Here is a 40876-nt window from a genome sequence, read left to right as displayed (position 1 = left end):
ATCCCGGAGAAGAGGGACCAGAGCGCCAACCGGAAGAAGAAAGGCAGCCGGGGCGGCCGGCCTGTCAGCCACGACGCCGAGCTCTACAAGGAGCGGAACACCGTCGAGCGCCTTATCAACAAGCTGAAGGCCTGGCGAGGCATCGCGACCCGGTATGACAAGAGCCCGGAAAGCTACCTCGCAGGCCTCCACCTCCGTGGCGCGATGATCTGGATCAAGGACCTCACCCGAACCCATTGATCACGACCGAATACGTGCCCTAGAGGGCAGCCAGGCGGGGAAGGCGACAGCGCACCTCGTCAGCACCGTCGAAGTCGAAGTCCTCGCCCATGTCGAACTCCAGCGCCGAATCCAGGTCCCGCCCGGCCCAATGGCGCTTCCACGCCTCGTGAAAGGCATCAGCGTCACCCGTGAGGCGTTCGAACGCGCGGCTGGCCGCGTAGTTCACGTCCTCGTCGGAGATCACGTAGTCGTCGCCCCCGGGCGGCTTCGATCACTGCGGGGTGCTCGCGCGAGACCGCTCCCTCCCCGGACGGCACCTTCAGCCGAACCTCTGAACCGGTGGATCGTCGCCGCTGGGCCCGGCGGTGACTGTCAGGAACACTCCCGGCGCGCCGACGACGGCCGGCCCTTGGACGAGCGGCTCGCCAAAGCCGGCGGCCTGCCCGCACACCGGGTGTTCCGCCCGCCGGTGGACCTTCGTGACGATCGGGTGGTGGCCCGGCTGCTGGCCGGGGAGACCCTGGCCGACCGGCTCGCGGTCGCCCGGTACGCCGCCCGCGCGCGGCCGGGGTTCTCGGTCCAGGCCGTGCGGGCGGACCTCGTCCGCGGACTGCTGATGCGGGCCTGGCGGGTGGCCGAGGGCCGGGTGGACGAGGAGGCGTCCACCCGCGGGCTGGGGTCGGTGGTGCGGGCGGTGGACGCGGCCAGGGCCCTGGTGCCCAGCTCCCTCGATCCCACCAGCTCCGCCACGGCGACCAGGGTCCTCAGCGGTGGCGAGGAGGAGCTGGGGAACGCCCCACGGGGCCTGAGGGTGTTCGGCCGCCACCTTGGTGACCGGCCGTCGCCGACCTCGCGCCCGACTTCGTCTCCCTGGTGCCCGCGATCCCGAACCGGGGCCGCACACGGAGGTGAGCGGGCCCGGCTCCGGATGGTTCAGCCGAGGAAGGGATTGGGGCTGGCGGCGAGGCCGTCCGCGGTGAGGGTGTCGGCGAGGTGGGTGAGTTGGGGGTGGGTGGAGGCGACGGTGCGCAGGAGGTCGCGGACGCTGGGCGCGGGGTCGAGTCGGCGGCCGCGGCCGCTGGTGAGCAGCGGGCCGGCCTCGGGGCTGCTGTGGGGCGCGGCGGTGCGGCGGCGGGGGATGTAGTCCTCGACGGCGAGGGCGACGGGCGGGGGGAGTTCCTGGAACTCGGTGCCGCCGCCCTTGAGGGTGACGCGGGCGGTGGTGCGGTGCTGCTCGCGCGTGATGTCGGTGACGTCGAGGGCGACGGCCTGGTGGGCGCGCAGGCCGCGGCCGAGGACGAGGTAGCCGAGCGCGCGGGCGCGGTGGGGCATCAGCCCGTCGTACCGGTCGAGGGCGGAGACGTAGAGGGTGGACTCGGCGCGGGTCAGGGCGGGCCGGCCGGGGAGGTCGGCGACGGAGGGGCGCAGAGTCTTGGGGGCGGGGTTGACGATGCCGGGGTCGAACCGCTGGGCGTGCTGGTAGAAGCCGCGCAGCGCGCTCACGAGGAAGGCGCGGGTGCGGGCATTGTCCGCTCCCGCGGTCCAGTTCTTGACGTCGCGGCCGCCGGCGGTCCAGACCCGGGGACCGATGTAACCGATCCAGCGCATGACCTCGCGCGGGTAGTTCAGCTGGGCACTGTCACCGAGCGGGGTTGTCGTCAGCCAGTCGGCGAGTACCTGCTCGGGATCGAGGTGGAGGACTGGGAGCTCGTGCTCGGGGGTGGGCTCGCCGACTGGGGTGCGCATGGGACCAGGGTGTCACAGGCCTGTCGGAGGCGGGTCGTAGGTTGGCGGGATGGAGCTTGATGGCTTGGGGGGAGTTGGAGCCGGGGTGGTCGTGTGGCGTCCGGAGGCGAAGACTCGGTCCGGAAGCATCGGGTGGGAGGACCCTGGCACCGGCGAGTACACGCGGCGGTGGGAGGTGCCGTACCGCGAGCACTACACGGTCTGCCTCATGTGTCACTCGCGCTACGAGGCGGTGAAGGCGGGGATCACCGGGAGCGGGCGGAAGCAGGACAAGATCAGGAACACGGCGCACAAGCGGTGCCGGTTGTCGAGCATGAGGGTCGGCAGGTGGAGTTGGCCGGGGTTCAGGCGCATGCCCGGGATGGTGACAGAGTAGACGGGGGTGGTGCACTTGTCTCTTCGTGCCATCAGGATTGACTTTCTATAACAGCCCTAACGTCACCAACTACCTTGGCCAGCCTTCCGAACCGCCGTTTCCACGTGTACGTGAGGGGCGCGCGCGGCGCCGGCTGAGTGGGTGGCTGGGGTCTGTGGCTGTTATAGAAAGTCATTGCGGGGTGGTACGGGCGGCCCTGCGCCCGCTGGAAAAGTGTCCGACAGGCGGCTCTCCAACTCCTGCGTCAGCGGATCATCGACGCCCGCCCGGGCTACGAGGCCCACGACGACGTGGTCGAACGCGGCTTCGAGGAATCGAACCCGGGCCTTCAGGACAACCTGCTGACCGATCCTCCGACCACGGGCGTGGACGGCCTGTCCAACGACGCCGACGACCCGATCAGTCACAACTTCTCCCTCCCGGACGGCTCCTTCGTGGTCACCTACGGAACGAACCACGTGGCCACCCGGCAAGCGAGCTACTCCAGCGTCACCCTCAACGCCGGCGCCAAGGAAGCCGTGGCCGTCGCCGCGGTGAGCAACGTCGACATGCAGGGCAGCGCGAACGACTTCATCGCCGACCAGCCCGACGCGGACAAGCTCTACGCCTGGACCTTCAGCCGCGCCGGAGCCACCGGACCCTCCGGACCACACGTGACCGCGCTCCCATCCGCAGGGGCCGACTTCTGCGCCCAGTACGGGACCGACCGCCCCGTCGACATGGGCACCCTCCGCACCGTGGCCCGCGCCTACATGCAACCCGAAACCCTCACCCGCCCCGCCCTCTCCTCGCTCCTCCTGGACCGGCTGCTCATCTTCACCCCGAAGAAGTAAGTGCCGGTCCGATCCCGATGCACGAGAAGGGCCTCCTGGCAGCTCGAAGGGCGACGACGCCGACGGAGGATCCAGGAGGCCCTTTCGGCACGATCTCGGCATGCCCCTCGTCGCGCAGCAGACCGTAACGGCTCTCATGCGGGCGTGCGGTGCGAGCCGCTCTTCCATGGGACGAGGAACCGCAGGGCGGCTGCACCGAGACCGTCGCGCCGCCCCGGGAAGCCGGTCCCGCCGCCGGCCGGGGGCGGGTGTCCCCCGTGTCGCCACCCGAACCGTGCGGGCCGCCGAGTGCCCGCTCGTCCGGGCCTCGGCAGCCCTCGCCCGGATCGGTCAGACTGCCGGGGAGGGGACCTGCCGATCACTCCTGCCGATAGCGGCGATCCGCGTCGGATCCCCTCGCCCGAATGGCACCGTCGTGGGTACCGCGCGAGGCTGGTAGGAGCTCCGGGATCCGACGACGGACCACCGCCGACCACCGCCGACCACCGCCGGGAGGCCGGTCATGAACGCGCCCACCCCGCCCCTCGCACCCGTGGACGTCGCACGCGGTGCGGCGGACGCCCTCAGCGCCGGTGATCTGGACCGGTACAGCGAGCTGGTCCACGACGACGCCGTCTTCGACGTCATGCCCTTCGGGCAGCAGCACGGGCGAGTCGCGGTCCGCACGTTCTTCGAGGAACTCCGAGGCGCTCTGCCGGACCTCTCGTTCGCCGCGGAGGCGGTGACGGGGGACGATCGGCACGCAGCCGTCGAGTGGCGGATCCGTGGCACGTTCGACGGCAAGCCGTTCCAGGGCTTCAAACCGAACGGACGCACATTCGACATCCGGGGCATCGACTTCTTGGACATCGACGACGGTCGGATCCGGAAGGACCGGATAGCCTTCGACGGCGCGCAGTGGGCCCGGCAGCTCGGGCTGCTACCGCGCCGCGGCTCGGCAACCGAACGCGCGATGACGACCGCCTTCAATTCGAAGACGCAAGTCGTGGCGTGGTGGCGGGAGCGCAGGAGCGCGAGCCGGCACGACGGCCACCGCTAAGGCCGGACACGCCGCACGCCGCCGCGGCATCCTCGCTCGTGAGACCTTCAGCGGTCTCCACCCAGAACGCGCACTCCACGTGGGTTCGTGCATTCGCGTGGATCCGGCGCGCCGGATTCGTCACGCCGGACGAACGGACCGTACGGCAAACCTCCTAGGGTCGCCAGCAGCGACGCTAGGAGGCGAACCATGCGGACACTGTTGCGGGGCGGTCGCGTCATAGACCCGGCTACGGGCTTTGACGGCACGGCTGACGTGCTGATCTCCGACGGCGAGGTCATCGCCGTCGGACCAGGGCTGCCGGCATCCGACGACCAGGTCGAAATCGATGTCGGCGGGTACATCGTCGGGCCCGGGTTCATCGATCTGCACAGCCACGTGCACTCCATCGCGGGCCAGCGGCTGCAGGCGATGGACGGTGTCACGACGGCGCTCGATCTGGAAGCCGGGCTGATGCCCGTCGAACGGGCCTATGCCGAGGCGGCCGCGGCGGGACGCCCGCTTCACTACGGCTTCTCGGCTTCCTGGGGCTCGGCGCGGGCCAAGGTGCTCGCCGGTGTCGAGCCGGACGCGAACATCAACACCGGGCTTTCCGTGCTCGGCGATCCGGCCTGGCAGCGGTCCTCATCGCGGACCGAACTGGCCGCCTGGCTGTCCCTCGTGGAGGGTGAGCTGGCGGCGGGCGCGCTCGGCGTCGGTGTACTGCTCGGGTACGCCCCGGCCAGTGATCCGGCCGAGTTCCTGGCGTTGGCAAAGCTGGCCAAGCTGGCCGAGGCGCCCGTGTACACGCACGTTCGCGAGCTGGTCGAGATGGACCCGGCCACGCCGGTCGACGGGACGCAGGAGATTGCGATCGCCGCGGCCGAGACCGGTGCCGCGATGCATCACTGTCACGTCAACAGCACGTCCGGACGGCACGTCGACCGGGTGCTCGCCGCGCTGGAGTCGGCCCGTTCGGCCGGCTCGCGGGTGACGGTCGAGGCCTATCCCTACGGTGCGGGCAGCACCGGCATCGGCGCGGCGTTCCTTTCGCCCGAGCGGCTCAGGATGAAGGGTCTCGGCCCGACGCGCGTGCTGATGCTGGAGACCGGCGAGCGGATCGCCGACGAGGCCCGGCTGCTGCAGGTCCGCGCCGAGGACCCGGGTGCGCCGTGCATCCTCGAGTTCCTCGACGAGGAGAACCCGAAGGACCGGGACCTGCTGCACCGGACGCTCGCTTTCCCGGATTCGATCGTCGCGAGCGACGCCATGCCGGTGTACTGGCACGGCGGCGGCAACGAATCCACCGAATGGCCGCTGCCCCCTGGCGGTGTGACGCACCCGCGCACGGCGGGCACGTTCTCCAAGTCGCTGCGGTTGATGGTGCGCGAGGCCGGGGTCTGGACTTGGTTGGAGGCGTTCCGGCGCTGCTCCTACCTGCCCGCGCGGGTGCTTGATCAGGTCGCACCCGGCGCGCGGACCAAGGGCAGGCTGAATGTCGGCGCGGACGCGGACATCGTCGTCCTCGACCCCGCCACCATCACCGACACGGCCACGTACTTCGATTCGACCCGGACCGCGGTCGGCGTCCGGCACCTGTTCGTCGCGGGTACCCAGGTGGTCCGCGACGGGCGGCTGCTCACCGACGCGTACCCCGGCCGGCCGCTGCGGGGGGAACCACGCTAGTGGAATTCAGCTTGGAGGCTCTGCTCACCGACATCGAGACACTGGTGTGCTGCGAGTCCCCGTCATCCGACCTCGACGCGGTGGCGCGCAGCGCCGAGGTGCTCTCGGACCTCGGCAAGAAGTTGCTCGGCGTGGAGCCGGAGCGGATCGTCCTCGATGGCCGGACGCATCTGCGCTGGCGGTTCGGCGACGGCCCGGCGCGCGTGCTGCTGCTCGGCCACCACGACACGGTCTGGCCGGTGGGTTCCCTGGAAACGCACCCTTTCTCCGTGGCCGACGGGGTCTTGCGGGGGCCGGGCTGCTTCGACATGAAGGCGGGCGTCGTGATGGCGCTTCATGCGGCCGCTGCATTGCCGAGCCGGGCCGGATTGTCCATTTTGATCACTGGTGACGAGGAGCTGGGCTCGCCGTCGTCGCGAGGGCTGATCGAGGCGGAGGCCCGCGGCTGCGAGGCAGCGTTCGTGCTGGAGGCTTCGGCGGACGGCGGCGCGCTCAAGACCCGACGCAAAGGCGTTTCCCAGTACCGGATCGACGTGACCGGCCGCGCCGCGCACGCCGGTCTCGAACCGGACAAGGGGATCAACGCCGGGATCGAGATCGCCCACCAGGTGCTCGCGGTCGCCGCGCTCGCCGATCCGGAGCGCGGGACCAGCGTGGTGCCGACACTGCTGGCGGCCGGCACGACGACCAACACCGTGCCGGCGACGGCCGTGGTCGAGGTCGACGTGCGGGTGTGGGACGAGGACGAGCAGCTCCGCGTCGACCGGGCGGTGCGGGCACTGCAACCGGTGCTGGCGGGCGTACAGGTGCGGATCAGCGGCGGGGTCAACCGTCCACCGCTGGATGCTGCTTCTTCGGCCGCCTTGTTCGGGCTGGCGCGGGAACTGTCCGCGGAAACAGGGCTGCCGAAGTTGACCGAGGCGACCGTCGGCGGCGCTTCGGACGGCAACTACACCGCGGGGCTGGGAGTTCCGACTCTCGACGGTCTCGGAGCGGTCGGCGGCGGGGCACACGCGGATCACGAACATGTCCTGGTCGAAGAACTGCCCTGGCGGACCACATTGCTGTTCGCGCTGGTGGAAAACGTGTTGGCGAAGGGGGGTCCGTCGATTCCGAAGAATGCGGTGGACTCTTCTGGTCGATCCCGACGGCGACCCTCCGGGGCAGCCGAGAAAGGAGTATCCCGTGACGAGTCTTTCGATGAATCCACAACGGCCGGTCACACCGGAAACCCGTGCTGAGGCGGTCGCGACCGCGCGGGCGGCGGCCACCGCGTCAGGGGTCGAGGTGCGGGAGATCGACGAGATCGCCGAACTGGCCGCGGTCGGAGTGCTTTTCGAGAGGATCTGGCGGTCGGCGCCGGGCACTCGGCCGGTGACCACGGAGCTGCTGCGCGCGCTGTCGGCGGCGGGGAACTACGTGGCCGGCGCGTTTTCCGGCGGCGAGCTGCTCGGCGCGTGCGTCGGGTTTTTCGAAAGTCCCGGAAAGGGCAGTCTGCACAGTCACATAGCAGGAGTTGCCGGGGCCGGCGCAGGACGTGGAGTCGGGTATGCGCTGAAAATGCACCAGCGCGGCTGGGCATTGACGCAAGGTGTTTCGGCCGTCAAGTGGACGTTCGATCCGCTGGTGCGCCGCAATGCCTATTTCAACCTCGGCAAACTCGGCGCGCTGCCTGTGCAGTACCTGCCCGACTTCTACGGGCCGATGAAGGACGGCATCAACGGTTCGGGCGACACCGATCGGCTGATGGTGTCCTGGGACCTGGCCGGCACGGCAGTGCGGGCCGCCGCGTTCGGTGAGCCCGTCCGGACCGATACGAGGACCCTGCTCGACCGCGGCGCTGCTGTCGCGCTCCTGGTGGACGCCGACGGCGGCCCGGCGGCGGGCTCGGCGGATGCCCCGGTGGTGGTTGTCGCCGTCCCTGCCGACATCGAGGGCTTGCGCGGCACCGACCCCGGCAAAGCGGCTGCGTGGCGGGCCGCGCTACGCGAAACGCTCGGCGGACTGATGTCCTCCGGGGGCCGGGTGACCGGCTTCGACCGGGCCGGTTTTTACGTGATCTCCAAGGAGGAGCAGTGAAACTCAGCGGTGTGGAACTGCGCCGGGTGCAGATGCCACTCGTCGCCCCGTTCCGGACTTCGTTCGGCACCCAGTCCGTACGCGAGCTTCTGCTGCTGCGGGCGGTGACACCGACGAGCGAGGGCTGGGGCGAGTGCGTGACGATGCCCGGCCCGTTGTACTCGCCGGAGTACAACGACGGCGCCGAGCACGTGCTGCGCCAGTACCTCATCCCGGCGCTGCTGGCCGCGGAGGACGTCACGGCGGCGAAGGTGACGCCGCTGCTGGCCAAGTTCAAGGGCCACCGGATGGCGAAGGGCGCGCTGGAGATGGCGGTGCTCGACGCCGAACTCCGCGCGAGCGAGCGCTCCTTCGCGGCCGAGCTGGGGTCGGTGCGGGACACCGTGCCGTGCGGCGTCTCGGTCGGGATCATGAACACGATCCCGCAGTTGCTCGACGTGGTGGGCGGGTACCTGGACGACGGCTATGTGCGGATCAAGCTGAAGATCGAACCGGGCTGGGACGTCGAGCCGGTGCGCGCGGTCCGTGAACGCTTCGGCGACGACGTGTTGCTGCAGGTGGACGCCAACACCGCCTACACCCTGGGCGATGCGCCGCATCTGGCCCGCCTCGATCCGTTCGGCCTGTTGCTGATCGAGCAGCCACTGGAGGAGGAGGACATCCTCGGCCACGCCGAATTGGCGCGCCGGATCAAGACGCCCATATGCCTGGACGAATCGATCGTGTCGGCGCGCGCGGCGGCGGACGCGATCAGGCTCGGCGCGGTCCAGATCGTGAACATCAAGCCCGGTAGGGTCGGCGGTTACCTCGAAGCGCGACGGGTGCACGACGTGTGTGCGGCGCACGCGGTTCCGGTGTGGTGCGGCGGAATGATCGAAACCGGCCTCGGCCGGGCGGCGAACGTCGCGCTGGCCTCGCTGCCGGGCTTCACGCTTCCCGGGGACACCTCCGCGTCCGACCGGTTCTACCGGAGCGACATCACCGAGCCGTTCGTGCTGTCCGACGGGCACCTGCCGGTGCCGACCGGTCCGGGCCTCGGCGTGACGCCGATTCCGGAGCTGCTCGACGAGGTGACCACTGCGAAGGCGTGGATCGTTTCGTAACCCGGCACGAATTCCGGGGATAGATTGGCCCGATCGAACCATCCGGTTGGACCGTGGCTGGATCTACCCTCGGGGAGTGCTGACACCCGTGCCGAACAAGCCGCACACGAGTTTGGGACGCGTCCTCGAAGCCCTCGGGGACGTCCTCCTAGAGCCGGTCGCCGTCGGCCGGGACACCCGGCGTCTGCTCGGCGGCGTGGTGATCCACGATCCGCACGACGACACCGAGTTCCCGGCCAAGGCGGTCGTCCTCGGGGTCGGCCTGCGCGAAACCGACGAGATCGCGAAGCTGCTGCACACCGTCGGCGAACGCGGGGGCGCCGCGCTGGTCGTGCGGTCGCCGGTCCCCACGTCGAAGGAGCTGGTCCGGGCGGCCGACTCCACCGGGGTCGCGCTGCTCGGGCTGGCCGGCGGAGCGTCGTGGGCGCAGCTCGCCGCGATGCTCCGCACGTTGCTCGCCGAGGGCGACGTCGGCGATGTCTCCCCGCAGTCGCTCGGCGGGATGCCGTCCGGCGACTTGTTCGCGCTCGCCAACGCGGTCGCCGCACTGCTGGACGCGCCGGTCACCATCGAGGACCGCGACTCGCGCGTGCTCGCGTTCTCCGGCCGCCAGGACGAGGCCGATCCTTCCCGCGTCGAAACGATACTCGGCCGCCAGGTGCCCGAACGCTTCACCCGCCAGCTGGAGAAGGAAGGCGTTTTCGAACGCCTCTACCGGGACCACCGGCCGGTCTACGTCTACCCGGACGGCTACGACGAGAACATCGCGATGCCCAGGGTCGCGGTCGCGGTCCGAGCCGGCGACGAGATCCTCGGCTCGATCTGGGCCGCAGTCGACAGTGAGCTCAGCGAAGAACGCACCTCCGCACTGGTCGACGCCTCGAAGATCGTTGCGCTGCACATGCTTCGGCTGCGCGCAGGTGCCGATGTCGAGCGCCGGTTGCGGGCCGATCTGGTCAGCACCGCGCTCGAAGGAGGCTCCAGCGCGCCGGAAGCCATCGCACGCCTTGGACTACTGGGGCAGCCCACCGTCGTGCTCGCCATGGGACTCCATGAGGTCCCCGACGACGACCTCCGGCTCGTCGCGGAGCGCCAGCGAGTCGCCGACGCGTTCGCCATGCACCTCAGCGCCATCCAGCCCCGGTCGGCGGTAGCGCTGGTCGGCGATGTCGCGTACGGCATCGTCCCGGTGCCCGGGAACCAGGGCGACTGGCGAGAACGCTCGGCACGCGTCGCGTCGACCTTCCTGGAACGCACCGGCCGTGGGGCCGCCGCCGCGATCGGTGTCGGACCGCTCGCGCTCGACGGCTCGGGCCTGCGTGCGTCCCGCGACGGGGCCGACCGCGCGTTGCGCGTGTTGCTCACCAACGGCGGCACCAAGCGAATGATCACCGCCGAGGACGCGCACATCGAAGCGCTGCTGCTCGAACTGGCGGACCTCTCCGCGGCACGCGGGGATGTCGCGACCGGGCCGATCGCGCGGCTGCTGGCCTACGACACGAAGCACCAGTCGCAGCTCGTGCACACGCTGCGGTGCTGGCTCGACTCCTTCGGCGACATCGGCGTCGCGTCGACCGCCGCGTACGTGCACCCGAGCACATTCCGGTACCGGTTGCGCCGGGTCGCGGAGGTCGGCGCAATCGATCTCGACGACCCGGGAGACCGGTTCGCGGCGATGGTCCAACTGCACTTGCTGGCTCGGACGGGAAAAGCCCTCCCGGTTGAAGAGGCCTGACAGGGCCGGTTGCTCCAACCCTCCGAACGTTGCAGCTTCCTTCGCCAACCTGTGCCGGCGGTACCGGGCGGCCGCCGGTGGCCAAGTACCCCGACCCGGCCGGCCCGGTCGAAGCCCTGGCCAGCTGAACCCGACGCTCTCGTCGATGCGGAACTGCCGGACGTCCACGAGATCCGGGCACACGGGCCGGCCACACCGATTGCGCTCCGGGTTCCCCGACGGCGACCAGCGGTGAGGCCGGCGCGCTGCTTGCCGTGCGCAATGAGGTCGGCGTGGGCGAGTACCGGGACGGAGGCCAGTACTCGGTCGGCGTGTCCACCCGTGCCGAGGACGCCCGTTCCCGGTGACCGAGCGCCCCGCATTCATCGGTTTCGCCGTGGCGACGGCGGTGAAACCGCTGTGCACTGTCTGATTCGTCCGGGCGGAGGAACTTTCCCCGCGCTCTCCTCGGTCCGGACGAACAAGTGACGCGGGCCACCGACCTAGCATTCCGGAAACGTCGGACCATCCTCACGGGGACGGAAGGTGCACATGTCGAAAATTCATGAGATCCAGACTTGGCTCCAGGAGAACTTCGCCGCTCTGTTGGCCGAGCATCAGGTTCCTGGCGCCGCGATCGCGGTGCTCGCCGACGGCGAGGTGATCGACCACGCGGCGGGCGTCCTGAACAAGGCCACCGGGGTGGAGTCCACCGTGGACTCGCTGTTCCAGATCGGGTCGATCACCAAGGTGTGGACGACCACCCTGATCATGCAACTGGTCGACGAGGGCCGCCTCGACCTCGACCGGCCGGTGCGCGACTACCTGCCGGAGTTCGCGCTCGGCGACGAAACGGCCGCGGCCGCGATCACCGTCCGGCAGCTGACCTGTCACACGGCCGGCTTCGAGGGCGACGTCTTCACCGACACCGGGCGCGGCGCCGATGCGGTGGAGAAGCTCATCGCGACGCTGTCCGACGTGCCGCAGCTGTTTCCGCCGGGCGAGCGGTTCTCGTACAACAACGCCGGCTACTGCGTGCTCGGCCGCATCATCGAGGTGCTGCGCGGCAAGTGCTGGGACGACTGCGTGCGCGACCACCTCTTCGTGCCGCTCGGCCTGACCCACGCCGCGACTGGTCCTTACGACGCGATCCGCTACCGCGCCGCGGTCGGCCACATCGTCCCGAAGCCGGGCGAGGAGCCGGTGCCCGCGCCGATCTGGGCACTCACCCCCTCGAACGCCCCGGCCGGTTCGATGCTCGCGATGCGCCCGCGGGACCTTCTGGCCTTCGCCCGAATGCACCTGAACGACGGCAAGGCCGACGACGGCGGCCGGGTGCTGTCGCCGGAGTCGGTGGCCGTGATGCGCGAGGCGCAGGTGGAGGTGCCCACGCTCGGAATCATGGCCGGCCGCTGGGGTGTCGGTTGGATGCTCTTCGGTTGGGAGGGCGGCGAGGTGATCGGCCACGACGGCGGCACGATCGGCCAGTCGGCCTTCCTGCGCGTGGTGCCGGAGCGAAACGTCGCGGTCGCGTTGCTGACCAACGGCGGACAGCCGGTGCACGTCTACCACCAGGTCCTTGGAAGGCTGCTCGCCGAACTCGCCGACGTGAGGATCCCGCCACTGCCGCGGCCGAACCCCGCGGCCGCCCGGGCCGACCTGTCCCGGTACGTGGGCGAGTACTCGTCGATGGTCGCCGACAACGTCGTCACGGCGGAGGACGGCACGCTGTGGATCGAGCGCACCCCGAAGGGGATCTTCGCCGACCTCGGCGGTGCGCCCCCGGCGAAGCATGAACTGCTGCCCTACCTCGACGACACGTTCGTCGCCATCACCCCGGACTTCCCGGGTCTCTACCGGGCGCACGCGTTCGTCGGCGACGACTGCACCGGCCGTGCCCGGTTCCTCCACACCGGGCGCGCCGACCGACGCGTGTCCTGATGAGCGGGATCCGCGAACAGATCGAAGCCGTCTTCGCCGAAGCCGGCACGGAAGGGTTCCTGCACGCTCGCGAGGTCGGCGTGCCGGACGGACCAGACGTGTCCGTGGGCGGCGACGACCCGGTGGTGCTGGCGTCGGTGTTCAAGATACCGGTGGCCGTCGCCTACGCTCGCGAAGTCGTGGCGGGACGGCTCGACGAGACGGAGCGGACGCTGGTGACCGCGCGATACCGGATCGGCGGTATCGGCACCGCGGGCTGCGCCGACAACGTCGAGATGAGTTGGCGCGACCTTGCGCACTTCATGCTCACGATGAGCGACAACGCCGCGACCGACCTGGTGTTCCGCCGCGTGGGCCAGGAAGCGGTGGACCGGGTTCTGGCCGACCTCGGACTGGCCCGCACCCGGCTGATCGGTTGCTGCGAGGACCTGTTCGCATCCGTCGTGGCAGACCTCGGCGGGAACGCGGACTCCGACCTCGAAGCGCTGCTGGGCGAGGCCACGCCGGAGCAGATGCTGAAGCTCTCGTTGCGCGACCCGGAACGCACGACTTCCTCGACGCCGCGCGAGATGACTGCGCTGCTCGATGCGATCTGGACCGATCAGGCGGGCGAACCCGAAGCCTGCGAGCGGGTCCGCATGACCATGGCCCAGCAGGTCTGGCCGCACCGGCTGTCGTCCGGATTCCCGTCCGGAGTGCGGATCGCGGCGAAGACCGGGACGCTGCCCGGCGTCCGCAACGAAGCGGGAGTGGTGACCTCGGGGGACGGTCGCCGGTTCGCGGTCGCGGTGTTCACCCGCGCCCATTCCCTCGAGGACCGCCTTCCTGCGGTCGACGCGTCCATCGGAGCCGCTGCCCGGGTGGCAGTCGACCACCTCCACAGCAGAGTGTGAGTCACCGCAGCGGATGCGTGGCCAGATCGTGTGTCAAGGGACAGTGGGATCTGCCTCCGGCGCGAGTTCCGTGAAAGCCGCCCGCGGATCCTGCCGGTTGGCGATCATGTCGGGTGCCTGTTGCTGATCTTCTCGCCGTCCTGTTCCCTCAGTTCGCGCTGCTGAACGTCGAGTCGGTCAGAGCAATCGGCCCGTCGAACCCGTTCGCCGGGCGATACGCCAACTGCCTGACAAGGTCTGGCACCCGGCCCTCGAACAGGACGGCTCCCCGCGTGAAGGCGCCCAGGTCGCCGAGCTGACCGGCCTGGTCGATCTTCCGGGCCTGCCCGAGGGCACCCGGATCCTCGTCCACCGCGAACGCCCGCACCCCGGCGCCCAGCTGTCTCTATTCGATCCGGACGAGGGCATGCGCCACCAGGTCTTCCTCACCGACACCCCCTACGGCCAGGGCTCCCAGCAACTGCTGGAGGTCCGCCACCGCGCGCACGCCCGCGTCGAGGACCGCATCCGCTGCGGCAAGACCACCGGCTTCGGCCGGTTCCCCTCCTGCCACTTCCAGATCAACGCCGCCTGGCTGGAGCTCTCCCTGGCCGCCATCGACCTGCTCGCCTGGACCCAATCCCTACTACTGGACGGAGAGTTGGCCACCGCAGAACCGAAGAAGCTCCGCCACCGGCTGCTGCACGCCGCCGCATCACCCGCGGCGCCGCCGCCTGCACCTCCGGATCGCCGCCACCTGGCCCTGGCGCCACGACCTCGCGACTGCGTTCGCCCGGCTGCAGGCCCTGCCCCGGCCCGTCACCTGAACCAGGAAGCCGCCCCTGCCCGCCCGCGACCCGAGAATTTTTGGAGACACCGGCCACCGCATCGGGTCCTCGGCACGGCTCGCGACCGCACACGGCCGGCAACACCGCACCAACGCGATAAACCCAGTTCAGCCGAGCCCACCTGAAAAGCGGAGGCTAGAGCACCACGTCCGCCAGCCAGGCCGTGACCGTCCCGGTGATCAGTGCCAGCGTCTCGGCTGCCGGCACTGGCGTCGACTCGGGCACCGCGAAGACATGGTCCACCGCCGACACCTCGGTCAGCCGCCAGCCCGCCGGCAGCACGGGGAACTCCTCCGGCCCGCCGTACGGGTCCATCCCGCCCTGGACGACCAGCGTCGGCAGCCCGCTGCCGAGCAGTTCCGCAGCCCGCGAATCCTCCGGCCGGCCCGGCGGGTGCAGAGGGAAGGCCATCGCCAGCACGGCCACCGCGCCGCTCGCCGCACCGGTCCGGCAGGCCACCCTGGCCCCGGCGCTGCGCCCGCCCACCACCAGCGGCACGCCCTCGGCGGCCAGCCGCTCGGCAACAGGCACCCAGCCCGCGTCCAGCATCTCCGAAGCGGGTGCCTCCTTCTCGCCGGCCACCTTCCAGGGCTGCTCGACCAGAGCCACGGTGATCCCGTACGCGGGCAGTGCGGCGGCCAGCGCGGCCAAGTCCGGCGCCTCGATCCCGCGCCCGGTGCCGTGCCCGAGGCCAAGCACCGCGCGGGCCGGGCCGACCGACCGGTGCCAGCTGATCCGCGCATTGCCCACCGGCGTGGCCACCACGATCCGCTCGATCGCCGCCGCGCCGCCCGGCCCGCCCGCCGTCACGCCGGCCGCCTTGCCCGTCGTGCCGGTCGCCGTCAGGTTAGGGATGCCAGTCTCGTCTGCCACCCGATCATCGTAGATCGCGCCCAAGCCTGACCTGCTCGACGTCGCCTGGGGTGTTGGCCGGACCCGGGTACGTCCCAGAGGCGGGGTCGAGTCGGCCCCGATCGGTCAAGCTCACCTGGCAAACGGTCAAGCTCGCCTGGCAGCCTTCCTGCAGCTCGGAGCGACGCGTCGTCCGGACGCCCGTCACTGCTGCGGTGCGCCCTTGCGGCCGGGGACCGGTCGGTCCACAGTGTGTGGCATGTGGGCTCCGCCGCCCGTCGGCCGGAGTTCGACGCCGACCTCCGACCCGGTCGGCCGCGGGCCCGCGCACAGATCTCGCCAAGGTCGGGGATCAGTTCCCTCGCATCCCAGGAGCATCGATGTCCTCTTCGCGTTCGTCCGGGTTCCCCCGCGTTCTCGGGTCCGTCGCCGTCGCGCTGACGCTCGCCGCGTGGCCGGCGGCCGCCGGCGCCGAGCCCGCCACCCTCGTGTCCGTCACCTGCACCGGGCAGTCCACGATCACCTACTCCCCGCCGGTGACCGACACCCCGCAGCCGCTGCAGATCACCGCCGACGGCAAGCTCGGCTCCGAGGCTCCGCTGGGGACTTGTACGGCGATCGGCGCCACACTCACCGGCGCCTCGTACCACGAGCAGTTCCAGACTCCGGCCCAGTCCTGCAACTCCACGGTCGGCACCCAGAGCGGAACCCGGGTCTACACCTGGGACGACAGCGAGACCAGCACCTTCAGCTACACCACCGTTCTGGTCCGTGTGGGCGGCCAGAGCGCCTCACTTCGCAGCGGAACCATCACGTCCGGCCGCTTCAGCGGCCTCACCGCTCAGGAACTCACCATCGTCCCCGTCCTCGACCCCCTGCTCTGCGCCACCACCGGAGTCCCCTCGGCCACCTCGCAGACCACCTTGACGATCGGAATCTGACCGGCAGAAAGCAGGGCCACTCACCGCCGGCCACGAGTACGGCGTACGGACCTTGCCCAGCCGACGGCTACGGCCTGGTGCGAAGGTGACCGGGCAATGACATCCGTCCACGCCGTTCTCCAACCCTTGACACAAGGCGGGTACCCGCTACCCGCACAGTGACGGCGAGGCCGCTGCCGCAACGGCTCACGGTGCCCGGGGGCGAATTTCTGCGGGTCCGTCAGCGAGAGGGGCGGCGCCACGACTGCCCAGCGCTCACAGCGTCCCCGCCGCACGCATTCGCGTCGCAGCGCCGCCTGATCACCCCGGCGCGGGGTGTCCCACGCGTGGGACAGCACCGACCTGGTCCTGCCGGTGCGCGCAGTCGTCGACCTCAGGGGCCGGGTCAGCGAGCTCACCGACCTGATCGCCGAACGTCTCACCGGCGCCCACCAGGACGCCGGCGGCACCATGCTCCCGGCCGAGCTGGTCCGCGGGATCGTCACCGCCGCGGTCGCCGAAGTCCGCGCCCGCCCCGACGTCCCGGCCGTCGAGCTGGAGGCCGGCCCCGCCCCGGACGGCATCACCCCCGAGGCCTGGCGCCGCCACGTCAGTGCCGGCCGCGACCTGGTCGCCCAGGACCGCGCGGCCCGGCACCGGATCGGTGTCCTCGCCTTGGAGGTCTCCCCGGCCTACCTCTCCGACCGCCAGGCCGAGGACGTTCTCGCCCGCTTCGTCAACGACATCGGCATGAGTACCGAGAAGATCCTCGCCTGGCCGCGTGTGAGGAGATGCTTCTTCTGCTTCCGCATCTCGCAGGGGTGCGGGTCGGGTGCATGGATGTGCGGGACGGACGCGTGGTGATCGAGGCGTCGACGCTGGAGGACGTGCCGGTGTCGTGTCCGGGCTGCCGGACTGCGTCAGGTCGGGTGCACAGCAGGTATGGACGGCGCCTGGCCGACGCGCCGTGTGGCAGGCGGGGCGTGGTGATCGAACTGTCGGTGCGTCGGCTGTTCTGCGACAACGGGGACTGCCCGCGGGTCACCTTCGCCGAGCAGATTGAGGGGCTGACCTGCCGCTACGGCCGACGGACGCCGGACCTTCAGCGGGTGCTCGGCGCCCTCGGCGTCGTCCTGGCTGCTCGGCATCGTGATCAGCCGGATGACCGTCCTGCGCCTGGTCATGGCACTGCCGGACCCTGCCTGGGCGACCCCGCGCGTGCTCGGCATCGACGAGTTCGCCACCAGGAAGGGCCGCCGCTACGGCACCCTTCTGGTCGACTGCGAGACCCACCAGCCCCTTGACCTGCTGCCCGACCGCGACGCGGACAGTGTTGCGGCATGGCTGCGCGGGCACCCCGGCGTCGAGATCGTCTGCCGCGACCGCGCGCAGGTCTTCGCGGACGGCGCCCGCGCCGGCGCCCCGAACGCCCAGCACTGCGCGGACAAATGGCACGTCTGGTACAACCTCGGCGAGGCTGTTGAACGCCTCGTCTCCTGCCATCGCGCCCTGCTCCGCGACCTTGTCGAACCCGCGCCTGAGCCCGAGCCGCCGGGACCAAAGCCCGCATCGGCCGAGGCATTCGAGGCTGCCGCAGAGCCGTCCGAGCCCTACCCGCAGGGGAAGTTCCTCGACCGGCTCCGCGGTACTCACGCGGCCGTCCGCGCCCAGGTCTAGCAGGGCCTGAGCCTGCGCGAGATCGCCCGACGCCTCGGCCTCGGACGCAACACCGTTCGCGAGTACGCCCGCGCGGCCAGCCCGGAGGCGATGCTGCACGGCCAGTGGCAGAACCGGACCAGCAAGCTCGACGTCTTCAAGCCCTACCTCGACCAGCGCATAGCCGAAGGCTGCACGAACGTCTCCCGGCTCCACCGCGAGCTGCAGGAACGAGGGGCACGCTGCAGCTACAGCACGCTGCGTGACTACGTCCGGCCGCTACGGCCCGACCGACAGTCCCCGGGGAGCCCGCCGCCCATCGCCCGGCCGCCCTCTCCCCGCGAGGCCACCGGCTGGATCATGCGCCACCCCGACCACCTGCGTGAGGACGACCAGCAACAGCTCAAGACCCTGCTGGCCCGCTCACCCGAACTCACGGCCGCCGCAACCCACGTCCGCACCTTCGCCGGCATCATGTCCAACCGCGAAGGAGACCGGCTGGGGCACTGGATCGCCGACGTCTGCGCGGACGAACCATGCGGCCCGGCCGGCTTCGCCACCGGACTGCTCTCCGACCTCGACGCCGTCGTCTACGGCATGAGCACCGACTGGTCCTCCGGGTCCGGTCGAGGGCCGCGTCAACGACCTCAAGGCGCTCAAGCGCAGCATGTTCGGCCGAGCAAAGCCCCCGCTGCTGCGCAAACGGCTCCCCCTGATCGCCGCCAGCCGCCGACCACTGCGCGTGTGACCGAGCTTGCGGAAGGGGAAGGCTGCTGCGCCGGGTCAGCGGCGAGTCGGCTGGGAGCGCTCGATGCGGTCGAGGTCACCAGCGAGAAGGTCGCTGTGGCTGATGGTGAAGTCTCCGTTGAGCAGAGCATCTCCTTCGCCGTAGTGCTGGCCCACGACAGCGGTGGGCAGGAAGGAACGCAGGCTGTGGCGCATGTCCTCGGGGTAGTCAACGGGTTCGCCCCACTCGGAGGGAGCCTGGTCGGTAGAGAACAGGACCCAATGATCCACGGGGACGGCGGCGTCGAGGTCTGGGGCTGCTCCCGTGTGGCAGTCCAGCGCGGGCACGGTCAGCCGGTCGGGGTCGAGCGGCGGGTACCACAGCAGCAGGGGCTTGGCGCGCTGTGCGTCAGCGTTGTCGAAGCAGCAGAGGACGATGGTGTGGTCGGGGAAGTGGTCGGCGTAGAAACGCATGAGGTCCGGGTTGAGGTCCGGCCGCCGGTGTGACGGCACCTGCTGCAGTGCGGCGGGGACGGCGGTGGGGTCAGCGGCCAAGCACCATTCTCGCACCGGCGGGCCGCCGACCCGCCTCGGTGGGGACCGTGGACGTCGCCGGGCAGCTGACTCAACACCCAGAAGTCCCGCCGGGACAAGCTCACCGCCGAGCAGGTCGAGCAGCTGGAGGCCGTCGGGGCGGCCTGGTAGGCGAGCCGGTTCTGGGACATGACATGGTGTCCCGTGAAGGCATCAACCCACACCACCCCACCAGGAGGTCCTGCATGAGCAGCGGCGCAGCATCAACTGAGAACCCCGAGAGGCCGGAGCCCGACCCGGACGCCGGAATCCCCGCGGCCACCGCCCAGGACGACGTCAAGGCCCGGTTCCTCGCCGCGCTGGAGCGCAAGCACGGCACCAAGGGCGGGAGCACGACCGGCGGCCCGAACGGCGATTCGAAGATCCATGGCGCGCACGCCGCGGCGGGCGGCAAGCGCAACTTCCGCCGCAAGAGCGGCGGCTGACCGCGCTGGTGCGCACCGGAGCGGCCAGGCCCCGACTGAACGGGCAGAGCCGGGAGCTATCTCCGCGAGCGCGGGGCCGACTCCATCGCGGCGAACTGCCGCCCGGTGATGCGGGAGCTATCCCCGCGTGCGCGGGGCCGACCACCGCCCCAGAACCGGCAGGCCTCGTCCCCCGGAGCTATCCCCGCGTGCGCGGGGCCGACGTGAGGGATGCTGCCGGTGCCGCTCATGCGCTCGAGCTATCCCCGCGTGCGCGGGGCCGACTTCGGGGTGAGAAGGAGAGCGCCGACAAGCGGGGAGCTATCCCCGCGTGCGCGGGGCCGACCGGGATAGAGGGTGGTGGTGCCGGTGTACCGGGGAGCTATTCCCGCGTGCGCGGGGCCGACTGCGCTGCGGGCCCCGGGCAACAGCTCGTGCGGGAGCTATCCCCGCGTGCGCGGGGCCGACCACCGACGGGTTGACGCACCGTTCGAACATCAGGAGCTATCCCCGCGTGCGCGGGGCCGACTCGCCAAGGCCGTGCACGTCCGCGGCCGACTTGGAGCTATCCCCGCGTGCGCGGGGCCGACGGCCCCGACGCGTCCGAGGGTGACGCCCGCGCGGAGCTATCCCCGCGTGCGCGGGGCCGACTGGTCGGGTCGCTGAGGGGGGCGAGCCGGACGGGAGCTATCCCCGCGTGCGCGGGGCCGACGTCGGCCACCACTCCGGTCTGGCGGTCGCCCGGGAGCTATCCCCGCGTGCGCGGGGCCGACAGCGAAGGTCTCCGAGCATCCAAGTCGGGCGAGGAGCTATCCCCGCGTGCGCGGGGCCGACTAGCGGCGGAAGGAGCCCGCCGCCCCAGCTCAGGAGCTATCCCCGCGTGCGCGGGGCCGACACTTCCTGACCTGCTGCGATTCGGCTCAGAGCGCGCCAATCCATTCAGTTCGAATCCAGATCCCCGCGGGTGCCGGGCCGACGCCCCAGAGACTCTCTCTCCCAGCTACGCCCCAGCACGCTGGCTCTGAACCTTCAACAGCATCGTACGGGCTGTCCTCAGGCATGGGCGTAGGGGACGGTTTCGCCGGTGACCGCATCGGTCAGAGCCCGGGGCGGAGAGGCTGACGCAGGTCGACCTTCAGGTCGGCGATGCCGCCGCCCTCCTCGTCTCCCCGATCGGCCGCCTCGCCGCCGTCTCCGAAGTCCTCGGCCCACGCCGCCTTCTTGCACCGCCCGGCGGGTCCATAGTTCATAGGCCCAGGCCGCCCCGCCGTGGACGCCGGGTCGGCTGCGGGTTCTGTCCGGTGGCGGCGAGCCGGGCCGCTGAGCGTCTGAGGGTGATGCGGTCGGCGGCCTGGCGGTCGGGGGCAGAGGCGAGCCTGTGCTGGAGGTGCTGGGCGGCGAGGTCGGCTCCGAGCGCCGAAACCACATTGGCGAGGGCCCGCTCGGCGGCCGCGCTCGCCCGGCCGGCGGACCGGTACTCCTCGGCGAGTTCGGCGCGCCGGTCGGCGGGCAGCGGCCGGGCCGGCAGTCGGTTGTGCCCGGGGCCGGAGGCTCGCATCATCAGCCGCCGGGTTTCGGCCAGGCGTTCGGCGAGGACGGCGTGGTCCTCGGCGAGGTGCTGGAGGCGGGCGGAGATCTGGCGCAGGGCGTCGCACCACACCGGCAGGGCCGCGGCGATGTCGCAGGCCTGACGGGTGGGTCCCCCGTGGCCGTGGGACAGCCGCCAGGCCGGGTCGGCGTAGAGGAGCCGGCCCACCCGGTCGACCAGGGCGTGCGACTCCGCGGTGACGGCGGAGAGGGTGTTGTCGGGAGCGGAGCGCAGGGGGAACCAGCAGGCGCGTACGCGGCGCCAGGCGTGCTCGGCTGTTTCCCAGGCGGTGTCGGCGGCGTGGACGGAGGCGAGGTGGGCGGACACGGTGGCGGGAGCATGGGTGGCGGCGTGGGTGAACAGCAACTGGGTCAGCTGGTAGACGGCGAAGGCGTTGGAGGCTGCTGTGCCCATGGCGGAGGCGGTGTGCGCGTGGGAGTCGTCGCCTGCCTGTACGGCGCGCCAGCTGATGTCCGCGAGCCGGTCGGCCGAGGCGGCGGCGCCGGTACCGAGCTGTGCGGGGGTCTCCGCCGTGCGGGGCGGGTCGGGCTGCGGCAGCGCGCGGGGCCGTACGGTGTCGAGCGCCACGGCGCCGAGCCGGACGTCCGGGTCGGCGGCGAGCGCCCGGACCTCCTGCTGCACCACTCCCAGCTGGTCGACGACCCGGCCGAGGGCACCGATGCGCTCGGTGAAGGACGCGCTGGACGTGGCCGAACCAAGGCGGCCCACCAGGTCCGCGACCGTTCCGGCGAGAGCGAGGACCCTGACCAGGACGGCGGTGCGCAGCTGCGTGCTCTCCAGGGCGAGCCCGTGGCGGGTGAGGGGTCGGCCGTCGGGATCGGTGTGGGTGGCGAGCAGGTCCAGGCCGGTGCGCAGGGCCTGGACGGCATGGGGGACGTACCGGGGGGCCTGGAACGCTTGGAGGGCCGTGAGGGCCGGCGGCTTGCCGTAGGCGGCTCTGAGCTGTCGGGCGGCTTCGGCCAGGGCCACGTGCAGCCGGGCCCGGCGGGCACTGGCCGGTGCCGTCGCCGGGCCGGGGCCGGTGGGCGCCCGGTCGGGCAGGGTGTCCACCGGTTCCCAGGCGTACCGGGTCTCCACGGCGAGGAGGAGGTCCAGCAGGTCCGCGACCTGGTGGCCGACGGTCCGTCGGTAGAGTTCCGAGCTCCGCTCGATCGGCAGGTGGTCGGCGTCGGTGAGGCAGCTGCCCGCGAGGGCGACGAACTCGCCGAACTCGGCGCTCACCGGGCGGTCTGCGCCGGGCGGAGCGTGGTGCGCACCGTGGCGGCGGTGTGCCCGAGGAGGCGGACGGCAACCAGGGCGGTGTAGGCCTCGTCCGGCGTCGCTGCGGTGGCGGCCGCTGCCGAAAGCCGAAGCTCCGCCTGCTCCAGGAATTCGGCGAGCCGTCGGCCGTCGGCGAAGGTGAGGTCGGTTTCGGGGTCGTCGCCGTCGTCGGGCTCGGGCAGGAAGCCGCGCAGCTCGATGGCGTGGTTGAAGGTGCTGCAGGCGGCCAGCGTGTCGCCGCCGGTGTCGGTGGTGACGGCCAGGGCCCAGTACCCGGTCTGGTGGGCGAGGGACCAGGCCGCCGAGAGCGGGCCCTGGATGTCGGGCTCGGCGAGGCGGGCGGCGATGCGGTCGAACCAGGCGGTCGTCATGGTGGACTCCTTCGTCGGTCGTTGCCGTGGCGGTCAGGGTGGCGGGTCCGACCGTCCCCGGGGCCGGTGGTGCGGGTTCCTGTGGATAACCCGGGGGTTATGGACAGATCCGGTCACCCGGACGGGGGATCAGGTGACGATCCGGCGGACGGCGACGACCTGGTTGGGGCCGCTGCCGGCTGCTCTCCAGGCCTGATAGCTGCCCGTCCTGATCTGGAGGCCGGTGCGGGGGGCCTCCAGAAGGCGGCCGTCGCCGATGTAGAGGGCGACGTGGCCGGGGCGGCCCGGACCGCCGTCCGTTCCGGTGGTGAAGACGAGGTCGCCGGGCCGGACGCTGTCCGGGTCGACCGGTTGCCCTTCCTCGACCTGGGTGAACGTCGAGCGGCTCAGCCGGATCCCGGCACGGGCGTAGGCCTGCTGGACGAGGCTGGAGCAGTCGCACCGGTGGGAGGGGGCGGTGCCGAGCGGGTCGGTGCAGTCCCCGCCGAAGGTGTACCAGCCACCGCGTTGGGCGAGGGCCCAGTGGATGGCGGCGGCGGCCTGCGGGTGGGTGCCGGCTGGGACGTCCCATCCCGGTGGGAGGGCGGCGTCGGCGTCGGCCGGCGGTCCGGCGGGCGAGGGGGCGGTGAAGTCCGGGACCGCGGCAACGACGGCGGCGACGTACTGCTGGGTTTCCCGGTAGGGCGGGATGCCGTGCGCGGCTTGGACGGCGTGCCAGCCCGCGTTGTAGCCCGCGAGCGCGAGCTGCCACGGGTCGGCGGCGATGCCGGAGTCGCGGGCCTGGCGGATCAGCGAGCACATCATCCGTCCCTGGGCGTCGATCGCGTCGGCCGGATCGAACGGGCTGCTCACCCCGTTGCCGTCGGCGTCCCGGCCCCAGGTGCGCCACGTGTCCGGAACGAACTGGGCGATGCCCTGGGCGCCCGCCGGGCTCTGGGCGTTGGGGTCGAAGCCGCTCTCCCGGTGGAGCTGGGCGGCGAGCCTGGGGGACGTCAGGCCCTGGTCGCAGGCCCCGGCGGCGCGCTCGATCATCGGACCGTACGGCGCCGGGACGCTGCCCGGCCGAAGCGCGCTGCCGTACGGTCCGCGCCCCGGGGCGCTCGCTGCGGCGGGTACGTCGGTGGCGGCCGCCAGCAGCACCAGGGCGAGCAGTCCGGCGGGTGCGGCGACCGCGCCGCCCGCCAGCAGGATCGTCCGTTTGGGCACAGTCCAGGTCCCCCGATCGTGTGGCACCCGTCGGCGTGTCAGGTACGGACCGGCCGGGCAGGCCGGCGCGGTCGGTGGCGAACGTGTGCTTCGGGCGCTGCCTGCCGCACCGCCGGAGTCGGCCGACCTGCCGACCGGGCAGGTGCCCGGAGCGGCCGGACGCGAGGACTCGCGGACGGCGACGCCGCAGGTGGGCCGCTGCCTCGACGGCCGGCATCACCTCCGGCCGGCCGTCGAGACAGCGGAGACAGGGCCGCATTCCGGCCCCGGCCCCGAAGTCGGTGGTGTCGTACGGCACCGGCGCACCCCTGGTCACGATCCGCTCCAAGTCGATCGCCGAGTGTAAACAGAGCTGGTCGTCACTGTGCTAGACAGTGCGGCTACGGCCAGCGATGGCCATGAACTGGCATCGAACTGGCATCGCTGAACATCGGTCAGGTGGGAGGGAGGGAACATCGGTGGGCAGGTCCGCGCCCGTGGCCGGGCTGCACGTCGGCGCCCGGCTCGTCGTCCCGGTCCTGGGGGCGGCGGCCGGCAGCGGCCGGAGCACCGTGGCCCTGCTTGCCGCGGCCGGACTGGCCCGGCTCGCCTCGACGGTGGTGCTCGACAGCGCGTCGACCGCGTCGTCGCCGTGGCGCCGCTGGCCGCTGGCCGGCGGCGCCGGGCTCGTCTCCGTACCCGTCGACCGGCCACTAAGCACCGGTCAGGTCCGCGCCGCCGCCTCGTCCTGCCTCGACGGCCGGGTCCAGGTGCTCACCGACCGCAGGCCATGGTCGGAACCGCCGCTCGCCCTGCCCTCGGCGCCGTCGGCATGGCCGGCTCTGGCAGGAGCCGGCGGCTGGCAGGTGAGCGTGGTGGACACGGCGCTGACCGTCGCGGACGACCTCGGTGACGCCGGGGTCCACTCGCGCACCGCCCAGTGGATGCTGCTGGAGGGGGCGGTGCCGGTGATCTGCTCGCCGACGTCGCGGGAGGGCCTGGAGGCGGCCGCCGTCGCGATCGCCGCAGCCGAGGCCGCGTCCCTTCCGCTTCAGCGGTGCGTGCTGGTGCTGGTCGGCATGGCCGGCGGGATGCCGCGGCAGTGCCGGGCGGTCGCCACCATGCTCGTGCCCCGGGTCGGTGCGGTGGTGCGGGTGCCGCACTGCCCGGCCTGGCGGGCGCACGCCCTGCGGACCGACCGGCTCAGCCGCCGGTTCGAGGCGGCCGGCACCGGGCTCGCCGACACCCTGATCACCACGGCCGAGAGGTCCTGGGGCCCGCTGCGGGCCCCGGCCGGGACGGCCGCCACTTCGGAGGATCCCTCACATGACGACCTCTATGTCGCTGCTGGCAGCCCGGCTGACCACCTTGCCGCTCAATGACCCCACCACCGCCCCGAACGGGTCGTTCTACGACGTCGGGAAGGGCTTCAAGCCGGAGATCCCGTCCGGGGAGGTCGGCAGCGCGCTCACCACGATCGTCAACTGGACCATGGGCATCTGCCTGGTTCTCGTGGTGGCCGCGCTCTGCGCGTGCGCCGCGATGGACAGCTTCGGGTCCATGTCCGACCGACCCGAGATCAGTGCGCGGGGCAAGGCGGGTATGCCGAAGTGCTTCCGCGGGGCTGTGATCATCGGACTGGCGTGGCCGATCGTCTGGCTCGGCGCGAGCCTGAAGGGCTGACGAGTGGACTCCGTCGAGCTCCGCCGACGCCGGGCCCTGCGCACGCTCGTCACCGGGGCGGCCTTGGCGGCGGCCGCCGCCGCGGGCGCGGTCGCGGTCCTGATCTGGCAGGCCGATCCCGAACCCCGGGCCGGCACTGCCGCGCCCGCCAGCGCCTCGGCCGCCGCCGCGCCGCCGTCCGCGAGCCCGTCCACGGTGGTGCAGGCGGTGCCGCTGCCCGCGCCCGCCCGGGTCGAGAAGGGCATCCCGATCGGCTACCCCCACACCATGGCCGGTGCCGTGTCCGCGGCCGCCCACTACACCGAGGCCCGTGACCTGCTGAGCCCTGACGCGGTGCCCGGGCAGATGAGGGTGATGGCCGGCCAGGACGACGAGAACTTCTTCAAACTGACCTCGCTGGCGATCGCGGACGCCCGGGACTGGCGGCGCCTGCTCGGTCTTCCCGCGGCCGGGGGCAGCACCGGCTCGGACTTCATCGCCCTCCAAGTCCGCGCCTACCAGGCCACTGCCGTGAGCGCGGACGCCGTCGACGTGTGGCTGCTGACCACCCAGACCCCCACGGTCGGCGGAGTCCAGCACGGCACCGGCGTCTTCGCCATCGCCGCCCCTGTCGTGTGGGACGAAGGCGACTGGCACCTGACCGAGAAGAAGATCACGCAATCCCCGGTCGTCGAGGATCCGGGTACCGCGCAGGCCGACGCTGCCGGCTGGAGGCCCGTTGCCTACCAGCACTAGCGTGCGGCGCGCAATGCTGGTCCTGGTGCTCGTCCTGGCCGCGCTGACCGGGCCCACCGCCGCGTTCGCCGCCGCGCCCCCGCCGGTTCCCGTCCCGGGCGCCACCACCGGAACGCCCTGCCCCGCGCACACCCGGCCCGTCGGGCAGCCCGAGAAACCGACCGCCACCGGTCTGCAACCGAAGCCCCCGGCCGAGCAGATGGACGCGCGCGGCGGCTGCGTACCGCTCGACGAGGACGGCTGCCAGGCCCTCGGGCTGAGGGATGACCCGCTCACCACCTGCGTGTACGCCACCTTCAAGCACAAGTACTGCGACGCCGATCTCCTGCCCCTGCCCGGGATGGAGGTCTACTGCGAGAACGCCGACAAGGAGATGGCCGCGTGGTGCCAGCAGCACACCAACAGCACCCACTGCATGGTCGGCGCCAAGCACAGCCTCGCCGCAGCCCTGAAGAACCCCGGTGCCGCGATCGCCGACGAGGGGACCAGCCGCCTCGCGCGCACCTTCGCCAGTGCGGCGAAGTGGGTGCTCGGGGAGATGGCCAAGACGGTGCTGGAGGGGTCCGTCGTGGACCTGGACGCGGACGGCATCTCGGACACCCTCGCCCTGATGCTCCAGCTGTCCGCCGTCATCGCCACGATCCTGCTGTGCGTGGAGGTCACCCGCACCTGCGTCTCGCACGAGGGCAAGGGGATCGCCACGGCGGTCACGGGCCTGGTCGAGTGGGGGCTGAGCTGCGCGGCCATGTACACCGTCACCCAGACCCTGATCTGGGCCGCCGACGACGTCTCCAACTGGATGATCCGCTCCTCCGGCCTGACCACCGACCAGTTCGTCGCCCGTATCAGCGGCCTGTTCGCCGGGATGGACACCGTCTCCGAAGTCGGTTGGCTGCTGGTGCTGGGCGTCGTCGGTTGCCTGGTCGCCGGGCTGATGTGGATCGAGTTCATCTTCCGGCATGACGCCCTCGACCTCCTTGTCGTGGCGTTCCCGGTGTCGGCGGCCGGGGCGATCAGCGAGTTCACCCGGCAGTGGGCGTCGACCGCCCGCAAGGCCGTGTACTCGATCGTCATGATCAAGCCGGTCGTCGTGATCACCTTGCTGATCGGGCAGGGCATGGTCGGCGCGGCCACCACCGTCACGGGCGTCGTCGGGGGCCTGCTGGTCGTCGGCGTCGGTGCCGTCGCCTGGCCGGTGACCGCCCGCTTCATGCCGTTCGCCGGCGGGGGTTCCAGCGGCGGGTCGGTCGCGAGCGGCATCATCGGCGCGGTCGGCGGCACCGCGGCCTCGGCGATCTGGGGCCGCGGCGGCGGGGTTCCGTCCGGGAGCGGCGCGGCGCCGCCGGGGCCGGCGCTGGCCAGGGCGGTGGAGTCGGACGACGCCGACCGGCGCAGGGCGGACGACGGACGACGCTCCTCGGCGGGCCGCGCGGTGATGGCCGGGCTGATGGCCGCCCAGGGCGTGAAGGCGGGCACCGAGCTGGCCTCCGGCGGTCTGGACGCGATGGCCGCGCACGCCGGGCTCGGCTCCGGGCGCGACATGGGCGGTTCCGTCAACCTCCCGCCCAGCCGTTCCGGCGAGGCCTCCGCGCCGGCCGGGTCGCCGGGCACCGCAAGGGCCCCGGCCGCTGCCGCGCCCCGTCCGGCCCCCGCTGCCCGGTCCTCGACCGCACACTCCGGCGCGGCTGCGGCGCAGCCCGTTCCGGCTCCCGGTACGCCGCGCACGGCCCCGGTGCGCCCGGCGGGCGCACCCGCGCCGCCGGCTGCCCCACAGCCGGTCGCGACGGACGTCCCGGCGGCCGCCGCCCACCCGACCCCGGCACCGGTCCCGCCCCTGCCGGCCGACCCGCCATCAGGAGGTGAGGGGCCGTGACGTCCCCCGAGGAGCCGGCGACGTACGGCGGCTGGCAGCGCGAGCGCAGCCCGTACCTGGGCGAGCTGAGCCTGAGCGGACTGGTGACGGTCGCCGGCGCGGGCCTGGTCGCGATGCTGCCGGTCTACACCCACGCCTGGGCGGGCGAGATCGTCGCCGTGCCGATCGCGCTGCTGCTGCTCGCGGCGGTCTACCTGCGGGTGTACGGCCTGACCGCGGCGGAGTGGGCGGTACTCACGGTCCGATTCCAGATTGCTGTCGTCAGGAGGCAGACGATGTTCTTCAGCGGCGTGTTCGCGCCCCGGCGAGCCGACGGGTCGCGGCGCACGGACCTGCCCGGCGTGCTGGCCCGCCTGGAGTTCCTGACGGTGCCCACCGGGGCCGGCCGGGAGATCGGCGTCGTCCACGACCCGCTGCAGGGCCACTACTCGGCGATCATGGAGGTGCGCTACCCCGGGATCGCGCTCGCCGACACGGCCCGGGTGAACGCCCGGGTCTCCGGCTGGGGCGGTTTCCTCCGGGGGCACTGCGTCGAGGGTGGGCCGATCGTGCGGATCTCGGTCACCGACCGGTCCGCTCCCGAGGACGGCACCGCGCTGATGGCGTGGACGACCGGCCACCTCGACCGGGGTGCGCCCGCCGCAGCCCACGACCTGGTCACCGCTCTCGCCGCCGAGGCGGCGCCCGCGGCGTCCACCCGCCGCACCTACCTGACCGTCACCCTGGCCGCGTCCCGGGTCCGCCAGGACATCAGGAGCTCGGGCGGCGGCACCCTGGGGGCGACGGCCGTCCTGGTGCGCGAGCTGCTCGCGATGCAGGGTGCGATCGCCGCCGCCGACCTCCAGGTCGTCGCCACGCTGACCGTCGGCCAGATCGTCGAGGTGATCCGCACCGCCTACGACCCGGGCGAGGTGCCCGTGCTCGCCGCCCATGCGGCGGCCGCCTGCGCACCCGGGTGGGCGGGCACACCGCCGGGGGTGGAGGAGTCGGCCGCCGGCCCCGCCGCGGCCGAGCAGCACTGGAGCCGCTACCGGCACGACAGCGGCGTGTCGGCGAGCTTCGAGGTCTACGGCTGGCCCGAGGGCCGGGTGTACGCGAGCGTGCTGACTCCGCTGATGAGCCCCTCCGGCAATGCCCGGCGGAGTGTCTCGCTCACCTACGAGTGCCTCGGTGCCCGCACCGCCCGGGCCACGCTGAGCCGCGAGCGCACCAAGGCCGACGTCAAGCGCCGGGTGCGCGCACGGGGTGGGCGGATCGAGTCCCTGGACGAGCGCAAGGCGCTGGTCGACACCCAGGACCAGGACCACGCCCGCACGGCGGGCCACGGCATCGCGCGCTTCAGCGGCGTGGTCACCGTGACGGTCGACGAGCCCGACGAGCTGCCGCTGGCGACCGCCCGGCTGAAGCGCGACGCGTACACCTCCGGCCTGCGCCTGCGCGAGCTCTACGCCGCGCAGGACTCGGGTTTCGCGGCGACGCTGCCGCTCGGGCTGGGTCTGCCGGTCAAGCGGCGGGCGGTGATCTGATGGGTCGCCTGAGCGACTGGATGCGCCGCGGGGACACCGATCTGAGCTCGATCGGCCTGCCGGACGTCCTGACGACCGGGCCGGCGCCGGTTCCCGCCCAGCGCGGACGGCGGGCACCACGGCGCCCGGCCGCCGCACCGCCGACGCCGCTCCTGGGGTGGCCCGGCCCCCATGCCGGAAGGGCCGTACGGGTCGCGGCCCCCGAGGTCCACCGCTGCGACACCCACAACGTCTCCGGCCTCTACCCCTTCGGGGGCGGCTCGGCCCTGCCTCCGGTCGGCGCCTACATCGGCCACGACGTCCTGACCGGCCGGCAGTTCTCCATGCACCCGGGCGCATGGGTCCAGCACAAGATCGTCTCCAACCCCGCCGTCCTGGTCACCGGCACCATGGGAGCCGGGAAGAGCGCGCTCATCAAGGCCCTGTCCACACGGCTGGCGGCGTTCGGCGTGAAGGTCCTGATCGCCGGTGACGTGAAGGGCGAGTACGGGCGGGTGTGCCGCTGGCTGGGGTGCGAGCCGCTGGAGCTCGGCCCCGGCCTGCCCGGGCGCGTCAACCCCTTGGACGCCGGCTCGCTCGGCGACGGCCTGGAGCGCGTCACCGACCCGGTGGAGTGGCGCGAGCGCCTCACGGAGATCCACCGGCGCCGCCTGAGTCTGCTGTGCACGCTGCTGGAGCTGCAGATGCGCCGCCCGCTGACGCCGGAGGAGACGGAGGCGATCTCCGCCGCGATCAAGGAGGTCACCGGCCAGCTGAGGGGCACCACCGTCCTGGCCACCCCGACGCTGCGCGCCGTGCACGCCGCCCTGCGCGACCCGAGCACCGAGATGGCGCGCGAGCTGCGGATCCGGGGCGAGGACATCCAGGCCACCCGGGAGGCGACCAGGGCGTCCCGGGCCGCGCTGGCCACCATGCTCGACGGGCACGTCGGTGACCTGTTCAGCACCGCGGAGTCCTCCCCCAGCCGCATCGACTGGTCGGCGCCGATGGTCAGCATCGACATCTCCCGCACCCGCGCCTACGGCGACGAGACCGTCGCCATGATCATGATGTGCATCTCCAGCTGGACCCAGGCCGCGATCGACCAACCCGACGGGCCCCAACGCCTGGTCGTCAGGGACGAGCTGTGGCGGGCGCTCCAGGTCGGCGGCGCCACGGTGATCCGCAAGCTGGACAGCGACCTGCGCCTGCACCGGGCCGACGGCGTCTTCGACCTCGCCGCCACCCACAGGTTGAGCGACTTCGAGGCGGTCGGCGCGGCCGGGAGCGAGGCGGCGATGATCGCCCAGCACATGGTCTCCTCGTTCGACACGAAGATCACGATGGCTCAGGACGCCAAGGCCCTGGGGCCGATCCGGGACGCGGTCGGTCTCACCGACCCGCAGGTGGAGCTCATCTCCGGCTGGGGCCGCGCGCACGCCGGCCGGGGCCTGTGGATGCCCGGCCGCTCCGGCGCCTTCCCGGTCCAGCTCCACCTCACCGAGAAGGAGAAGGAGCTGTACCACACGGACGAGCGGATGGCCCTGTGACGAGCGACCAGCGCTCCGAGCCGACCTGGGCCGCGACCGTGCTCGGCGCCGCGGTGCTGTGGCTGCTGGCCTCCGGCCTGATCGCCGCCCGGGCCGCCGCCCTGCTCACCGGGACCTCCTGCCGCCTGCTCGGCGGCGCCGGCCTCGCCGCCGTCACCTGGCCGCTGCGCGGCCCGGCCGCGGCCTTCGCCCCGGCACCGCCGAGCTGGCTGTGGTGGCCGCTGCTGATGCTGATCTGGGCCGGCCCGGTCGCGGGCGGGACGTGGCTGTGGATGCGCCGCGGCACCGACCCCGGCGCGGACGGCGCCCGCTGGGGCGGCCGGGCCACCGAACGCCGGCTCCAGGTGCCCGAGGAGCCCGACCGGCGTCGCAACCGCATGGCCTTCGGCCGCAGCAGGGCCCGCCGGAACTGGATCCTCGCCGCCAAGGAGAACATCTCCGCGACCGTGTTCGGCCTGCCGGGCAGCAGCAAGACCACCGGGCTGGTGCTGCCGATCGCCGCCGAGTGGTACGGCCCCTGCGTGATGACCACCGTCAAGGCGGCCGACCTCGACGTGGTGTACGCGCGGCGGGCGGCCCTGGGCCCGGTGCACGTCGTCGCCCCGGCCGGCCTGCCCGACCGCCCCACCGCCCGCTGGTCCCCGGTCGACTACTGCGCCGACGCCAAGGCCGCTGACCGGATGGCCGGCTGGCTGGCCGACGCCGCCTCCACCGCCGGCGATCCGCGGTCCGGCCCCTGGGTCGACCAGGCCAAGGCCGTCGTCAAGGGCGTGCTGCTGGCCGCCAACCTCGCCGGCGGGGACATCACCACGTTCCGGCGCTGGCTCGCGCTCGCCGAGGACGCCGCGGACGAGGTCCGCGAGATCCTGGTCGACGGCGGCCACCCGGACGTCGCGGACGACTACGCCGCCGCGTTCGCGCTGCACCCCGACGGCGTCGGGAGCATCAAGTTCACCCTGAGCGTGATCACCAAGGTCTACGCGGACGAGGAGGTCCGGGCCACCGCCGCGGCCAGCGACTTCACCGCCGAGGAGGTCCTCGACCGGTGCGGCACCGTCTGCCTGATCGCCAGCGAGGCCGACGGCGAGCGGTTCGCGCCGCTGCTGACCGCCATCACCGCGAGCATCGTGCACGCCGCCCAGGCCCGCTACCAGCGCACCGGCCGCCCCCTCGACCCCGCGCTCGGCCTCGTCATCGACGAGGCCGGCAACTGCTTCCGCTACAAGGCCCTGCCGAGACTGCTGACCGTCGGACGCGGCATCGGCATCACCGTGCTGACCGTGTGGCACGACCTCAGCCAGCTGATCGGCGTGCTCGGCCGGGAGGCCGCCAACACCGTCATGAACGCCTCCGGCCTGCGCATGCTGCTGCCCGGCAACGCCGACCCCGAGACGCTGAAGGCCTTCACCAACCTGCTCGGCCGGGCCCTGGTGACGAGGACGTCGACCAGCAGGGGAGGCGGCGGCAGCTCCACCTCCGAGCAGCTGGTCGAGACCGACCTCGCGCCCACCCACGTGCTGCGGGAACTGCCCGACTTCACCGCCATCGCCGTCTACGGCAACCAGCGCCCGGTGCGGGTGAGGCTCCGCCGCACCTACGCCGACCCGGACCTGATTGGGCTCCTGGCCGGGAAACCCGAGCCGACGGCTGCGGCGGGCCCCGCGCCGGTGGTGGTCCCGCCGGGGCCGCAGCATTCACCCACGACACCCCCGGTCCCGCTGACCAAGTCCTGAGGAGAGCACCCCGTGTCCGAGACCTGCACCGACCTGACCGACGACGGCCTGGACCCGGCCGATCCGTGGACGGACGTCCCCGAGCCCGACCCCGCGCCCGTGCCGCGGATCGTCCTGCGCGACATGGAGCCGGAGGAACGGCGCTCCCGGCTGGAGGAGCTCGGGCACTGGCTGCGCTGGCTGGTGGAGGTCAACCCGGAGGCCCGGGCTTCGGTACCGCCCTGCTGGCACCGGCACGAGGACGTCATCGAGGTCCTCCTCGCGCTGCAGATCGGATGGGTCCGCTCCTACACCTGCCCCAGCCCGGGCCGCGACACCGCCGAGGCGGACTGGCTGATCACGGCGAACAACCTCCTCCCGACCACCCGCCGCGCGAAGTGCGCCAACGGGCACGCCGACCCGGCCAGCCGGCCCTGGGGCGGGCCGGACGAGGAGACCCTGCGCCGATGGCTGGAGGAGCCCGGCGGCCTCGGCACCCGAGAGCGCGAGCACCCCAGCCCGGCCCTGGCCGCCGAACTGAGCACCGAGGAACCGCCGCTGTAGTACGCCGGTCCGACGACACCCCGCCCACCCGCCGAGGCCCGGTGGACACCGCCCGACCCCGAGGAGGACCTGATGCCACCCGAACCCGCCGAACCCGACACGGGAGCACGGGACCGGCTCACGCCGGAGGACGCTGCGGCCGGCGGCCCCACCCCACCGTCCACGACCGGCGGGACCGTCCGGGAGGCGGCGGCGGCCGGCACGGCCGACGGCGCGGAGCCGTCCTACAGCGTCTTCGGCGACCCGGCGTACGGGATCGTCGAGTCCCGGCGGGTCGGCGAGAGCACCTACGTGCGCGCCTACCGGCGCGGAACCGAGGAGGAGTCCCTCTGGGTCCACCGGGGCGGGGAGTCCGAGGAGCTCATGACCAGCGGCGGGGCGTTCCGGCCCCATGACGCCTACCGCGCGATGACCGGACCGAACGCCCCGACCTCGCTCTACGAACAGCTCGTCGAGGAAGACGACCTCTGGATCGTCCAGGTCCGCGACCACGAGAGGTGGGAACGCGAGCGCGAGCGGGCCGAGGACGAGGCGGCCCTGCATGGCCTGAACGCGGGGCCAGGCGACGGCGACGACATGACCCAGGCCGAGGGCGACAGCACGACCCGGGCCGCGACCGACGGGGGCGCCGCCGCGAAGTCCCTTTCCACCGGCGACGGTTGGATGTCCGACGCGCTGGCGCTCACCGCCGACATGCCGCAGGAGCAGGCCGCGCTCCTGCGGGAGCGCCTCGGTGTGCTGACCGCCACCCTGCGGGACGACCGGCACGAGCCCGCCCCGGGCGACGCGGCTCAGGCCGGGCTCCCGCCCGAGCAGGCCCTCGCCGAACTCACCTCCGCCATCGAGACCGTACGGGCCCGCGCGGAATGGTGGCTGGCGCTGCCGCAGTGGGCACAGGTCCAGTCGGTCCAGGCGGCCGCCGTCGGGGCCTGGTCCGCCGTCACGGAGGCCGTCGGGCAGCAGACCGTGCTCGCCGACGGCGAGTACCGGGCCACCCGGCTCCTGCGGGGGATCTGCGCCGCGGCCTGCCGGTCGGTCGCCCGCCACGCGGCCGACCTCGCCCACGACCTCACCACCCGCGGCTACGGCGGCACGCCCGCCTGGACCGCGCTGCGCGCCCTGTCCCGGCGGGCCGGAACTCTGGCCGCACGGGTCCTCGGCCGTCCCGTCGACCGCGCCACCGCCCGGCGCCTGGCCGCGCTCGACGCCGAGGTCGCGGCGGTGGCCAGGGCGGAGCGGGCCGATCGGCGCGCGGTGCTGGCCGACGGTGCCGACCGGGTCGCCGCGGCTTTCGCGGCCTGGGCCGGCACGCCGACGGGCCGCCGGCTGGCGCGCTCCGCCCATCCGCGCGTCGCCGCACTCCGCAGGGCCTGGCAGGGGATCCCACGCCCCGGCGTCGAACCGGTGGCGGTGGCACGCGCCTACGCCCGGCTGGCGAGGGCGGCCCGTTCCCTGGCCGACGCCGCCCGCGCCGCGCGCCGGTTCCGCAGCGCCGACGTGGCGGTGCTGGACGCCGTCACCCGGGCCGCGGACGAGCACACCCGCCGGGTCGCGCCCGCCGCCGGCCTCACGCCGCCCCCGCCCGTCGTCCGGCACGCCCCGTACGCGACCCGGCAGGGCGCGAGCGGCGGCTCCATGCTGGTCGCGGACGCGCTCAGTGCGTGGGCGGCGACCGAGATGGGCGGCGAGCTGCGTGGCTCCCGACACCCCCGGGTGGCCGCGCTGAGGGCGGCCTGGAGGAACCTTCCCCCGGTCGACCTCCCCGACGGCCCCGCCGCGGCAGCCAGGGCCTTCCACCAGGTCGCGCACCGGACGCGGGCCTTTGCCGAGGCGGCCCGCGCCAGCGGCCGCTTCCGGCCCGCCGACCTCGCCGCCCTGGACGCCCTCGCCCTCGCCGCCGCCGTCCACGCGGGCCGACTGGCCGCCACCGCCGGCATCGTGCTGCCCTCCGGGGCCGGTGCGCCGGCGACGCCTGCGCACCAGGCGGCGGCGGTGCGGTTCGACGGGCCGTCACAGCGGGCACCGCGCACAGCGGTCTGAGCTCCCGTCCCGACCGGTCTGAGCTCTGGTGCCATGCGATAGATTGCGGGCGACACGAGAGAAGAGCTCGCATGGACTCCCGCATCCCGCGGTTGCGACGCAAGCTGGCACGCATCCCCTACGTGCCCACCCGAAGCCACTCCTTCGGGGAGGAGCGGCACGGGTTCCGTCTCGGCCCCCGCCTCACCGAAGGGCAGGCGGACGTCTTCGAGGCCGAGCACGACGTGGAACTTCCACGGCCCTATCGAGACTTCCTCACCACCATGGGTGGCAGCGGCGCGTCTCCGTACTACGGACTGATCCCGCTGGCGGGCTGCACGCTCTTCACGATGAACTCCCGGGACGCCAGCGCGGGCCCGAGAGGATTCAGCCGGGCCTACCGCCCCACCCGCCGTGGGGACCTGTTCCTGCACGTCATCGAACGCGGCTGCAGCGATCTCGTCCTCATAGGCCTGACCGGACCTCTCACCGGGCGCATGCTCATCGGCAACGCAGACGGCTTCTGGGGTCCGAACGTCTCCTCGGCCCCGGACTTTCTGGCCTGGTATGAACGATGGCTCGACCAAATGGCTGCCGGGCGGGACAACCGCGCCCTGGAGCTCACTTCACCCCAGCTCCCACCCCACCCCATCCCATTCGGCAGCGACTCGCTCACTCCGCGTGGCCGCTCCACAGAAGTTCAGCCTGTCGTTTAGCATCCGGCTTCGAACAAGCGGGCCCGTAATGCCAGGCTGTGGTCGTGAGAATCGCGAGGGACGACCAGCCAAGGCCGCTGTCGACGTGCTGGCTCTACTGAATCGCCGTACCGACCGGGGACCAAGCGGGAGTCATTGCGTCCCTGGGCCTCACCCGACCCGTACCCGTGACGTTCGCCGAGGCCGAGGCCGTCATCGACGAGGACGGACACGGAGAGGCGGAGGACAATCCGGATGGACTGGCCCGGGTGTACGTGAGTCCTGAGATCGAGGGATGGACTCTGGTGATCGGCCCGTGGTGCGATCCGTGCAACACCGACAGACGCGACGAGGTCCTGCGTCTGTGCGCCGACCTCAGCTCCCGCTACGGAGTGGCGCAGGCGTACTACTTCGGCACACAGAACGACGGCTCGGCCTGGCTGATCGCGGAGCACGGGGTCGTGGTGCGGCGATACTGCGAGACCGGCGAGACCGACGACGGACTCCTCACGCTGGGACGACCCCTTGTGCAGGAACAGGCCGAGCGGCAGCGGATGGGCCTGCCGCCGCTGTGGAACGAGAGCGAGCGCGACAACGAGGCCGAGGAGGAGTGGAAGTGGCGGGCGTTCGACATGGCCCCCGAGATCGCCACCGCCCTGGGTATCAGTCCGCTCGCACTGACCGCGTCGATGCGCGTGCACGGCGTCGGCGTTCTGGCGGAGACACCTGCTCCGATGTACTGAACACTGCATTCAGCTCTTCGCGGCGGTCCTTCTCGGCTCGGTGCCCTTCTTGTGGTGGGCGCGCCGAGCAGACGCCTCGCCGGCGGCCGGGACTCTACCCACCTCGTGGCGGGCGGCGGGCAGTCTGTTCTTACGGGCCCAGGGCCGACCGGCGGGAAGCGGCGGCACTCGTGAGCCGTCTGCGAAGTGACGATGACTCAACTCGGGATACTTCAAGGGCTGTTGGCTTGAAGCACATCCGGCGTATGACCAGAACATGCCAAAGCATGGCCGGTTGTGACCGTTGAGCCGGGGAAAAACGGAATAGGCAACTCCCTTCGTGACTGAGCTGTGTAGATTCCTGCTCGGTTCGGGCGACGGCGCAAGCCGCCACCCGCCCACGGGAGTTCTTTCACAACCGGCGCGGGCGGCGCCTCGCAAGCCGCACCCGCCTCCCGTACGCCCTACCGCGAGCGGAACCGTGCACCGACCATGGGCACGCGAACAGTGACCGACCGCCGCCGAACGCCCGCATCCGTATCGATGCCCGGTCGCGGCCGGCGGCCTCACCGAGAGGACCTCGATGGCCATACCCCTGCGCACCCGCCTGACCCAACGGCTCGCCGCCCTCGGCACGGCGCTGCTCGCCGTGCTCGCCGTCGTCCCGCTCGCGGCGGCCCCCGCCTCGGCGGTCGCCGCGAGCCCGATCTGCCTGAGCGGCACCTTCCAGTACGACTACCAGAACGCGGAGGAGGGCCCGGCCAAGCCCACCCGGACCAAGCCCGTCCGCAACGCCAACGTCGAGCTGTGGGGCAGCGAGAAGGCCGGCGACACCCCGCACGCGCTCGGCGACTACGACCTCACCGCCGTGTCCGACGGAGGCTTCAAGCTCTGCTACACCCCCACGACCACCACGACGATGAACAGCATGTGAGTACGGTTCTCCTCCGAGAGCACCAGGATGTGGAGGGTCCTGTCCATGGACGTGCCCTCCTACCGGTACACCGTCGACTCGCCGGTCCAGCAGAACCTCTCCGCGAGCGCCTCCCTCGGCGTCATCAAGCCCCCGGCCCAGACCTCCCGGGCCTGGCACGTCCTCGACACCCTGAACCTCCTGTGGTGGGGACGCGGCAACCCGGTCAGCGACTGCTGGAGCGCCCGCGAGCCGAACAGCGACTCCTGCACCGAGCTCACCGTCTTCTGGAACCCCAACTCGACCAGCGGGCCGGTGTACAACCTCGACAACAGCATCAGCCTCTCCGCCGCCGACCCCGACTCCGAGCACATCGTCCTGCACGAGGGCGGCCACTTCCTGATGGACCGCCTCTACGGCGGCATACCGCCCGAGGGCATCTGCACCCCGACGTCCATCTGGACGGCCAGCAACCGCTCCTGCGCCTGGGTCGAGGGCTTCGCCAGCGCCGTCGGCGCCTACCTGCTCGGCGACAACCGCTACGTGTGGTCGAACGGGAGCAGCACCGAATTCACCTACGGCAGCGGCTGGGACATCGGCGACGCGGTCTCCGGCAACATCGCCGGTTCCCTGCTCGACCTGTGGCGGAAGGTCGACGGGGGCTGGCAGGGGACCGCCAAGGTGATGCTCGACCACACGTCGTCCACGTTCGCCGACCACTACAAGACCGTCCGCCCCGCCGCCGTCCCGCCGCTGGCCACCACCGGCGCGGCGCTCGACCTGCTGGCCCGGCACACCATCTACTACGGGCCCCTGCCCGTCGGCGACGGCCGGCCCCACTTCCTCTCCAACGGTGGCAACCTCGTGCTGTCGCACCAGGGCGGCGGTTGCACGGTGCTCCCCAACAGCTACGCCTCCATCTACGACAAGAGCCCGTCCGACCTCGGGCAGCAGTGGCGGCTGGACGCCAACGCGGACGGCACGGTGCGCATCCACGACGGCTGCAACCCCTCCCTCTCCCTGACGTCCAGCGGCTACCCGAGCTACCGGGTCACGGTGAAGCCGTCCGACCCGCAGTCCGCGTCCCGGAAGTGGCGGGTCGCCCGGAACGACGACGGCAGCCTGAAGATCACCGACCCGAACACCGGCTACGTCCTCGACACCCCCAGCAACCAGTCCGGCATGGGCGCGACGCTCACGGCGCCCTCCGCGACCAGCGCCACCCAGCGCTGGACCACCCGCGACTGACCCGACGTCCACCGCTCGCGGAGCGGACCGGGAAACGTGCCGGGAAGCGCGGAGAGACCGCTCGGGCCACCAGGGCCGGGCGGTCTCTGCTGTTCAGGCGGCCCCATGCGCCAACACGGCCGGCTGCCGATGATCCCGATTGTCGGAGTGAACAGCGCCCTGGGTTCCGAACCCGCGAGTCCGGATTGCGTCGCACCCCGGCCCCTGCCGCTGCCGCGGCTCACGGACGGGCGCATCTGGCCTTCCGCACTCCGGCACGGCGATCGTCTCGCCCTACGACGTGACGGCCCGGTTCGCGCGCCGCGGCGACACCCGCTGGAAGGGCTTCCTCGCGCACGTCACCGAGACCTGCGACGAAGGCGCCGTGAACGTGATCGCCGACGTGACCACCACCAACGCCGTGATCCACGACAGCAAGACGCGCCGCCCGCATCGAGGAACTCGGCCGCATCGGGCGGCCTCTGCGGGAGTGCCTGTTTCCGAAGGTCGCTCTTGATCAAGGGCCTGTGCTGGATCGGCGTTGCCCGCCAGAATGATCGGCATGACGATCCGTGGAGTGCTGTTCGATGTCGATGGAACCCTGTACGACTACGAGACGGCCGAGGAGGCCGGACTTCACGAACATCTGGTTGCCGAAGGGCTCTCTGACCGGTTCGCGTCGCCGGCGGAGGCGCTGCGTGTGTGGCGGGAAGTCAGGGAGGAGGAGTACCCACGGTTCCTGAGCGGCGAGTTGACGTTCGCCGCCCAGAAGGCCGCACGGATACGACGATTTCTCGCACAGGCTGGAGTGGTCGGCGCAGTTGAGTTGACGGACGAGGCGGCTACGGCGTGGTTCGCGAGCTACGCGGTGCGCAGAGATACGAGCCGACGGGCGTTCGACGATGCTCAGTCGACGCTGGGCGCGTTGGCGGGTCGATTCCGACTCGGCGTCGTGTCGAACTCGGTGGCCGCACACCAGCGCGCGAAGCTGGATGCGATCGGGCTGCTCGGTTACTTCACTGAGCCGTTGGTCTGCTCCCAGGAACACGGTGCCGCCAAGCCGGCGGCGAGCATCTTCCTGGCGGGCTGCGAGGCACTGGGGTTGACGCCCGCCGAGGTGGCGTACGTGGGTGATGACTACGAAAAGGACGCGGTCGGGGCGCGGGACGCAGGGTTGCAGTCCGTCTGGTTGGATCGCTCGGCTTCCGGAGGTGCGGGTGCCGTGGGCGCTGGTGTCCGGGTGATCGCCTCGTTGAGGGAGCTGATGAGTTTGTGATCGGTGCCCGCTTTGGATCTGCTCAGCCCCTTCTGAGCAGGGAAACGGGCACTGTCGGGGTGGACATGGAGCGTGAACGAGATCGAGGACCAGGACGAGGCCCTGCCGGAGCTGTGCGATCTGTGCGGCACGGTGATCTCCGACGGGAGCGAGTACCACGCCCTCGTCCGGGACTCCTCGGTCACGCACCGCACCGACCCACGCCTCGACGGCAAGAGATTCATCACCGCCTGCTCTCCCGAGCACGGGCGGCAGCACCAGACCGTGCGCCAGGGCGGTAGTCCTTCGGCAGCGGTCGGGTAGCCGGGACACATTGCTGTGCCCCGGCCCCCTCAGAACCGGCCGTGCCCGTTTCCGAGCAACCGGCTCAAGCAAGCCCCAGGGACG

38 protein-coding genes, 3 pseudogenes and 1 CRISPR repeat array are annotated in these 40876 nt (G+C 72.1%); of the genes and pseudogenes, 33 read left to right on the top strand and 8 right to left on the bottom strand.

Features of this window, described 5'->3' with window-relative positions; translation table 11 throughout:
- Window positions 1–240: pseudogene (locus tag ACWGJO_RS26955) on the top strand (IS5/IS1182 family transposase); the annotation flags it as partial.
- 19 nt (window positions 241–259) lie between these two features.
- On the opposite strand, the gene ACWGJO_RS26950 reads toward ACWGJO_RS26955, so the two are convergent.
- The 3 genes from ACWGJO_RS26950 to ACWGJO_RS26940 form a co-directional block, all read right to left on the bottom strand.
- On the bottom strand, window positions 260–466 hold the full coding sequence (locus tag ACWGJO_RS26950) for a hypothetical protein (RefSeq protein ID WP_452187581.1): 207 nt from the start codon (window positions 464–466) through the stop codon (window positions 260–262).
- A gap of 689 nt (window positions 467–1155) precedes the next feature.
- Complete coding sequence (locus ACWGJO_RS26945) at window positions 1156–1968, bottom strand: hypothetical protein (protein WP_452187579.1); 813 nt, start codon at window positions 1966–1968, stop codon at window positions 1156–1158.
- A gap of 222 nt (window positions 1969–2190) precedes the next feature.
- Window positions 2191–2322, bottom strand: coding sequence for a hypothetical protein (locus ACWGJO_RS26940; protein WP_452187577.1), 132 nt, complete (start codon window positions 2320–2322; stop codon window positions 2191–2193).
- Between the two features lie 312 nt (window positions 2323–2634).
- Between ACWGJO_RS26940 and ACWGJO_RS26935 the strand changes: the two genes are divergently transcribed.
- The 10 genes and pseudogenes from ACWGJO_RS26935 to ACWGJO_RS26890 all read left to right on the top strand — a co-directional run.
- Window positions 2635–3177, top strand: a complete 543-nt coding sequence (locus ACWGJO_RS26935; protein WP_452187575.1) for a hypothetical protein — start codon at window positions 2635–2637, stop codon at window positions 3175–3177.
- A gap of 502 nt (window positions 3178–3679) precedes the next feature.
- Complete coding sequence (locus ACWGJO_RS26930) at window positions 3680–4216, top strand: ester cyclase (RefSeq protein ID WP_452187573.1); 537 nt, start codon at window positions 3680–3682, stop codon at window positions 4214–4216.
- Window positions 4217–4405: 189 nt separating this feature from the next.
- Window positions 4406–5881: an amidohydrolase family protein gene (locus ACWGJO_RS26925; protein WP_452187571.1), complete on the top strand. Its 1476-nt coding sequence runs from the start codon at window positions 4406–4408 to the stop codon at window positions 5879–5881.
- The gene (locus tag ACWGJO_RS26920) at window positions 5881–7122 is read left to right on the top strand and encodes a M20 family metallopeptidase (RefSeq protein ID WP_452187570.1); all 1242 of its coding nucleotides are present in this window, start codon (window positions 5881–5883) and stop codon (window positions 7120–7122) included. The genes ACWGJO_RS26925 and ACWGJO_RS26920 overlap by 1 nt, the downstream gene beginning before the upstream one ends.
- Window positions 7067–7960, top strand: a complete 894-nt coding sequence (locus ACWGJO_RS26915) for a GNAT family N-acetyltransferase (RefSeq protein ID WP_452187568.1) — start codon at window positions 7067–7069, stop codon at window positions 7958–7960. Before ACWGJO_RS26920 ends, ACWGJO_RS26915 begins: the two co-directional genes overlap by 56 nt.
- Window positions 7957–9063 (top strand): o-succinylbenzoate synthase, encoded by a 1107-nt coding sequence (gene menC / locus ACWGJO_RS26910; protein WP_452187566.1) that lies wholly within the window; start codon window positions 7957–7959, stop codon window positions 9061–9063. The genes ACWGJO_RS26915 and menC overlap by 4 nt, the downstream gene beginning before the upstream one ends.
- A 76-nt stretch (window positions 9064–9139) precedes the next feature.
- The gene (locus ACWGJO_RS26905; RefSeq protein WP_452187564.1) at window positions 9140–10798 is read left to right on the top strand and encodes a PucR family transcriptional regulator; all 1659 of its coding nucleotides are present in this window, start codon (window positions 9140–9142) and stop codon (window positions 10796–10798) included.
- A 531-nt stretch (window positions 10799–11329) separates the two neighbouring features.
- Entirely contained in the window at window positions 11330–12718 is a 1389-nt protein-coding gene (locus ACWGJO_RS26900; RefSeq protein WP_452187562.1) for a serine hydrolase domain-containing protein, read from the top strand.
- Entirely contained in the window at window positions 12718–13611 is an 894-nt protein-coding gene (locus ACWGJO_RS26895; protein WP_452187561.1) for a serine hydrolase, read from the top strand. The genes ACWGJO_RS26900 and ACWGJO_RS26895 overlap by 1 nt, the downstream gene beginning before the upstream one ends.
- A gap of 196 nt (window positions 13612–13807) precedes the next feature.
- Window positions 13808–14417: pseudogene (locus ACWGJO_RS26890) on the top strand (transposase); the annotation flags it as partial.
- Window positions 14418–14573: 156 nt separating this feature from the next.
- Here the strand turns inward: ACWGJO_RS26890 and ACWGJO_RS26885 are convergent.
- Window positions 14574–15215, bottom strand: coding sequence for an alpha/beta hydrolase family protein (locus ACWGJO_RS26885; protein ID WP_452187582.1), 642 nt, complete (start codon window positions 15213–15215; stop codon window positions 14574–14576).
- Between the two features lie 455 nt (window positions 15216–15670).
- Here ACWGJO_RS26885 and ACWGJO_RS26880 point away from each other — a divergent pair, with 455 nt between their 5' ends.
- The 6 genes and pseudogenes from ACWGJO_RS26880 to ACWGJO_RS26855 all read left to right on the top strand — a co-directional run bounded on the left by ACWGJO_RS26880 (window position 15671) and on the right by ACWGJO_RS26855 (window position 19611).
- Entirely contained in the window at window positions 15671–16231 is a 561-nt protein-coding gene (locus ACWGJO_RS26880) for a hypothetical protein (protein WP_452187559.1), read from the top strand.
- Between the two features lie 315 nt (window positions 16232–16546).
- The gene (locus ACWGJO_RS26875) at window positions 16547–17074 is read left to right on the top strand and encodes a hypothetical protein (RefSeq protein ID WP_452187584.1); all 528 of its coding nucleotides are present in this window, start codon (window positions 16547–16549) and stop codon (window positions 17072–17074) included.
- Window positions 17002–17223: pseudogene (locus ACWGJO_RS26870) on the top strand (transposase family protein); the annotation flags it as partial. The gene ACWGJO_RS26875 and the pseudogene ACWGJO_RS26870, both read left to right, overlap by 73 nt.
- Before the next feature lie 148 nt (window positions 17224–17371).
- Complete coding sequence (locus ACWGJO_RS26865) at window positions 17372–17887, top strand: ISL3 family transposase (protein WP_452187557.1); 516 nt, start codon at window positions 17372–17374, stop codon at window positions 17885–17887.
- A 90-nt stretch (window positions 17888–17977) separates the two neighbouring features.
- Window positions 17978–19099: a hypothetical protein gene (locus tag ACWGJO_RS26860; RefSeq protein WP_452187555.1), complete on the top strand. Its 1122-nt coding sequence runs from the start codon at window positions 17978–17980 to the stop codon at window positions 19097–19099.
- A gap of 272 nt (window positions 19100–19371) precedes the next feature.
- The gene (locus ACWGJO_RS26855; protein ID WP_452187553.1) at window positions 19372–19611 is read left to right on the top strand and encodes a DUF5302 domain-containing protein; all 240 of its coding nucleotides are present in this window, start codon (window positions 19372–19374) and stop codon (window positions 19609–19611) included.
- A gap of 52 nt (window positions 19612–19663) precedes the next feature.
- Window positions 19664–20485: a CRISPR direct-repeat array (repeat unit 29 nt; unit sequence GGAGCTATCCCCGCGTGCGCGGGGCCGAC).
- Window positions 20486–20687: 202 nt separating this feature from the next.
- On the opposite strand, the gene ACWGJO_RS26850 is transcribed toward ACWGJO_RS26855, so the two are convergent.
- The 4 genes from ACWGJO_RS26850 to ACWGJO_RS26835 all read right to left on the bottom strand — a co-directional run bounded on the left by ACWGJO_RS26850 (window position 20688) and on the right by ACWGJO_RS26835 (window position 24036).
- A complete protein-coding gene (locus ACWGJO_RS26850; RefSeq protein ID WP_452187552.1) occupies window positions 20688–20840 on the bottom strand; it encodes a hypothetical protein in 153 nt (50 codons plus the stop codon).
- Window positions 20837–22420, bottom strand: coding sequence for a hypothetical protein (locus tag ACWGJO_RS26845; RefSeq protein ID WP_452187550.1), 1584 nt, complete (start codon window positions 22418–22420; stop codon window positions 20837–20839). The genes ACWGJO_RS26850 and ACWGJO_RS26845 overlap by 4 nt, the downstream gene beginning before the upstream one ends.
- The gene (locus tag ACWGJO_RS26840; protein ID WP_452187548.1) at window positions 22417–22830 is read right to left on the bottom strand and encodes a hypothetical protein; all 414 of its coding nucleotides are present in this window, start codon (window positions 22828–22830) and stop codon (window positions 22417–22419) included. The genes ACWGJO_RS26845 and ACWGJO_RS26840 overlap by 4 nt, the downstream gene beginning before the upstream one ends.
- A gap of 129 nt (window positions 22831–22959) precedes the next feature.
- Window positions 22960–24036, bottom strand: coding sequence for a C40 family peptidase (locus tag ACWGJO_RS26835; RefSeq protein ID WP_452187546.1), 1077 nt, complete (start codon window positions 24034–24036; stop codon window positions 22960–22962).
- 458 nt (window positions 24037–24494) lie between these two features.
- Here ACWGJO_RS26835 and ACWGJO_RS26830 point away from each other — a divergent pair, with 458 nt between their 5' ends.
- From ACWGJO_RS26830 to ACWGJO_RS26755, 16 genes are all read left to right on the top strand, one after another.
- The gene (locus tag ACWGJO_RS26830) at window positions 24495–25397 is read left to right on the top strand and encodes a hypothetical protein (RefSeq protein WP_452187545.1); all 903 of its coding nucleotides are present in this window, start codon (window positions 24495–24497) and stop codon (window positions 25395–25397) included.
- Entirely contained in the window at window positions 25342–25698 is a 357-nt protein-coding gene (locus ACWGJO_RS26825; RefSeq protein ID WP_331768759.1) for a hypothetical protein, read from the top strand. Before ACWGJO_RS26830 ends, ACWGJO_RS26825 begins: the two co-directional genes overlap by 56 nt.
- A gap of 3 nt (window positions 25699–25701) precedes the next feature.
- The gene (locus ACWGJO_RS26820; RefSeq protein ID WP_452187543.1) at window positions 25702–26433 is read left to right on the top strand and encodes a hypothetical protein; all 732 of its coding nucleotides are present in this window, start codon (window positions 25702–25704) and stop codon (window positions 26431–26433) included.
- 1 nt (window position 26434) lies between these two features.
- Complete coding sequence (locus ACWGJO_RS26815; RefSeq protein WP_452187541.1) at window positions 26435–28306, top strand: hypothetical protein; 1872 nt, start codon at window positions 26435–26437, stop codon at window positions 28304–28306.
- Window positions 28303–29832 carry an SCO6880 family protein gene (locus ACWGJO_RS26810; RefSeq protein ID WP_452187539.1) on the top strand — a complete coding sequence of 510 codons (1530 nt, stop codon included), beginning with the start codon at window positions 28303–28305 and terminating at the stop codon, window positions 29830–29832. The genes ACWGJO_RS26815 and ACWGJO_RS26810 overlap by 4 nt, the downstream gene beginning before the upstream one ends.
- Window positions 29832–31361 carry a type VI secretion protein gene (locus tag ACWGJO_RS26805; protein ID WP_452187537.1) on the top strand — a complete coding sequence of 510 codons (1530 nt, stop codon included), beginning with the start codon at window positions 29832–29834 and terminating at the stop codon, window positions 31359–31361. Before ACWGJO_RS26810 ends, ACWGJO_RS26805 begins: the two co-directional genes overlap by 1 nt.
- The gene (locus tag ACWGJO_RS26800) at window positions 31358–33094 is read left to right on the top strand and encodes a type IV secretory system conjugative DNA transfer family protein (protein WP_452187534.1); all 1737 of its coding nucleotides are present in this window, start codon (window positions 31358–31360) and stop codon (window positions 33092–33094) included. Before ACWGJO_RS26805 ends, ACWGJO_RS26800 begins: the two co-directional genes overlap by 4 nt.
- Before the next feature lie 12 nt (window positions 33095–33106).
- Entirely contained in the window at window positions 33107–33637 is a 531-nt protein-coding gene (locus tag ACWGJO_RS26795; protein WP_452187533.1) for a hypothetical protein, read from the top strand.
- Window positions 33638–33709: 72 nt separating this feature from the next.
- On the top strand, window positions 33710–35677 hold the full coding sequence (locus tag ACWGJO_RS26790; RefSeq protein WP_452187531.1) for a hypothetical protein: 1968 nt from the start codon (window positions 33710–33712) through the stop codon (window positions 35675–35677).
- A gap of 71 nt (window positions 35678–35748) precedes the next feature.
- Window positions 35749–36372 (top strand): SMI1/KNR4 family protein, encoded by a 624-nt coding sequence (locus tag ACWGJO_RS26785; RefSeq protein WP_452187529.1) that lies wholly within the window; start codon window positions 35749–35751, stop codon window positions 36370–36372.
- A 167-nt stretch (window positions 36373–36539) separates the two neighbouring features.
- Window positions 36540–37094 carry a hypothetical protein gene (locus tag ACWGJO_RS26780; protein ID WP_452187527.1) on the top strand — a complete coding sequence of 185 codons (555 nt, stop codon included), beginning with the start codon at window positions 36540–36542 and terminating at the stop codon, window positions 37092–37094.
- Window positions 37095–37656: 562 nt separating this feature from the next.
- The gene (locus ACWGJO_RS26775) at window positions 37657–38007 is read left to right on the top strand and encodes a hypothetical protein (RefSeq protein WP_452187525.1); all 351 of its coding nucleotides are present in this window, start codon (window positions 37657–37659) and stop codon (window positions 38005–38007) included.
- Between the two features lie 45 nt (window positions 38008–38052).
- Entirely contained in the window at window positions 38053–39234 is a 1182-nt protein-coding gene (locus ACWGJO_RS26770; protein WP_452187523.1) for an RICIN domain-containing protein, read from the top strand.
- 280 nt (window positions 39235–39514) lie between these two features.
- On the top strand, window positions 39515–39730 hold the full coding sequence (locus tag ACWGJO_RS26765) for a hypothetical protein (protein ID WP_452187521.1): 216 nt from the start codon (window positions 39515–39517) through the stop codon (window positions 39728–39730).
- A gap of 45 nt (window positions 39731–39775) precedes the next feature.
- On the top strand, window positions 39776–40489 hold the full coding sequence (locus ACWGJO_RS26760) for an HAD family hydrolase (RefSeq protein WP_452187519.1): 714 nt from the start codon (window positions 39776–39778) through the stop codon (window positions 40487–40489).
- 72 nt (window positions 40490–40561) lie between these two features.
- Complete coding sequence (locus tag ACWGJO_RS26755; RefSeq protein ID WP_452187517.1) at window positions 40562–40792, top strand: hypothetical protein; 231 nt, start codon at window positions 40562–40564, stop codon at window positions 40790–40792.
- The last annotated feature ends 84 nt before the right edge of the window (window positions 40793–40876 follow it).

Source organism: Kitasatospora sp. NPDC054795 (assembly GCF_053611565.1).
The sequence above is the reverse complement of the archived record's forward strand: the minus strand, read 5'-3'. Positions and strand labels throughout refer to the sequence as shown.

Excerpts from the sequence above, each read along its gene's own strand:
- ACWGJO_RS26945 (WP_452187579.1), bottom strand. The coding sequence starts at position 1,968 with ATGCGCACCCCAGTCGGCGAGCCCACCCCCGAGCACGAGCTCCCAGTC.
- ACWGJO_RS26940 (WP_452187577.1), bottom strand. The coding sequence starts at position 2,322 with ATGCGCCTGAACCCCGGCCAACTCCACCTGCCGACCCTCATGCTCGAC.
- ACWGJO_RS26930 (WP_452187573.1), top strand. The coding sequence starts at position 3,680 with ATGAACGCGCCCACCCCGCCCCTCGCACCCGTGGACGTCGCACGCGGT.
- ACWGJO_RS26925 (WP_452187571.1), top strand. The coding sequence starts at position 4,406 with ATGCGGACACTGTTGCGGGGCGGTCGCGTCATAGACCCGGCTACGGGC.
- ACWGJO_RS26900 (WP_452187562.1), top strand. The coding sequence starts at position 11,330 with ATGTCGAAAATTCATGAGATCCAGACTTGGCTCCAGGAGAACTTCGCC.
- ACWGJO_RS26895 (WP_452187561.1), top strand. The coding sequence starts at position 12,718 with ATGAGCGGGATCCGCGAACAGATCGAAGCCGTCTTCGCCGAAGCCGGC.
- ACWGJO_RS26880 (WP_452187559.1), top strand. The coding sequence starts at position 15,671 with ATGTCCTCTTCGCGTTCGTCCGGGTTCCCCCGCGTTCTCGGGTCCGTC.
- ACWGJO_RS26865 (WP_452187557.1), top strand. The coding sequence starts at position 17,372 with ATGACCGTCCTGCGCCTGGTCATGGCACTGCCGGACCCTGCCTGGGCG.
- ACWGJO_RS26860 (WP_452187555.1), top strand. The coding sequence starts at position 17,978 with ATGCTGCACGGCCAGTGGCAGAACCGGACCAGCAAGCTCGACGTCTTC.
- ACWGJO_RS26855 (WP_452187553.1), top strand. The coding sequence starts at position 19,372 with ATGAGCAGCGGCGCAGCATCAACTGAGAACCCCGAGAGGCCGGAGCCC.
- ACWGJO_RS26850 (WP_452187552.1), bottom strand. The coding sequence starts at position 20,840 with ATGAACTATGGACCCGCCGGGCGGTGCAAGAAGGCGGCGTGGGCCGAG.
- ACWGJO_RS26840 (WP_452187548.1), bottom strand. The coding sequence starts at position 22,830 with ATGACGACCGCCTGGTTCGACCGCATCGCCGCCCGCCTCGCCGAGCCC.
- ACWGJO_RS26825 (WP_331768759.1), top strand. The coding sequence starts at position 25,342 with ATGACGACCTCTATGTCGCTGCTGGCAGCCCGGCTGACCACCTTGCCG.
- ACWGJO_RS26805 (WP_452187537.1), top strand. The coding sequence starts at position 29,832 with ATGGGTCGCCTGAGCGACTGGATGCGCCGCGGGGACACCGATCTGAGC.
- ACWGJO_RS26790 (WP_452187531.1), top strand. The coding sequence starts at position 33,710 with ATGCCACCCGAACCCGCCGAACCCGACACGGGAGCACGGGACCGGCTC.
- ACWGJO_RS26785 (WP_452187529.1), top strand. The coding sequence starts at position 35,749 with ATGGACTCCCGCATCCCGCGGTTGCGACGCAAGCTGGCACGCATCCCC.
- ACWGJO_RS26775 (WP_452187525.1), top strand. The coding sequence starts at position 37,657 with ATGGCCATACCCCTGCGCACCCGCCTGACCCAACGGCTCGCCGCCCTC.
- ACWGJO_RS26770 (WP_452187523.1), top strand. The coding sequence starts at position 38,053 with ATGGACGTGCCCTCCTACCGGTACACCGTCGACTCGCCGGTCCAGCAG.
- ACWGJO_RS26760 (WP_452187519.1), top strand. The coding sequence starts at position 39,776 with ATGACGATCCGTGGAGTGCTGTTCGATGTCGATGGAACCCTGTACGAC.